The sequence below is a fragment of the Chryseobacterium sp. AC405b genome (assembly GCF_979258685.1).
Window position 1 is genome coordinate 1,960,832 of the sequence record NZ_OZ409877.1, and the last position, 57,671, is coordinate 2,018,502.

At 35.1% G+C, this 57,671-nt stretch carries 55 protein-coding genes (1 of these 55 cut by a window edge); 20 read left to right on the forward strand and 35 right to left on the reverse strand.

Annotation, left to right across the window (positions count from 1 at the left end; all coding sequences use genetic code 11):
- The first annotated feature begins 97 nt into the window (after window positions 1-97).
- On the forward strand, window positions 98-1,156 hold the full coding sequence (locus ACZZZA_RS09490; RefSeq protein ID WP_463431271.1) for a diphosphomevalonate decarboxylase: 1,059 nt from the start codon (window positions 98-100) through the stop codon (window positions 1,154-1,156).
- Window positions 1,157-1,302: 146 nt separating this feature from the next.
- On the opposite strand, the gene ACZZZA_RS09495 is transcribed toward ACZZZA_RS09490, so the two are convergent.
- Entirely contained in the window at window positions 1,303-2,424 is a 1,122-nt protein-coding gene (locus ACZZZA_RS09495; protein ID WP_463431273.1) for an endonuclease/exonuclease/phosphatase family protein, read from the reverse strand.
- 87 nt (window positions 2,425-2,511) lie between these two features.
- Here ACZZZA_RS09495 and ACZZZA_RS09500 point away from each other — a divergent pair, with 87 nt between their 5' ends.
- Window positions 2,512-2,949, forward strand: coding sequence for a nuclear transport factor 2 family protein (locus ACZZZA_RS09500; RefSeq protein ID WP_463431275.1), 438 nt, complete (start codon window positions 2,512-2,514; stop codon window positions 2,947-2,949).
- Window positions 2,950-2,957: 8 nt separating this feature from the next.
- A complete protein-coding gene (gene gloA2, locus ACZZZA_RS09505; protein WP_463431277.1) occupies window positions 2,958-3,335 on the forward strand; it encodes an SMU1112c/YaeR family gloxylase I-like metalloprotein in 378 nt (125 codons plus the stop codon).
- A gap of 40 nt (window positions 3,336-3,375) precedes the next feature.
- On the opposite strand, the gene ACZZZA_RS09510 is transcribed toward gloA2, so the two are convergent.
- Entirely contained in the window at window positions 3,376-3,756 is a 381-nt protein-coding gene (locus ACZZZA_RS09510) for a DUF1634 domain-containing protein (protein ID WP_463431279.1), read from the reverse strand.
- The gene (locus ACZZZA_RS09515) at window positions 3,753-4,583 is read right to left on the reverse strand and encodes a sulfite exporter TauE/SafE family protein (protein WP_463431281.1); all 831 of its coding nucleotides are present in this window, start codon (window positions 4,581-4,583) and stop codon (window positions 3,753-3,755) included. The genes ACZZZA_RS09510 and ACZZZA_RS09515 overlap by 4 nt, the downstream gene beginning before the upstream one ends.
- A gap of 88 nt (window positions 4,584-4,671) precedes the next feature.
- Between ACZZZA_RS09515 and ACZZZA_RS09520 the strand changes: the two genes are divergently transcribed.
- Together ACZZZA_RS09520 and ACZZZA_RS09525 are read left to right on the forward strand one after the other, a co-directional pair.
- Window positions 4,672-5,220: a DUF1543 domain-containing protein gene (locus ACZZZA_RS09520; RefSeq protein ID WP_463431283.1), complete on the forward strand. Its 549-nt coding sequence runs from the start codon at window positions 4,672-4,674 to the stop codon at window positions 5,218-5,220.
- Between the two features lie 17 nt (window positions 5,221-5,237).
- Complete coding sequence (locus ACZZZA_RS09525) at window positions 5,238-6,347, forward strand: 5-(carboxyamino)imidazole ribonucleotide synthase (RefSeq protein ID WP_463431285.1); 1,110 nt, start codon at window positions 5,238-5,240, stop codon at window positions 6,345-6,347.
- 72 nt (window positions 6,348-6,419) lie between these two features.
- Here ACZZZA_RS09525 and ACZZZA_RS09530 read toward each other — a convergent pair whose 3' ends face one another.
- The 4 genes from ACZZZA_RS09530 to ACZZZA_RS09545 all read right to left on the reverse strand — a co-directional run bounded on the left by ACZZZA_RS09530 (window position 6,420) and on the right by ACZZZA_RS09545 (window position 11,034).
- A complete protein-coding gene (locus ACZZZA_RS09530) occupies window positions 6,420-7,247 on the reverse strand; it encodes a hypothetical protein (RefSeq protein ID WP_463431287.1) in 828 nt (275 codons plus the stop codon).
- Between the two features lie 73 nt (window positions 7,248-7,320).
- Window positions 7,321-9,441 carry a cation:proton antiporter gene (locus ACZZZA_RS09535; RefSeq protein ID WP_463431289.1) on the reverse strand — a complete coding sequence of 707 codons (2,121 nt, stop codon included), beginning with the start codon at window positions 9,439-9,441 and terminating at the stop codon, window positions 7,321-7,323.
- A gap of 6 nt (window positions 9,442-9,447) precedes the next feature.
- Window positions 9,448-10,017, reverse strand: a complete 570-nt coding sequence (locus ACZZZA_RS09540) for a hypothetical protein (RefSeq protein ID WP_463431291.1) — start codon at window positions 10,015-10,017, stop codon at window positions 9,448-9,450.
- A 108-nt stretch (window positions 10,018-10,125) separates the two neighbouring features.
- Window positions 10,126-11,034: a DMT family transporter gene (locus tag ACZZZA_RS09545; protein WP_463431293.1), complete on the reverse strand. Its 909-nt coding sequence runs from the start codon at window positions 11,032-11,034 to the stop codon at window positions 10,126-10,128.
- 211 nt (window positions 11,035-11,245) lie between these two features.
- On the opposite strand from ACZZZA_RS09545, the gene purE reads away from it, so the two are divergent.
- Complete coding sequence (purE, locus tag ACZZZA_RS09550) at window positions 11,246-11,749, forward strand: 5-(carboxyamino)imidazole ribonucleotide mutase (RefSeq protein ID WP_463431295.1); 504 nt, start codon at window positions 11,246-11,248, stop codon at window positions 11,747-11,749.
- A 54-nt stretch (window positions 11,750-11,803) separates the two neighbouring features.
- On the opposite strand, the gene ACZZZA_RS09555 is transcribed toward purE, so the two are convergent.
- The 6 genes from ACZZZA_RS09555 to ACZZZA_RS09580 form a co-directional block, all read right to left on the reverse strand.
- Window positions 11,804-13,129: a BspA family leucine-rich repeat surface protein gene (locus ACZZZA_RS09555; RefSeq protein ID WP_463431297.1), complete on the reverse strand. Its 1,326-nt coding sequence runs from the start codon at window positions 13,127-13,129 to the stop codon at window positions 11,804-11,806.
- A gap of 36 nt (window positions 13,130-13,165) precedes the next feature.
- Window positions 13,166-14,902: a BspA family leucine-rich repeat surface protein gene (locus tag ACZZZA_RS09560; protein ID WP_463431299.1), complete on the reverse strand. Its 1,737-nt coding sequence runs from the start codon at window positions 14,900-14,902 to the stop codon at window positions 13,166-13,168.
- A 247-nt stretch (window positions 14,903-15,149) separates the two neighbouring features.
- A complete protein-coding gene (gene yiaA, locus ACZZZA_RS09565; RefSeq protein ID WP_463431301.1) occupies window positions 15,150-15,542 on the reverse strand; it encodes an inner membrane protein YiaA in 393 nt (130 codons plus the stop codon).
- 309 nt (window positions 15,543-15,851) lie between these two features.
- Window positions 15,852-17,168, reverse strand: coding sequence for an adenosylhomocysteinase (gene ahcY, locus ACZZZA_RS09570; protein ID WP_463431303.1), 1,317 nt, complete (start codon window positions 17,166-17,168; stop codon window positions 15,852-15,854).
- Between the two features lie 30 nt (window positions 17,169-17,198).
- Entirely contained in the window at window positions 17,199-17,462 is a 264-nt protein-coding gene (locus ACZZZA_RS09575) for a Txe/YoeB family addiction module toxin (RefSeq protein WP_463431305.1), read from the reverse strand.
- Window positions 17,453-17,677 carry a DUF2683 family protein gene (locus ACZZZA_RS09580; RefSeq protein WP_463431307.1) on the reverse strand — a complete coding sequence of 75 codons (225 nt, stop codon included), beginning with the start codon at window positions 17,675-17,677 and terminating at the stop codon, window positions 17,453-17,455. The genes ACZZZA_RS09575 and ACZZZA_RS09580 overlap by 10 nt, the downstream gene beginning before the upstream one ends.
- Before the next feature lie 48 nt (window positions 17,678-17,725).
- Here ACZZZA_RS09580 and ACZZZA_RS09585 point away from each other — a divergent pair, with 48 nt between their 5' ends.
- The gene (locus ACZZZA_RS09585; protein ID WP_463431309.1) at window positions 17,726-18,343 is read left to right on the forward strand and encodes a 4'-phosphopantetheinyl transferase family protein; all 618 of its coding nucleotides are present in this window, start codon (window positions 17,726-17,728) and stop codon (window positions 18,341-18,343) included.
- Here the strand turns inward: ACZZZA_RS09585 and ACZZZA_RS09590 are convergent.
- The 3 genes from ACZZZA_RS09590 to porU form a co-directional block, all read right to left on the reverse strand.
- Window positions 18,324-20,585, reverse strand: a complete 2,262-nt coding sequence (locus ACZZZA_RS09590) for an FUSC family protein (RefSeq protein ID WP_463431311.1) — start codon at window positions 20,583-20,585, stop codon at window positions 18,324-18,326. The two genes, ACZZZA_RS09585 and ACZZZA_RS09590, sit on opposite strands and share 20 nt — an antisense overlap.
- A 218-nt stretch (window positions 20,586-20,803) precedes the next feature.
- Window positions 20,804-21,967 (reverse strand): type IX secretion system outer membrane channel protein PorV, encoded by a 1,164-nt coding sequence (gene porV / locus ACZZZA_RS09595; RefSeq protein WP_463431313.1) that lies wholly within the window; start codon window positions 21,965-21,967, stop codon window positions 20,804-20,806.
- Window positions 21,968-22,023: 56 nt separating this feature from the next.
- On the reverse strand, window positions 22,024-25,908 hold the full coding sequence (porU, locus tag ACZZZA_RS09600; protein ID WP_463431315.1) for a type IX secretion system sortase PorU: 3,885 nt from the start codon (window positions 25,906-25,908) through the stop codon (window positions 22,024-22,026).
- Window positions 25,909-26,073: 165 nt separating this feature from the next.
- On the opposite strand from porU, the gene gldJ reads away from it, so the two are divergent.
- Both gldJ and ACZZZA_RS09610 read left to right on the forward strand, forming a co-directional pair.
- A complete protein-coding gene (gene gldJ / locus ACZZZA_RS09605) occupies window positions 26,074-27,675 on the forward strand; it encodes a gliding motility lipoprotein GldJ (protein ID WP_463431317.1) in 1,602 nt (533 codons plus the stop codon).
- A 140-nt stretch (window positions 27,676-27,815) separates the two neighbouring features.
- The gene (locus tag ACZZZA_RS09610; protein WP_463431319.1) at window positions 27,816-29,087 is read left to right on the forward strand and encodes a UDP-N-acetylmuramoyl-tripeptide--D-alanyl-D-alanine ligase; all 1,272 of its coding nucleotides are present in this window, start codon (window positions 27,816-27,818) and stop codon (window positions 29,085-29,087) included.
- Here ACZZZA_RS09610 and ACZZZA_RS09615 read toward each other — a convergent pair.
- Window positions 29,080-29,691, reverse strand: coding sequence for an NUDIX hydrolase (locus ACZZZA_RS09615; RefSeq protein WP_463431321.1), 612 nt, complete (start codon window positions 29,689-29,691; stop codon window positions 29,080-29,082). The genes ACZZZA_RS09610 and ACZZZA_RS09615 overlap by 8 nt on opposite strands.
- 30 nt (window positions 29,692-29,721) lie before the next feature.
- Between ACZZZA_RS09615 and ACZZZA_RS09620 the strand changes: the two genes are divergently transcribed.
- Window positions 29,722-30,111, forward strand: a complete 390-nt coding sequence (locus ACZZZA_RS09620; RefSeq protein ID WP_463431323.1) for an SRPBCC family protein — start codon at window positions 29,722-29,724, stop codon at window positions 30,109-30,111.
- A gap of 126 nt (window positions 30,112-30,237) precedes the next feature.
- Here ACZZZA_RS09620 and ACZZZA_RS09625 read toward each other — a convergent pair whose 3' ends face one another.
- The 3 genes from ACZZZA_RS09625 to ACZZZA_RS09635 are packed head-to-tail and all read right to left on the reverse strand — an operon-like array spanning window position 30,238 to window position 33,171.
- Window positions 30,238-31,284, reverse strand: a complete 1,047-nt coding sequence (locus tag ACZZZA_RS09625; RefSeq protein WP_463431325.1) for an anhydro-N-acetylmuramic acid kinase — start codon at window positions 31,282-31,284, stop codon at window positions 30,238-30,240.
- 11 nt (window positions 31,285-31,295) lie between these two features.
- Window positions 31,296-31,892 (reverse strand): LPS export ABC transporter periplasmic protein LptC, encoded by a 597-nt coding sequence (lptC, locus tag ACZZZA_RS09630; protein ID WP_463431327.1) that lies wholly within the window; start codon window positions 31,890-31,892, stop codon window positions 31,296-31,298.
- 1 nt (window position 31,893) lies between these two features.
- Window positions 31,894-33,171, reverse strand: coding sequence for a hypothetical protein (locus ACZZZA_RS09635; protein ID WP_463431329.1), 1,278 nt, complete (start codon window positions 33,169-33,171; stop codon window positions 31,894-31,896).
- A 196-nt stretch (window positions 33,172-33,367) separates the two neighbouring features.
- On the opposite strand from ACZZZA_RS09635, the gene ACZZZA_RS09640 reads away from it, so the two are divergent.
- The 6 genes from ACZZZA_RS09640 to ACZZZA_RS09665 all read left to right on the forward strand — a co-directional run bounded on the left by ACZZZA_RS09640 (window position 33,368) and on the right by ACZZZA_RS09665 (window position 40,275).
- The gene (locus ACZZZA_RS09640) at window positions 33,368-34,486 is read left to right on the forward strand and encodes a DNA polymerase III subunit (protein ID WP_463431331.1); all 1,119 of its coding nucleotides are present in this window, start codon (window positions 33,368-33,370) and stop codon (window positions 34,484-34,486) included.
- Window positions 34,487-34,650: 164 nt separating this feature from the next.
- Window positions 34,651-35,277: a TetR/AcrR family transcriptional regulator gene (locus ACZZZA_RS09645; RefSeq protein WP_463431333.1), complete on the forward strand. Its 627-nt coding sequence runs from the start codon at window positions 34,651-34,653 to the stop codon at window positions 35,275-35,277.
- Window positions 35,261-36,574, forward strand: a complete 1,314-nt coding sequence (locus ACZZZA_RS09650) for a TolC family protein (RefSeq protein ID WP_463431335.1) — start codon at window positions 35,261-35,263, stop codon at window positions 36,572-36,574. Before ACZZZA_RS09645 ends, ACZZZA_RS09650 begins: the two co-directional genes overlap by 17 nt.
- Window positions 36,575-36,593: 19 nt before the next feature.
- Entirely contained in the window at window positions 36,594-37,697 is a 1,104-nt protein-coding gene (locus ACZZZA_RS09655) for an HlyD family secretion protein (RefSeq protein WP_463431337.1), read from the forward strand.
- A 336-nt stretch (window positions 37,698-38,033) separates the two neighbouring features.
- Window positions 38,034-39,611: a DHA2 family efflux MFS transporter permease subunit gene (locus ACZZZA_RS09660; RefSeq protein WP_463431339.1), complete on the forward strand. Its 1,578-nt coding sequence runs from the start codon at window positions 38,034-38,036 to the stop codon at window positions 39,609-39,611.
- Window positions 39,612-39,723: 112 nt separating this feature from the next.
- Complete coding sequence (locus ACZZZA_RS09665) at window positions 39,724-40,275, forward strand: DNA-3-methyladenine glycosylase I (RefSeq protein WP_463431341.1); 552 nt, start codon at window positions 39,724-39,726, stop codon at window positions 40,273-40,275.
- Window positions 40,276-40,364: 89 nt separating this feature from the next.
- On the opposite strand, the gene ACZZZA_RS09670 is transcribed toward ACZZZA_RS09665, so the two are convergent.
- The 4 genes from ACZZZA_RS09670 to ACZZZA_RS09685 all read right to left on the reverse strand — a co-directional run bounded on the left by ACZZZA_RS09670 (window position 40,365) and on the right by ACZZZA_RS09685 (window position 43,650).
- Complete coding sequence (locus ACZZZA_RS09670; RefSeq protein WP_463431343.1) at window positions 40,365-40,733, reverse strand: glyoxalase; 369 nt, start codon at window positions 40,731-40,733, stop codon at window positions 40,365-40,367.
- A 203-nt stretch (window positions 40,734-40,936) separates the two neighbouring features.
- A complete protein-coding gene (locus tag ACZZZA_RS09675) occupies window positions 40,937-41,506 on the reverse strand; it encodes a DUF6705 family protein (RefSeq protein WP_463431345.1) in 570 nt (189 codons plus the stop codon).
- Window positions 41,506-42,069: a DUF6705 family protein gene (locus ACZZZA_RS09680; protein ID WP_463431347.1), complete on the reverse strand. Its 564-nt coding sequence runs from the start codon at window positions 42,067-42,069 to the stop codon at window positions 41,506-41,508. The genes ACZZZA_RS09675 and ACZZZA_RS09680 overlap by 1 nt, the downstream gene beginning before the upstream one ends.
- 24 nt (window positions 42,070-42,093) lie before the next feature.
- Complete coding sequence (locus ACZZZA_RS09685; RefSeq protein ID WP_463431349.1) at window positions 42,094-43,650, reverse strand: hypothetical protein; 1,557 nt, start codon at window positions 43,648-43,650, stop codon at window positions 42,094-42,096.
- Between the two features lie 171 nt (window positions 43,651-43,821).
- Between ACZZZA_RS09685 and ACZZZA_RS09690 the strand changes: the two genes are divergently transcribed.
- Window positions 43,822-44,193 (forward strand): helix-turn-helix domain-containing protein, encoded by a 372-nt coding sequence (locus ACZZZA_RS09690; protein ID WP_463431351.1) that lies wholly within the window; start codon window positions 43,822-43,824, stop codon window positions 44,191-44,193.
- A gap of 73 nt (window positions 44,194-44,266) precedes the next feature.
- On the opposite strand, the gene ACZZZA_RS09695 is transcribed toward ACZZZA_RS09690, so the two are convergent.
- The 3 genes from ACZZZA_RS09695 to ACZZZA_RS09705 all read right to left on the reverse strand — a co-directional run bounded on the left by ACZZZA_RS09695 (window position 44,267) and on the right by ACZZZA_RS09705 (window position 46,796).
- The gene (locus ACZZZA_RS09695) at window positions 44,267-44,428 is read right to left on the reverse strand and encodes a hypothetical protein (protein ID WP_463431353.1); all 162 of its coding nucleotides are present in this window, start codon (window positions 44,426-44,428) and stop codon (window positions 44,267-44,269) included.
- Between the two features lie 74 nt (window positions 44,429-44,502).
- Window positions 44,503-45,852, reverse strand: a complete 1,350-nt coding sequence (locus ACZZZA_RS09700; protein WP_463431355.1) for a patatin-like phospholipase family protein — start codon at window positions 45,850-45,852, stop codon at window positions 44,503-44,505.
- Between the two features lie 44 nt (window positions 45,853-45,896).
- A complete protein-coding gene (locus tag ACZZZA_RS09705) occupies window positions 45,897-46,796 on the reverse strand; it encodes a magnesium transporter CorA family protein (protein ID WP_463431357.1) in 900 nt (299 codons plus the stop codon).
- Between the two features lie 77 nt (window positions 46,797-46,873).
- Between ACZZZA_RS09705 and ACZZZA_RS09710 the strand changes: the two genes are divergently transcribed.
- Window positions 46,874-47,896, forward strand: coding sequence for a 3-oxoacyl-ACP synthase III family protein (locus tag ACZZZA_RS09710; RefSeq protein ID WP_463431359.1), 1,023 nt, complete (start codon window positions 46,874-46,876; stop codon window positions 47,894-47,896).
- Between the two features lie 91 nt (window positions 47,897-47,987).
- Here the strand turns inward: ACZZZA_RS09710 and ACZZZA_RS09715 are convergent, their stop codons facing one another.
- The 8 genes from ACZZZA_RS09715 to ACZZZA_RS09750 form a co-directional block, all read right to left on the reverse strand.
- On the reverse strand, window positions 47,988-49,361 hold the full coding sequence (locus ACZZZA_RS09715) for a T9SS type A sorting domain-containing protein (RefSeq protein ID WP_463431361.1): 1,374 nt from the start codon (window positions 49,359-49,361) through the stop codon (window positions 47,988-47,990).
- Window positions 49,362-49,718: 357 nt separating this feature from the next.
- The gene (locus ACZZZA_RS09720; RefSeq protein ID WP_463431362.1) at window positions 49,719-50,879 is read right to left on the reverse strand and encodes a thioredoxin family protein; all 1,161 of its coding nucleotides are present in this window, start codon (window positions 50,877-50,879) and stop codon (window positions 49,719-49,721) included.
- Between the two features lie 160 nt (window positions 50,880-51,039).
- Complete coding sequence (locus ACZZZA_RS09725) at window positions 51,040-51,306, reverse strand: hypothetical protein (protein ID WP_463431363.1); 267 nt, start codon at window positions 51,304-51,306, stop codon at window positions 51,040-51,042.
- 84 nt (window positions 51,307-51,390) lie between these two features.
- Window positions 51,391-51,594, reverse strand: coding sequence for a cytochrome C551 (locus ACZZZA_RS09730; RefSeq protein WP_463431364.1), 204 nt, complete (start codon window positions 51,592-51,594; stop codon window positions 51,391-51,393).
- Window positions 51,595-51,779: 185 nt separating this feature from the next.
- A complete protein-coding gene (gene pruA / locus ACZZZA_RS09735) occupies window positions 51,780-53,405 on the reverse strand; it encodes an L-glutamate gamma-semialdehyde dehydrogenase (protein ID WP_463431365.1) in 1,626 nt (541 codons plus the stop codon).
- A gap of 167 nt (window positions 53,406-53,572) precedes the next feature.
- Window positions 53,573-54,676, reverse strand: coding sequence for a DNA topoisomerase IB (locus ACZZZA_RS09740; protein WP_463431366.1), 1,104 nt, complete (start codon window positions 54,674-54,676; stop codon window positions 53,573-53,575).
- A 12-nt stretch (window positions 54,677-54,688) separates the two neighbouring features.
- Window positions 54,689-54,856 (reverse strand): phosphatidate cytidylyltransferase, encoded by a 168-nt coding sequence (locus ACZZZA_RS09745; protein ID WP_463431367.1) that lies wholly within the window; start codon window positions 54,854-54,856, stop codon window positions 54,689-54,691.
- Between the two features lie 27 nt (window positions 54,857-54,883).
- The gene (locus ACZZZA_RS09750) at window positions 54,884-55,321 is read right to left on the reverse strand and encodes a DUF6526 family protein (RefSeq protein WP_463431368.1); all 438 of its coding nucleotides are present in this window, start codon (window positions 55,319-55,321) and stop codon (window positions 54,884-54,886) included.
- 185 nt (window positions 55,322-55,506) lie between these two features.
- Here ACZZZA_RS09750 and ACZZZA_RS09755 point away from each other — a divergent pair, with 185 nt between their 5' ends.
- Entirely contained in the window at window positions 55,507-57,276 is a 1,770-nt protein-coding gene (locus tag ACZZZA_RS09755) for an aminopeptidase P family protein (RefSeq protein ID WP_463431369.1), read from the forward strand.
- A 98-nt stretch (window positions 57,277-57,374) separates the two neighbouring features.
- A protein-coding gene (mnmE, locus tag ACZZZA_RS09760; RefSeq protein ID WP_463431370.1) for a tRNA uridine-5-carboxymethylaminomethyl(34) synthesis GTPase MnmE crosses the window boundary here: on the forward strand, window positions 57,375-57,671 show its start. It continues 1,089 nt past the right edge of the window; only the first 297 of its 1,386 coding nucleotides appear in the window; it begins with the start codon at window positions 57,375-57,377; the stop codon falls past the right edge of the window.

Genomic DNA, 57,671 nt, shown 5'->3' on the forward strand with positions numbered 1-57,671 from the left:
TTTAACCAAAGATGATCAACTTAAAGTTTGTGATTTCATAGGAATCTCAACAGTGCTTTTGGGTTAGGATTAAGTTTAGTATTTTAAAAATTGAACTATGACAACACAGGATTTTTTAGGAAAACAAGAACATACGATTAATTCAAAAACAGTTTCAGAAAGCTGTCCGTCAAATATTGCCTTAATCAAATATTGGGGGAAATATGACAATCAGATTCCTGCAAATCCGAGTATCAGTTATACTTTAAATCATTGCAAAACCAATACAACCATTGAGTTCTTAGCAAATGAACCATTCTCCGTGCAGACTTTTCTATCAGGAAATGAAGAACTAAAATTTGCCGAGAAAATCGAGAAATATTTTAAAAATATTGAGCAGTATCTTCCCTGGATTTTAAAAGGAAAATACATCATTAATACTGAAAATACATTTCCCCACAGCTCAGGAATTGCGAGTTCAGCTTCAGGTTTCGGGGCGATTGCAAAATGTCTGATGAAATTAGACGAAAATTTTTCAGGAAAAAATTCTGAGGAAGAATCTCTTCAAAAAGCCTCTTTTTTAGCCAGATTAGGAAGTGGAAGTGCCTGTAGAAGTTTATACAACGGATTGGTGGTTTGGGGCGAATCTGATGAGGTTAAAGACAGCTCAGATCTATTTGCAGTACAATATCCAAACGCTGAAATTCATGACGTTTTCAAAGATTTTAATGATTGGGTTTTATTGATTCATGAAGGACAAAAAAGCGTATCATCTACAGTTGGGCACGGTTTGATGAATACCAATCCTTATGCGGAAAGAAGATTTCAGGAAGCAAGAGAAAATTTTGTTCCCATGAAAGAAATTCTGAAGAGTGGGGATTTGAAAAGTTTCATCAAATTAGTAGAACACGAAGCTCTTACACTTCACGCTATGATGATGATGAGTGACCCCGCATTTATCCTGATGCAAACAGGAACTCTGGAAGTGATTAATAAAATCTGGAATTTCAGAAAAGAAACAGAATTGCCGTTGTTTTTCACTTTAGATGCAGGAGCGAATGTTCATCTTTTATTTCCAAATGATGGTTCGGAAGAAAAAATAAAAACTTTTATTGAAGCCGAATTACTCCAGCACACTCAGAAGAATGGAGTGGTGAAGGATGTGATGAAATTCTAATATCGATATGAGCGGACTTTAGTCCGCCTTTTTTTAATGTTTTGAAAAATATTGCTTTAATCAAACGTATCAAACCACCCCGTCAAAAATTCTAATCGAATTTTCGCCACCCTCCAAAGAAGGGGAATTAAAAAAAGTAAAACAAATTAATCTTCAGTCACTACTGCATCTCGCTCTCCGTTTTCTTCTTTACCTTCTTTTATGATTTCTTCAGCTTCAGCAATTTCCTCAGAATCTGCCTGTTCTACGCGTTCTTCCTGATCATCATTGTGATGATCAATAAAAAATTCACAATAAACAGGAAGGTGATCTGAACCGAAATTTTCTAATGTTTTTAAATCTTTAATGAAGATATCTTCACTGTGAAACATCAGGTCAATCGGAAATCTTAATAGCCTTGATTTTGCATGAAAAGTCGATACAAAAGCATGCCCAACTCTTGGATCAATCAAATGGCTCGTTTTTCTGAATAAAATTGATGATTTAGACCATGCAACATTATTAAAATCTCCCACAACAATTACAGGTTTGATGAAATCTTTCACTCTTTTTGCAACGCTCAGCAAGTCACCGTCCCTTTCTTTTGACGTTTCTTCTTCAGTGGGACTTGGCGGCGGCGGATGCACTCCGAAAAAAACAAATTGATAGCCATCTTCGGTTTTTAAATGTGCCTCAATGCTCGGAATGTCATCGGCAACAAAATAGTGTGTTATCGAATCTTCAATTTTCAACTTAGAGTAAAAGTGCATTCCGTAAGTGTTTTCCAATGTCACTTTATGATGATACGGATACTCTGTTTCCAATACCTGCAATGCTTTTTCCCAATCGGCATTGCTTTCCATCGTTAGAAATACATCGGGTTGCTGTCTCTTGACCAGATCAATAAATTTTTGATAATCTTTATTGAACTGATATACATTTGCAGAAATAAAATGATGTTTTTTGGATGAGTTTTTTGTCTGGTGATGTTTTTTTACTTTGTAAAGGGGGGTATATCTGATCAGAGTAATTCCGTGATAGATAAACATGGCGAGTAAAAGCCCTTGAAGAAACCAGAAATATTCAGACTTTTCAACAAAAAATCCCAGAGCGAACGTAATTATAGTAAAATAAGTTATTTGAATCTTTCCAAAATCAGGAAAACGAAAAATCCAGTGTGAACTTGGAAATTTTGGAAGTATCGTTAAAACAAAAAGTAGACCTACTAAAACAAGGTACGTTTCCCACATATTTATAAAATCAATGTTTAAAAATAAGTTATTTTTCATTGATTTCAAATCTTTCGGGTTTTAAACTTTGTTAATAAATATAGTTTAATAATTATTCATTAATTTTAGTTTTTAAAACTGTAGATCATGAGTAAGCTTTTAGTGTTGACTGTATTTTTAACTTCATTTTCTTTTGCACAAAAAACCGATACCGATTTGGCAAAAGAGACGGTTGAGAAATTATTTTTGGGAATGAAAAATGCAGATTCTGCAGTCATAAAATCTGTGTTCACGGAAGATGCGATTTTACAAAGCATAAAAAAAGACGGAGCGGTAAAAACTGAAAATATAAAAGAATTTATTACATCCATTTCCAGGTTGTCAAAAAATGATGCAGATGAAAAGATTACTGTTAATGCCGTGCATATTGATGGTAATTTAGCAAGTATTTTTACACCGTATGAATTTTATTATAAAGGGAAGTTTTCTCACTGCGGAGCTAACAGTTTTCAACTGGTTAAACAAAATGGGGAATGGAAGATTCAATATTTAATTGACACAAGAAGAAATAACTGTAATAAATAATTTTTAAAATGAAAATTCACCATATTGCTATTATCTGTTCAGATTATACAATTTCAAAAAAGTTTTACACAGAGATTTTAGGTTTGAATATCATTCGTGAAGTATACAGAGAAGAAAGGCAGTCTTATAAACTAGATTTAGCCATTGGAGAAAATTATGTAATCGAATTATTTTCTTTCCCGAATCCTCCTGCAAGACCATCTATACCGGAATCCTGTGGTTTAAGACATTTGGCTTTCTCAGTAAAAAATGTGAATGACAAGCGTGAAGAATTAATTCAGAAAGGTTTAAACTGTGAAGAAATCCGTATTGATGAATTTACAGGAAAAGAATTTTTCTTTACTCAGGATCCAGATCAGTTGCCTTTAGAATTTTATGAAAATTAAATTTTAAAAAGTGTCTTTTTAGATCAATTTTCAATTATTATTAATGAGCATAGCCGGTAATGAAACTGATCACCATAATCACCAAAACAATCGATGAAATAATAACATACGTGTAATCTTTCTCTTTCAGATAACCGATTAAAGCAAAAATAATTCTCATCAGAGGAGTGAAAATAAGCATCAGAATTCCCAGTTGAATGATTGCCATTCCTTCACCTTTGCAAAGCGTATCCCAAAAATGGCTCCATACTTTTTCAGAAGAAGTTCCCATATCAAGATGTTTGTATTTAGGAATTTCAACTCCTTCAATGAACAGTTTTACAAAACCAATCAGCGATGTGATAACCGATAAGATAACGCCCAATCGAAGCAGGTTTCCAACAGAACGGTTAAGATCAATATCTGTAAAATTCTTTCTCATGAGAAATTATTTCTAATGCCGTTATACATCATATAAACCGAAAGAATCGTAATTACAATGGCGAAAAATGTCTTTAGTTTTTTTGTTTTTGAAACCATTAAAGTTTTTGATCCGATGAAACTTCCAACGACAACGCCTACCAAAACCGGAGCTACAATGACAGGAATAATTTCGCCTCTCTGGAAATAAATTAACGAACTCGCAACCGCAGTTACGCCAATCATAAAGTTGCTTGTTGTTGTAGAAACCTTGAAGGGGAGTCTCATCATATTATCCATTGCCAGAACTTTCAGCGCACCTGAACCGATTCCTAAAAGTCCGGACATTGCACCGGCAAACATCATCATAAAAAATCCGGGAACGGTATTTCTGGCGGCATACGTTTTCATAATACCTTTATCGGGGAATGTTCCGTAAAGTTTTAATTTTTCTTCTAAACTACCTTTAATTAACGGTTCCTGATGATCTGGTTTTCCTTTAAGATTTAAAATGACGGTCAGAAGAAGAATACTGGCGAAAATAATCCCAATGGTATTTGGATTCAGCATTCCGGAAACTAAAGCTCCGACAATCGCACCGGCTGTGGTAGCGATCTCCAAAAACATACCTATTCTCATATTGGTGAATCCTTCTTTTACAAAAGCAACTGCTGCACCCGATGAAGTTCCGATCACAGAAATAAGTGATGCACCAATCGCATAATGCATAGGAACTCCGAAACCAAGCGTCAATAAAGGGATAATGATAACTCCTCCTCCCAGACCTGTGAGTGATCCTAAAAGACCAGCAGAGATCGCACCGAGAAAGAGAATAATGATTTCTGACATGTCACAAATATAAAACTATTGCCGTTTTTAGCCAAACTTTAATGAAAGATTATTTTTTGCCGTATTTTTGCAAAAAATAAATATCATAATGAGATTATTTTACATAATTCTTGGGGCAACACCGAAAGGCAGAAACATAGAACAGCATGATGTTTTCTTCGGCATTGCTGACAAGCTTCATAATCTTGTTCCGGATATAAAAGATTTTTGGAAGGAAGCAGAAGGTAAAATACATTTAGATGCGTATCAGGAACTGAAATTCATCGATGGATACGAAGTGAAAATTGTTGAAAAAACAACATTGAAGCAGGAAAATCAATTGTTTTTTATCAATCTTGGGGGTTACAAAAGAGGCTTTTTTACAGAGTTTCACGAGCAACATCTGATGGTGGGAAGCTCCATGGGTGAAGTGGTGAAAAGAGTGAAAAAAACTGAATTCTACAGAACGATGGGCTTTAAAAACGCAGTAAGTCATATTGATGATAAACATGGAGTAGATATTGATGATATTTTTGCAGTCAATGATATTCTTCCGGAATATATGAGAGAAAAATATTCGATTATTCTGGAACAATCAGAAGAAGAAAACCAGGAAAATATTTCAGAAGTGGGATATTTTAAGATTGATAAAATTTAATAAAAACTTAAAGAAAAATGAAAATAGGAATTTTAGGCGGCGGACAGCTCGGGAGAATGTTGATTCAGGAAGCATTGAAATATGATGATGAATTTTATACTTTAGATCCGGCTTCAGATGCGCCTTGTCACAATATTTCATATTTTACGCAAGGAAATTTCAACGATTACGAGACTGTTTTAGATTTTGGTAAAGATAAAGATGTTGTTACGATAGAAATTGAGCACGTGAATGCCGATGCTTTGGCAGAACTGGAAAAGCAAGGCATAAAAGTGGTTCCGAATGCTGCGATTATTAAAACGATTCAGCAGAAAATTCTTCAGAAGCAATTTTATAAAGCTCATAATATTCCAAGTCCGGATTTTGAAATTATGGACGGAAGTTCAGATGAAATAAAAATCCAGTTTCCGTTTGTACAAAAACTAAATACCGGCGGTTATGATGGCAAAGGGGTGCAGATCATCCGTTCATCTGAAGATTTGAGAAATCTCTGGACTGAAGATTCTGTTTTAGAAAATCTGGTTGATATTGATAAAGAGCTTTCTGTGATTGTTGCGATCAACGAAAATGGCGAAACCAAAACTTTCCCGGTAACAGAAATGGTTGCTGACCCGAAATTAAATTTACTCGATTTCAATATTTGTCCGGTTTTTTTAAGTGAAGATATTGAAAATCAAATCGATTCGATTACAGAGAAATTTCTGAATGCGGTCAATTCTCCGGGATTGTTTGCGATTGAATTATTTTTAGACAAAGAAGGCAAAGTTTGGGTCAACGAAACGGCACCGAGACTTCACAATTCGGGACATCAAAGTCAGGAAGGAAATGCTAATTCGCAGTTCGAACAAATGTATCGTGTGGTGAAAAACTTACCTTTAGCCGATACCGATGCAATTATTTTTAGCGGAATGCTGAATTTAGTTGGAGCAGAAGGATTTTCAGGAAAAGTAATTTACGAAGGAATGGAAGAGGTTTTAAAGCTTCCTGAAACGTACATTCACCTTTACGGAAAAAGTGAAACTAAACCCGGTAGAAAAATGGGACACATTAATGTCTTGGCAGATTCCAGAGAAGAATTGATGGAAAAACTGGTGAAAGTGAAATCGATGGTGAGAGTGATTGCTTAGAAATAGTAAAGACTGCTGAAAAGCAGTCTTTTTTTATAATTTATTTTTCTAGTTCTTTATTAAATCCCATTTTTATGTATTCAATTTCTCTTTGATTAGGCTTCCTTTTTTTAGCTCACCCCAGATATTTATTGCATCTTCTGATGTATTTACACCCAATTCATAATTTTCCCGTCCCCATTTATATAATGCAATACCACTATTTGTACTGAAAACACCTGGCTTTATTTGTATTCCGTCCATTTCATGACCTTTTATTGAACTGAAAAAATCTAATTTTCCACCCTCTCTACTTTCTTCAATAATCAATTTTTTCAAAAGACCTTTATCAACTATTTTTAGTGTACTTGGATTTCCGGCATAAAGTTTTTTTTCGGTTATAAAGTTTTTAATAGTTGTTGCAATTTCGCCATTGCTTATTACCTTGAATTTTTTATTGTTGAAAAATAAAAAATTACCATCCAATTTTGCGTTTTTATCATAGTTCTCTTTAATGATTTCTTTTGCACGGTTTTCTGTAATATCACCTTTAAGATCGCAAGGAAATGTTTCACTTGATCCGGTTGAAGGATTTATTACAAAAAATACTTTTTCAGGTTTGTCAACAATCATAATCATATTGATCGGAGAATTATCTTTTATTACTAAAAAGAAATCTGAAGGAAGTTTTGTGGCAAAAGTTTCAATTTCATCTAAAGTTGCATTTTCATTGACAAATACTGAAGAGTTTTTATTGTTAATGTTGTTAGCTATCGTATAATAATTTGTATTTAACTGATAGTCTTTTGTTTTTTCTTCCGAAACTGTAATTGAATTAAAAACCGGATTTCCATTTTTATCAGTTTGACAAAATATATCAATTGAAAGTAGCAAGATTAAGATTGTTAATAGTTTATTCATTTTTTATTTGATTGATTACTGACCGCTAAAATCTGAATATTTATTTAAATTTTCAGCTTTTCATCAATAAATTTTATTTAAAAATCCTTTTAATCACATTTCCAATCTCCACAAAATCATCATGGTTTCCTACAGAACGCTTTTCAGTATGATCGTGTTTGTATTCTGAATAAGGAAAAATGAGAAGATAATTATTGTCATGAAGTCTGCTGTTTAAAAGTTCAGGAATCATTCGCATCCTCGGAATATAAGACTGCATTCCTCTTTTTGCCATAAAAATAATCAAACCTTCATCTTCTTTTATTTTTGCAGCAGTTTCTTCGGCATCTTTCCAAGTGCTCATGATGATAAACTCAGCTTCAATGTTGGCTTTTTTGATGATTTTCTGTAAAATGTTGACAATGTTTTCGGGAGCGTAAAAAATAATCGTGGCACCGGAATTTCTGGCTACGTTCCAGACTCTAACCAAAGCGTGAAAAAATCCGGCTTCCTTATGAGCATTTTCAGGAATCATTACAGCATATTTCTTAATCGTAGAAAGTGGCTGTGCAGCATGATAAACAAAAATATTCACATCATCATTCTGCAAATATCCGTTGTACAGATTATGTGCAAATGAGGCTGAAAAACCTTTCTGATCTTCCAAACCGATGATCAAATCTGTGATATTCTGTTCTTTAATAACGTTGTTGACTCCGTTGATAACATCGTTGTCGTATCTTTTGAGTGCCTGCAATTTTACATCTGCCGAAGCTGCAATATCAGTTGCCTGATGAAGGAGTTTTTCAGCATTTTTTACAGAGGATTCATTTTTGTCTTCATTAATAACATTTAACGCAAAAAAATCTTCAGTGTTGGAATGCGCTTTAATTAAAATTCCAAGATTGACCATTCGTTCAACTGTCTTTTCATAATTTAAAGCCAAAAGAATATTTTCTTCATCATGATTATTACCGGTTACGGTATCTTCATTTTCACGTGCAGCAATTTTCTGACCACTCGCCATGGAAATAAATGATGAAATCGTACATGAGATTAAAATCAGCAAAATACTTCCGTTCAGAACATGCTCGTTGAGTAATCTGATGGGTTCCCCGGTTTCGCTTTCAGAGATGATAATGTTGTAACCCACCATTACGGTTGCTAAAGTTGCTGCAGCTGATGCAGAACTTAATCCGAATACCAGAATACCTTCGTCTTTTGTAAAACGAAAGGTTTTTTGACTGATTATGGCAGAAATGTATTTACCGCCAATAGATGCTATAAGCATGATACCTGCAACTTTCAAGGTTTCGAAGCTGTTGAAAAAAACTTTAAAATCAATCAACATTCCTACGCTGATCAGGAAAAACGGGATGAAAATTGCGTTTCCAACAAATTCTACACGATTCATTAACGATGAGGTGTGAGGAATCAGTCTGTTTAAAGCTAAACCCGCAAAGAAAGCTCCGATAATGGCTTCTACACCTGCCAATTCAGCTAAAAGTGCTGCAAGATAAATCATTACCAGTACAAAAATATACTGCGAAATTTTATCATCTACTTTCTTGAAAAACCATCTTCCGATCAAAGGGAAAACCATCAGTACAATTAATCCGAAAATCAAAAATGAGCCGGTAAGTTTTAACCAAAATGCTGTACCAACATCGCCTTGTACCATACCTACAACTACTGCCAAAACCAATAGTGTAGCAACGTCAGTAATCATTGTTCCGCCAACGGTTATATTGACGGCGCGGTTTTTTGCAATTCCGAGTTTGCTGATAAGCGGGTAAGTGATGAGTGTCTGGGATGAAAATAAACTGGCAAAAAGTACAGATGTCATTACTGAAAAATCCAACAAATAGTAAGAGCCGATATATCCTAAAATAAAAGGAAAAATAAAAGCGTAACCTCCATATCCTAAGCTTTTCCACTTATTTTTTTTAAAATCTCCCATGTCAATTTCCAGACCTGCAAGAAACATGATATAGAGCAGTCCGGTTGTACCTGTAACCACAATGCTGCTGTCTCTTGCCAACACATTAAACCCGTTCGGACCTATAATAGCTCCTGCAATGATGAGCCCGAGAAGATGTGGAACTTTAATTTTGTTTAATAAAAGAGGTGCTGCAAGAATAATAATCAGAACCAACAAAAATTTCAGTACAGGATCTTCAAAGGGAAGAGTGAGGCTGTGAATGCTTAACATCATAAGTATTTATTTTGAAGGTCGTGTCAATTCTACAGAAAATTTGGCGGTACATTTGTTATCTACCGTGATGCTTCTGGTTCCTTTCATTATATTTGGTGAAATTTCGTTAAGGATAACGCTCATTTCTACATTTTTACTTGCTGTAGAATCAGTTTTATAATGCAGTCTTACTTCGTTATTTTCGTAAGAACCGGAATATAATCGTACCAGTTTATTGTTATTCACAATCTTAGCAACCATTTGAATAGAATCACTGTCAAATTCCCAGGTATCAATTCTTTGGTCGCCAATGACATAATCGTTGCAGGATGATTCTGTACAGATTACTTTACCCGTCCAATTGCCAAAAACTTCTGCAGGCCACTTTTTAATAATTTCAGTTGTATCTTTTTTATTGAAAATACTGTCTCTCATTTTGATAAGAGACTGGTATTCTGATTCTTTTGTGGCGAAGAGTTTTTCTTTTTCTAGTAGACTGTTTTCACGCTCGGTGAGTTCCTGATTTTTTTCTTTGTTGTTGCAGCTTTGAAAAATGATAAACAGGAGCAGGAGCAATAAGGAGTATTTTTTTGTCATAATGCACGAATTATGATAAAATATAGGCAAAAATTATGACAAAGTAAAATGGCTAAGACATTTTAAGAAGAAAATCTTAATGATTAAGAAGGGGTCTATCAGGTAAAATTACTTTTTAACTCTCTTTCTTTTAAAGAGTTCAGGATTGTAATTGATGATGAAAACGCCGAAAATAATTAAAATTGCTGCCATTATAAATTTAAATGAAATTTTCTCATCTAAAATCAGCCAGCTTAAGAAGATTGAAATAATGGTGTTGATGTACGCTAAAATAGAAACCTGCACAGGTGAAACCCTGGTTAAAGCATAATGAAAAGCAAAAAAAGCAGCTACAGAACCGAATACTGCCAAATATAGGGTTGCAGCAATACTTACTAAACTCCAGTTTTCAAAATTATAGTTTTCTGAGAAAAGAAATGCAAAACAAATTTGAACAATTCCGGCAAAAGCAAACTGGTAAAAGAGATTTAAAGTAATATTTTTACTCTGAAGGTTGAGTTTTTTAGTGAAAATTGTTCCTGAAGCCCACCCCAAAATTGCCAGAAAAAGATAGATGACTCCCATAAGATAATCAGGATTTCCCAAATCATTAAGACCATCCCAAAATATAAATAGGATACCGCTGAAACATAAGATAATTCCGATGAGTGCCCGAAAGCTAAACTTCTGTAAACCAATCGCTACACTTCCTAAAAATACTACGATGGGCGAACAGGCACTCATCAGTGAAGCCAAACTGCTTGTAACAGATTCTTCTGCAACCGTCGTCATCCCATTGGCGATGATCAGCATAAGTGTTGAAAATATCAGTTGATAGCCCAAATCTTTCCAGCCAATCCATTTGAGTTCATTTCTAAAAATGAGGATGATGAACATGATAATGGCTGCTAAAAGTTGACGGATTCCTGCCACAAACCAAGCCGGAATAGTTTCTACGGCTACACGAATTGATAAAAAAGTAGTTCCCCAGACAATAGCAACAGTAAGAATAGCGAAAGTAAGCTTGTAATTTTTCAAAGTAATAACTGAAATCGAGCTGCAAAGGTATTTATTTTAGACCGAAAAAAGGAGTCAATTTTGAAATAAGTCGATGAGCAATGGTCTGTAACTTTTATTTCAGCAATTGTGAAAATTCGAAATTGACAATTGACATACGAAGCAACATTACCTTTAACCATTCAGCTCTGTTAAAATTCTTATCTTTGAAAAATCTAATAAAATTGAAGATATGGTAGGAATTATCATGGGAAGTCAGAGCGACTTACCAATCATGGAACTGGCAGCAGATTTTTTAAAAAGCTTAGACATTCCTTACGAATTGACCGTGGTTTCTGCACACAGAACTCCGGAAAGAATGTTTGATTATGCCAAACATGCCAAAAAAAGAGGTTTGAAAGTTATTATTGCAGGAGCGGGCGGAGCAGCCCATCTTCCAGGAATGGTGGCAAGCTGTACAACTTTACCAGTAATCGGAGTTCCTATTTTATCGAGTAATTCTATTGACGGTTGGGATTCTGTTCTATCCATACTTCAAATGCCCGGTGGAATTCCTGTGGCAACTGTTGCATTAAACGGAGCTTTGAATGCCGGAATTTTAGCTGCGAAAATATTAGGAACCGGAGATGAAAATACAGCAGAAAAACTTCAGATTTATCAGGATACTTTGAAAGATAAAGTGCTGGGAACGGTAGATGATATCAAAGCGAAGCATCCTAATTTGTATGATTTGTAGTAATTCAGATTGAAGATAAAATAAATGCCTTGCGATTTTGCAAAGCATTTTTGTTTATTTTTTGATGAACTTAAAGTTTTCTGTACCCTTATTCGTGATGATCTGTAAAATATAATTTCCCTGCGCAAGGTTTTGTATATTGATATAATCTTTATTCAAGGTGTCTTTCATAACGATTCTGCCTGTTACATCAGTGATGATAAAGCTTTTAGTGTCCTTATTATTTTTTAAAAAGATGACATCATCTGCAGGATTTGGATAAATAATGAGCCCCGTTTTTTTCTCAGGCTCAGAAACTTGTAAGACTGAATTGCAGGATGCGTTGTGGTTGTCTCCTGATACCTGCCAATTTTTATTGTTTATTAGATTGTTTCGTGATGCTACCGCTGCGGGATGAGCGTAAAATAGAGGTGATGCAATTCCGAGATTGATACCGTTGGGAGTTTGAGGATTGTTATTCCAGCCAAACAAAGCGTTATCGTAGTTCTGACAGTTTAAGCCGGAAGAAATAAGCATATCGACTGCAGATTCTAGTGAGCTAAGATTCCATGATCCTATATTCTGATTAAAATTGGTCGTTACGGCAAACATCATATCCATATTCTCAACACCCGAAGTGTTCCATTTTTCTATATTTTGATTAAACGAAGTTGCACCGTGAAACATATGCTCCATCGTTGTAGCACTGGAGGTATCCCAGTCTCTCAAGGGCTGATTAAAGTCTCCTGCCATATCAAATACCGCATAAAAATCAGTCACGTTAGAAACATCCCAGTTTTCAATTGGAGCATTAAATAAATCAGCTGCGGAGAACATAGAGTTGATCGTTGTAAGATTTGAAGTGTTCCAATTATTAAAACTTGCATTTCCTACCAGTGAGGAGCATAGATAAAACATTTCTCTGGTGCTGGTAACCAAACTGAGATCCGGAGCATCCGTTGCAGTAATATCAAGATTGGTACAAAATACAAAAGCGTTATCAAAAGTCTGCCAATGTATATTTCCCCATTGTGATACATCGAGTAATTTTTCCCTGTCTGGTCCGAGATAAATCGGAGTTATTGTGTTGTCGAAGAATTTTACCTGATTAAAATTTCCATTTCCATCACTGATTTTTACCCTGTATGTAGCATTTGCAGCTGAAGGATTGAGTGGCGTTCCAAAATTAATGGTAAAATCTACGGTGGAGCTGATGTCGCTTATATTTCCATTATGTTGCGGATATCCTATTTCTTCCCAGGTCACACTAAAGTTGGTTCCTCTCCCTGGAAAATGGATCACCTGAGAGATGCCCGGTTTCCAGATGGTAATAAATTCATCCTGAGCTTTCGTTATTTGGAAAAATGCAGCAAATATAAATAGTATAATGATCTTTTTCATGTCAGGATTCTTTAAAAAGAAAATATAATTAAATGATTATTTTTTAATAAACTTAAAATTCTCAGCCTTGTCTTTCATTATAATTTTTAAAATATAACTACCGGGAACTAATTGCTGAACATTAATCATTTCTTGATCCAGTTTATTTTTACTGATGATTCTTCCGCTAAAATCTATAATCTGGTATTCTTTTGCTTCTTTCGGAAGATTTTTAACGTAAATAAAATCTGTTGCAGGATTTGGATAGATAGAAATTTCGTTTTTGATTGTGTTTTCTGAAGTAGAAAGTACAGATTGGCATTCTCCGTCATAGGTATCGCCCGTTATTGTCCAGCCTTTGGATGTTATTAAAAAATTTCTCGCAGTCACTGCTGCCGGATGAGAATATTTAAGAGGTGAGGCACTGGAAATGCTTATGTTTTGTGGAGTTAAAGGATTATTTGACCATCCTAAAAGTGTGCTGTCATAATTTTGACAATTGACTCCGGAATTTAGAAACAGATTACTGGCAGATGTAAGAGAAGAAAGATTCCAGCTATCTAGATTTTGATTAAAGTTTGTTGCTCCATTGAACATATTACTCATATTCATTACCTGGCCTGTATTCCAATTCTTGATAGATTGGTTAAATAACGTTGCGTTTTGAAACATACTGTTTAAGTGGGTAGCATTTCCGGTATTCCAATCCTTAATATCCTGATTAAAGGATATTGCATTCTGAAACATAGTGTTGAAATGGATAACATTTGCGGTATTCCAATCTTTAATATCTTGGTTAAACGCCGTTGCATTTTGAAACATTCCATTCATATAAATTCCGCTCGAAGTGTCCCAATTTCCTATAGGCTGGTTAAAGCTGGTTGCATTTAAGAAAGTTCTTTGAAAATCTGTGACATTTGCAGTATTCCAATTTCCTATAGGCTTATTAAATGAAATAGCCCCCGAAAACATTAGTTCGATCTCAATTGCACTAGACGTATCCCAATTTTCTAAAGGTTGGTTAAACGCGCTTGCACTTAAAAACATTGCATTAAAAGCTTGGACATTTCCAGTATCCCAATTATTAATATTTTGGTTAAATGATGTAGAGAGTGCAAATGTCAAGATCATTCTTGTCACATTAGAAGTATCCCAATTGCCAAGAGGCTGGTTGAATAACGGGGAGTTTGAAAATGCAGCCTGTAAGTCTGTGACGTTTGAGGTATCCCAATTGTTAAAACTGCTATTACCGACAAGAGAAGCACAAGAAAAAAATATGCTTTCGAAACTTGTAACATTGGTTAAATTGGGTATATCTGTTGCAGTCATATCCAAATTTGGGCAGGATGCGTAAGCAAAATCCATATTGGCCCAGATAATATTTCCCCAATTTTCAATTTTTAAGATTTTACTTGCATCTCCAAAAAAAATAGGAATGACAGGGTCATAATATTTCACTCGTTGAAAAGTACCATTTCCGTTGCTTACCTTAACCCGGTACGTCGCATTTGCAGCCACGGGATTTTGTGGAGTACCAAAATCAATTAGAAAATTCAGAGTAGAAGTGACATTTGATAAACTGCCATTATGAGAAGGATATCCTATTTCTTCCCAATAAACACTAAAATTATCACCTCTTCCCGGAAACCAAATCTGTGTAGAGGTAGAAGCAATTCCGCCTGCTATATTCTGTGTAGAAACATTGCCAGGTTTCCAAACCGTAATAAACTCATTCTGTGCTTTTATAATCTGGAAGAAAAGAATACAAATAGTAATCAGTAATAATTTTTTCATAGTAATGAAATTTGGTATGAGAAGATACAAATAAAATGATCGTTTATTTTTATCAATTTTTATTTCTTAAAATCGATATTTACAGATATCCTTAATAATAACAAATTATTTTTGTGTTTTTAATAATCTGTTAAACAGCAAATATAGTAAATTTTTAGACATGTCAATATTTTGTGAAATAGAGATTTAACAAACAAAAAAATACTCACCAATATTAGTGAGTATTGAACGATTTATTTTTTATGATTTAATCTTCCATCATATTATCACGGGTATTTTTCTGGACGGCAATTGCACCAAACAGAGCCAGCAAAAATGCAAAAGCATAAAAACCTTTCTCACTTGGAAGTATAGTGGCATTCCAAAGTCCGATGGTTAACAAAATGATGGATGATAGCGTTGCAAACCAACAAATACCATAATAAATATCGGTGACTTTGATGTTTTCCATTCTGTCTCGTACTGCTTTCTGTAAAGATACCACAGCAAATAATCCGTAAAGCAGAATGGTAAAATAATATCCTTTCTCGTTTAATTGCATTTCTGCTCTTACCAAACCTACGATGTAACCGATCATTCCTGCTCCTAAAGCAACCCATGATGCTGCTACAAACGCATTCGACACTCCTTGTTTTTTCATAATTATGTTTTTAATATGTATAATTGTTCAAATATATTATTTTTTAACCAAAACTTTTACCTGATCACGTTTTTTTGTTTCTGTCCTTTTAAAATTTGACGAAATTTCAATTAATGTGTTTCCTTATAGCCACGATAAAAGCGACATCCTTTTTTGCGGTTTCCGGAGCGAAGCGGAGGAAACCGTAAAAAAGATATAGCGGATAGCGTGATTAAGCTCCCGATAAAATAGATAATAAAAAAACGCTCCAGAAAAATTCTGAAGCGTTCTATTTTTGCTAATTGCTAATTGCTAATTGCTAATTGCTAATTAGTATCTGTAATATTCTGGCTTATAAGGTCCTTTCACATCTACACCGATATAATCAGCTTGTTCAGTGGTAAGGGTTTCAAGCTCTACGCTTAATTTTTTAAGGTGTAAAGCAGCTACTTTTTCATCTAAATGTTTTGGTAACATATACACTTCATTTCCGTAAGCTTCAGAGTTTGTCCAAAGTTCGATCTGAGCCAAAGTCTGGTTAGAGAAAGAGTTAGACATTACAAAACTTGGGTGACCTGTTGCACAACCAAGGTTTACCAATCTCCCTTCTGCAAGGATGATCACTTCTTTACCTTCTTCCAAAGTATAAATGTCAACCTGAGGTTTCACTTCAGATTTTGTGTGACCGTAGTTTTCGTTTAACCATGCCATATCGATTTCATTATCAAAGTGACCGATGTTACAAACGATTGCTTTATCCTTTAATTTTAAGAAATGTTCTTTTCTTACGATATTAAAGTTACCAGTGGTCGTAATTACGATATCTGCATTATCTACTACAGTATCTAATCTTTTTACTTCAAAACCGTCCATTGCAGCCTGTAAAGCACAGATAGGATCGATTTCAGTTACCGTAACGATAGAACCGGCTCCTCTGAAAGAAGCAGCAGTACCTTTACCAACGTCTCCGTAACCGCAAACTACCACTCTTTTACCAGCCAACATAATATCAGTTGCTCTTCTTACCGCATCTACTGCAGATTCTTTACATCCGTATTTGTTGTCAAACTTAGATTTAGTAACCGAATCATTTACATTGATTGCAGGCATCACCAAAGTTCCGTTTTTCATTCTTTCGTACAATCTGTGAACTCCAGTTGTAGTTTCTTCAGAAAGGCCTTTAATTCCTGCTGTAAATTCAGGATATTTATCAAAAACCATGTTTGTTAAATCTCCGCCATCATCCAAAATCATGTTCAATGGTTTTCTGTCTTCTCCAAAGAACAATGTTTGCTCAATACACCAGTCAAAAGATTCTTCATCAAGACCTTTCCAAGCATAAACCTGGATTCCTGCAGCAGCAATAGCAGCAGCAGCATGATCCTGCGTAGAGAAAATGTTACAAGAAGACCAGGTAACTTCAGCTCCAAGAGCTACTAAAGTTTCGATCAAAACGGCAGTTTGAATGGTCATGTGAAGACATCCTGCGATTCTTGCACCTTTCAAAGGTTGAGAAGGTCCGTATTCTTCACGGATAGACATCAAACCGGGCATTTCTGCCTCAGCAAGCGTAATTTCTTTTCTTCCCCATTCTGCCAGAGAAATATCCTTAACTTTATAAGGAACGTATTGTGTTGTGGTTTCCATTAATCTGAATTTATTTGTAATATTTTTAATTTAATAATGCCCTTTTAGAGAATGTACATAAATTATTTCCTTTTCATTGTCTACCTGATAAACAATTCTGTGTTCTCTATTTATTCTTCTTGACCAATATCCTGAAAGATTGTGTTTTAGTGCTTCAGGCTTACCAATTACTTCAAACGGTGTTTGGCAAATGTTTCTCAATAATTCTTTAATTTTATTTTGAATTTTCGTATTACCAGAATTTTTCCAATAAACTAAATCTTTTTCCGCAGAATCAACAAGAATTATTTCCATAGATTATCTAAATCCAGTTTTCTTGTTTTTCCGTTTTCAATATCTTCTTCTCCTTTTTTTATTTTCTCAACAAATGTTTGATTGTAAGAACTTTGTGATTCTGAAACAACATCTTTCTCACCACTTAAAAAAAAATTAATGTGCATTTTTTCGAAAAGATTCTTTAAGAAAGATTCCTCTTCCTTATCTTTTGGTATAATTGTTATCGCTTCCATTCGAAATATTTTTTGCAAATTTACAAACTAATCTTCTGCTGACCAAATATGCCTCTTTACCGCGATTTTTCTGACCACAATGCTACAATTCTTGTATGGAAGTACGACGAGGAGGAAGACAATCTGCCTATTGATGAGCTTTTGGAACCTGAAAATGCTGAAAAAGTAAAAGATTATCATCCGAAAAAGCTACTGGAAGTTTTGATGGTGCGCAAACTTTTGAAAAGTTTAAAACCAGATTCTAAAATTTTATACAAAGAAAGAGAACCTTTTCTTTCACCGAAAGATGCAGAAATATCAATTACGCATTCTTTTCCGTTTGCAGCGATTGCCATATCAAAAAATAAAATAGGAATTGATATTGAGAAATTCAATCCTAAAATTTTAAGGGTTATCGACAAATTTACCTACGAAAATGAAAGAGGATTTATTCCTTTTGACAATGAAGTGACTTTTTACACGATTATCTGGAGCGTGAAAGAAAGTATGTACAAAATTCACCATTCCAAACATTGGTCTCTGAAGAAACATTATGAGGTAAAACCATTTGAATTAAAGCATCTTTTCGATATCAGCTGCAGAGTGCATGATGAAAATATTTCAGATGAATTTAAAGCCAGAGTGAAATTCTTTGATGATTACTGCTTTACGATTGTGGAAGAGTAGTAGTTTCTGCTCTGTATGTTTCAATCACTTTTCTTTGTTCTTTAGCAACATCATAAATCAGTTCCAGAACATCGTGGATGTTTTTAAGCTCGGTTAAATGCGAAATTTTATTAGGATCTCTGCGATCGAATATTTCATTTTCCAGCAATTCAGATTTTCTTTGAATCAATAAATTTTCTATCGAAGAATCTTCAGGCTCTAAACGACTGTCCATTCTTAAAGTTTCGGGAATTTTTTGATCATTAAGCAATACAGAAACCTGATTCATTTCGGCTTCTATTTTTTTTGTCCAGCTTTCAGAATCTATTTCAGGATACGTTTTATTATTTTTTGAATATTGTGAAAGTGATGCGGTGTAAGCTGTAATCAGATGGGAAGTTGTTACAAACTGATGTACCACTTCCAGTTTTTTCTGCTGATTTTTTGGATCAGAAATCATTCTCTGAAAATTATCCGAAAGGTTGGCTAATGAAATGATGGCATTTTTTCGTTTTACTTTATAATCTTGTAGATCAAAATCTTCATTAAGAAATTTGGACATTACACTGTGAAAATACGTAAGATTAGATTCTGCAGATTTTTTCATTAAATCTAAATTTTGTGTATGTTCCCAAACCGGAAGCACCATATAAGAAACCAAAAATGCAATGATTCCTGCAATGACGGTATCTACAATTCTGTCTTTAAAAATAACGTTGATATTACCGGGATTTAGGAAATTAAAGCTCATAAAAATATACATCGTCATAAAAAGAACTGCCCAAAAATATCTGCCTTTCAGCAAACTGAAACATAAAATCATGCTGAGTAACAGAATTGAAAACAGTATTGCATTAATATGAACGTAGTATAGGATGGCATAAGCTATCACGGCTCCTACTACGGTTCCATAGAAACGAAGAAGATTCCTTTGTTTGGTAATGGAGTAGGCGGGTTTTAAAATGGCGACAATGGTAATTAAAATCCAGTAGGTATGACCAATGACCAGAAATGGGAGCTGGGAAACCAAATATCCTAAGAGCAAAGCCGTCGTAATCCTGATCGCATGACGGAAATGTGATGAGGTGAGCGATATATTGCTTTTTAAAACTTTAAAATTTATTTTCTCTTCATTAGGCAAAAACTTTTTTAAATCTAAACCTGTGGAAAGACTTTTTGCCAATTTTACATTTTGGGCAAAAACCTTATAAATATCGCTGATTTCTTTTGTGATTTCGTTGATGCGCATCATGATTTGTCTCAAAATCATAAAGTTTTCCAGCGTATCAGGATTCATCGCTTTATTTCTAAGTTCAAAATAATGAATGTTGAGATCTTGCGAACGAGCTTCGAGATTAAAAATAGGTTTTGCACGGGTACTGCTTTGCAAAGAAATTCCGATGTTGGAAATTTCTTCTGAAAGTATATTTAAATAATCATGAATCTGAACAAGAATTGTGGAATCTTCAAAACTCTGCTGCAATTTTTTATAATCACTTTCTGAGGTCATGAGTTTTTCGTGCAAATCCAGCGAATTTAAAAACATCAGCATCAGCAGTCTGCTTATTGTGGTGGATTCGTTGACGATTGTTCTTGTTTTGAAAACCGTTTCCCGGGTTTCTTCCTGCAAATTTTTGATCTCAATCTGTTTGGCGATGATTTGTGTGTTTAAACGGTCAAAATCAGGATTTTTCTGATAAAAATTAGCTTTAATCTTTAGGAATTCTGCCAGTTGCAAATAATTTTCACCAATCATCTGACTGGCGAGTTTATAAGGCTGAATGGTTGTTACGACTAAGAAAATTAATAAAAACCAAATACAGCCTGCGGTAAAAATAATCAGGCTTTTGAGAATGTTGACTCCCGTTAAATGTCCGTCAATAAAGATTGCTAATACAACTAATGCCAATGATCCGACGGCGGCAAGTCTTTGTCCGTACACGCCAATCAACGAAAAAAACATTCCGAAAGCGATAATTTCTAAGATAACCAATGGAATTATCCCTTTCACCAGACTTGCTATTGAAGCAACAATAACAAAACAGAAAATTGCAAACGTTAATGAATTTCTTCTTCTGATAAATGGTCCCGGCTGATCTGTTAGTGCTACAAAGCTGGTTCCCAAGGGAAAAAGGAAGTATTCTTTGAGCAAACCGAAATAGGAGAGAATCAGACACGGGATAACCGTTGCCAACGTAATTCTTATGGAAGAATATACATATTGGCTGGTAACGATTTTTTTTAGCTCCGAAGAATAATTCATTTTACAAAAATAAGAGTTAAAACTGAATTGTCGGTTTTACTTCGTAATTGAATTGTGAATTTTATTTAATAAATATCAAAGTTGGAAAAAAAGAGTAAATAATTTTAACTAATCTTTCATACATAACAAAAGCCCCATAAAATATGGGACTTTTATTGATAGCAAGTCATAATTTAAGTGAATTTAATTCGATTAATATTCACTATTGACTTTATATTTTAATAATCTACGTTAGAAGTTTCTTCACCAATGTTCCAGGTAAGACCGAAACGAAGAGTGTTATCCAAAGCAGTATTAATTTTAGACATATTGATAAGATAAGAAATATCCAATCCGAAAGAACGGTATTTTAAACCAATACCTGCAGTTGCAAATTGTCTTGCACCCTGTACTTCACTTTCGTGGAAGTAACCACCTCTTACTGCAAATGCATTGTCATAAGAATATTCTAAAGCACCACTGTACATTATCGATTCAGGATTTTTGAATGACTTTGAAATTCCTTCCATTACACCTACATTCGGAACTGCATAGATAGGCTGTCTTGTATTAGGGTCATTCCCTACAAATTCAGATCCCGGTACCAAAATTTTAGAACCTTCTACGCTCAGTCCGATTCTGTTTACATCATCCAGGTACATATCATAGCCAACCCCTAATCTAGCCATTGTAGGAAGATAAGATCTTGATTCTTCATTACCTGTATAGTCTAATTTTGGACCTAAGTTTGTAATTGCAAAACCTGCATTCAATTTTCCGTCATATCCTCCAAAGCTAGAGAATTTCGGAGATGTATAATATCCTGAAACGTCTACAGCAAAACTATTTGCCGGTTTAAGAGTAGTATCAGTGTTGAATCCTCCGGCCAAATCTGAACGAATAAACCTACCTGTAACTGCCATTGAATAAGAATCGGAAAGTTTAAGACCGTATGCTACGTCAATTGAGAATTCGTTTGGTTTTGAAGTACCCAAAGATGTTACGTCATTTCCTACCAAGGTAGTAAGATCAACTTCACCCATGTTAAAATAATAGATACTTGCAGAAATCGTAGATCTCTCTTCCTGACCTAAAAATTTATGGAAAGCTCCGTATAGTAAAAATACATCATTAGTAAGTTTTCCCATATATGGTGTGTAGTTAATACCCACAGAAGAACTTCTTCTGCTAAAAGGATATTTGGCTGCATTCCAAAATTGAGAGAAAGCATCCGGGGAAGTAACGACCCCCTGATCTCCCATACCTCCGGACTTTGCATCTGGTGCAATTCTCAAGAATGGAGCTCCGGTTAAAACAGGTCTTACCTGACTCAAATCTTGTGCATAGCCTAAAAACCCAGCACTCAAACCAATCCCCACAAGCAGTTTAGTAGTTAAATTCATATGTTGTCTTTTATATATTATCAGTTTTCTATTGATATTCTTAATTGTTTATTATTTTACTTCAAAAGTACCATTTTTTCTACAGCTGTAGCACTTCCTTTGCATTTTTCTTGATTTTGGCTTTTTGCAAATATCTTAAAAATATATGTACCTTTTGCTACTGTATCACCAAAATCGTCTTTTCCGTCCCATTCAATTGCCTGACGTGGCGTTCTAAAGCCCTGTAGGAAGGGTTCTGCAACAACTGGCTGACTTAAAGTTCTTACTAATTTTCCTGTAATCGTATAAATTTGAACGTTTACATCCAAAATATCATCACAATTATGCTCAAAATGAATGTACGTTTTGTTTGTAAAAGGGTTTGGCCAGTTCAGCGGGCGGTTGATCACTAAATGCTGATCTGTTTCATCCTTAACTTCAAAGTTTAACGTTTCAGTCGTCGAATTATTGTTTATGTCCCATACTTTAAATGTCAACTGATGTTGTCCTATTGCCAGGTTCCTGAAAGGATAGGTTACATTCCCTTTCTGATAGTCTGCCAAGCCGGGATTGAGACATCCATTTCCTTCACCCGAAGCATAGAAATCATTTAAAACGACGGTGTTAATAATTTGTCCGTCCAAATATACAGTAATATCGTGACCAATACCAGAACCGGTAGAATTTATTCCTGTATCATCAGTCACACACGCAAGAAGCATGGGGCTTTGATTGGTAATTCCGCCGTTTGCAAAATTCGTATTGTTCATGTAAAGTTTTACTTTTGGCGGCTCATTATCGTTGATTCCGTTAGGATTAAGATCACCAACCTGCACTGCCTGATTGTTAAATACATCAAAAGATTTGTTATCTGCGTACGCAAGCAACCTTCCTTCACCTACAGCGTAATTGATGTCTTTCGGTACATAAAATTCAACTGTAAAAACACCATTTACAGCGGTTCCGGATGCTTTTACAATGGCACTTCCTTCTTCGGTGTAGTTTAAAACCGGTGTTAAAGCTCCATTGTTATTTAAAGTTGATTTATTGAGTCTTTTATCAAAAATATTAATGACAACTCTTCCGTTAAAGGTTGTGTTTGTAGATCCATTAGAATTATTAATATGACCTGTTATTTTTACAAAATCTAATCCTCTGATAAGACCAGGAACAGGAGTTTCAATATTATCTATCACTAATAATCTCTGCGGTCTGCTCAGTTTCATTGCGGGATCACCAAGAAGATTTACTTTTAAATGATTCGGATCTGCACCACGGAGTTTTTTTGCATTTAAATGTGCATCACCTATTGATATAAAATTGTCATTTACTAATTTAAAGATATCTTTAGTGTAAAGATTGGTGAAATCTATCCCATATCCTACACCCACTGCACGGCTGGAAGTAATCATTGAAGACGGACCTCCTTGCTTCAGTTTCATTAATTGTTCACCAGCAGAAGCTGTTGCAGGTTCATCCCAAAGTGTAAATTCACAGGTTATCGTTGAGACAAATGGAAATCTACTGTATACATTAGAAAAATTATTGGCATTCTGAATCTCATCTAATGTAAAAACTCTTTCCTGTGCCCATCCGTTGATCCCACCATGACCGAAATAGAAAAGATATAAACTGTTACCTAAATCATTGAATATTGCCTGATTTACTTGTGGATATCTTCTTCCTCCTGCAGTACTCTGCGCCTGAAAAGCATCTAGATATAGCTTCCTTACATTGTATTCTTTAAGAATTGTGCTTGCCGGAATCTCAAATGTGCTTTCCAGTGTATTATTCATAATAGTATGGAAAGGGATTCCGCCATCATTATCATCATCTACCACAAAATCAAGTTTCATTCTCCATTCTCCAAAAGGAGTTGACTGACCAGACAGCGAATTGTAATAGGCTAACGTTTTATCCATCATATTGGCTGCCTCACTAGGATTTGCAGCAGGAATTCTGCCTACCGGAAGATCAGGAAGATTGTTTGAAATAAAAGAATTGGTTTGAGGTTTCGTCATTACAATATAATCGTCTGTCACAAAAGAACTGATAAAATCAGCAGACTCTTCACTTTCGTAGCTGGAAACGATATTTGAATTATTTGAAATTCTGTTTTTATAATCATAAGAAGCATCTCCTAAAATGAAAACATACTTTAAAGCTCCAGAGGGTGTGTTGAGTTTGGTGACAAAATCTCTGATAGCAGTAAGATCTCTGCTTCCGCTTCCAAATTCATTATATATTTTAGCAGGATCAACAATCTGAACGTTGTAATTATTTTTTGTCTGATGATAATTGGCCAGTCTTTGAGCCTGAGATGTCATTTCAGGAGTCGCAATTATCAGATAGTCCACATTTTGTAATGCAGAAAGATTTTGGTTATTTATTCTTTCTACATATAGTGGTGTAAAAGCTGCATCTGCGCGGAAAGCGACAAATTCATTGTTAAAATCAGGATTAGATGTTGTGTAAGCAAAATTAAAATTACCAGTTCCGGCAGCTTTATTTACTCTTCTGTTGGCATTTGTAATATCGGTAACATCCCAAACCTGTTCCATATTTGCTGCAGTAGTAATGCTGAAACCATAATTGGTGTTTGTGCCACTTTGAAGAGAAAAATCACGGAAATTCATTTGTGTTCCATTGAATTTTAAATCTTCTTTGTATTGAACTTCAACGTAGTCAAGATGAAAGGCACCATTAGGATTAATCGAAATATTCGGGTTGTATTTAATACTAATTTGATTACCACTTAAATTGCTGATTGTTCCGAAATATCTAAAAGGTCTGAAATCCAGATCCGAAGACGTAGAAATATCAACAAAGGGATTTTGATTATTGATATTGAATGCAATGCTGTTTCCTTGGGCTCTGTATCCTATAACCTGAGTTTTGTAACGTATAACATCAGAACCCTGAATAGGAGATTTTAAATTAAAAGTTACTGTTTTTTCTGTGGCAAAAGGCTGATCTTCAACCCAGATTCGTCCTACTTTCATCACATTTTTCTGATCCGTATTGATTACCTGATAATCATCATACCTTGTAATAAGCGGAGTAGTAGGCAAATTAAGGTCAATGTTTTGAACTCTTTTCCCTGCACCTTTGTCAAAATTGATGTAATAGTAAGAGAAATCTTCGTAAATGTTTTTTAAGTTATCGCTTTGGTCAAATCGTGTATCAGTTCTCTTAAATCCGTTTCCGTTAGAGGTATTGTACAAATTGTATCCATTGGGTCCCTGAGCATAAAACAAGGCGTAATCGGCATCATTCCAAACATTGTCATCTTCACCCACCACTTGAATGGAGTTTTCTTGGAGAGCACTGTATCTTACATCCTGATTATATTCTGGAAGCATGATCCCGCCATTTCCATAAATTCTGAAATTCTTCGGGTTTATGTTGGAAGGATTAATTCCGTTATCTCTTAGGAACTGTGCAGTAATTTTAAAAATTCCGGATTTGTCAACTTTTATTTTATAAAATGCTCCGGTCGCTAAAGGGTTTGCTGTAGTTCCTACTTTTTTTGCACTGAAATTAGCACGGAGATTAGCTGGCGATATTTCAAAGGAAGCCAGTCTCAAAATTCTGCCTTTTACATTCTTAAATAAAGCAACATTCACATTGGCAAATCTTTCACCTTCTGAATAGTAGTAAGTAATATCTGCAATATCATAACCGGGCAAAAGATTTTTATTGACATCGAACAGATCTTTATTTGAAATATTTTCCCATACAAGATTAGAAACTTTCAGTTCATTTTCGCCAATTTTTTGTCTGTTCAGGATAAATATATTATTTTGGCTGAAAGAAAAACCTTCATTTTTAAATTTTGGAAGAGTCTTCTTTACATCGCCGAAATCTTCGATTTTTGCTCCATCCCATTCGATTGAGATTTTTTGAGTCCAAGTCGTTGATATGAAAGCGAATATAAAGAATAGAGTCGTTTTTAGTCTCATGTTTGTTTTTGAAATTTCTAAATTACAAAATAAATGAAAATTTTAGAATTAAACAGTGATACAATAAAATTAATTTGTTAACGTTTTCAAAAAAAATCAAATCTTTACTTGATTTATTGAATAATTTATTTTTTCTTTGTACTTTGAATAATATTTATATCGACTATGAAAAAACTAAAGTTGTTTTCATTAATAGCATTAAGTTCTACACTTGCATTAACCAGCTGTGGAGGGTCCGGTACCAGCAAAGGAGGGGGTACTAAAAAATTTGTCAGCAAGACAGGTTGGAAACCAAACGAGAAACAAGGTTGGTTTTTTGCAGGAAAGCAACAAAAGCAGAAGGGATGGCCAGGTATGGTTTATGTAGAAGGTGGAACTTTTACCATGGGATTAGTGAAAGATGATGTAATGCATGATTGGAATAACTCGCCTCGCAGAATGCAGGTTAGCTCATTCTTTATCGGTGAAACAGAAATTACTAACTACGAATACCGTGAATACCTTACATGGTTGAAGTATGTTTTCCCACCTAGTGACCCTAGTTTCAAGGAAATCTATAATGGTGCGTTACCCGATACTTTATTATGGGATAACAAATTATCTAGAAATGATCTTAATGAAACTTATTTCAGAGATCAGAACTATGATTATTATCCGGTAGTAGGTGTTTCTTGGACACAGGCAAACAGATACTGCGAATGGTTGACAGACAGAGCAAATGAAAAGGCTTTGATGCAGGCAGGTATTATTGCAAAAGATTTGTATATCAATGAATCTAATAACCAAGGTGGAACAGCATTCAATATGGATAAATTCAAATCGAATGATCCTGAAATGCAAGGTTACATCAATGAGCAAAGAATGGCACAGAAATCTGGTATGAAAACGACCAACCAAAGATTGCTTGCTGCTAACAGATCTCCTAGTTCAGCAATGGTTACGAAATTCAGACTTCCTACAGAAGTAGAATGGGAATATGCTGCTCTTGGAATGGAAAAAAACAGAGAATACAACAGCTATACAGAGAAGAAACCTCAAATCGATATGCTTAGAGGTACTAAGGGTAAAGACAGAGGGATGATCTTGGCTAACTTCAAACAAGGTAGAGGTGATTATTCAGGTTTGCCAGGTTGGAAAAACGATGGGGCTGCACAAACTTCAGATGTTAGACAGTTTCCTTCAAATGATATCGGTGTATATGGTATGTTCGGAAACGTTTCTGAGTGGACTGCAGATGTTTACAGACCTATCATTGATGAAGACGCAAGCGACTTTAATTATTACAGAGGAAATATGCCTCAAGCTATCGTAAGAAACGGAGACGGTTCTTATAAAATGGTAGACGAGGGTACTATAAAATACGATACTTTAGCTGACGGAAGATTGGTTTACAAAAACCTTCCTGGTCAGTTTGAAAGAGAAACTATTGCCGATTACAGAAACTATAGAGATGGCGACAGAATGTCTTCATTAGATTATAGAAATGCAAGCGACTCTTCTGCTTCTTACAATATGTACAACGCTCCTACAACAAGATTTGTAGTTGACGGTAATGGTAAGGTTATTATGCAGAAAGATACAAGAGACAGAACATCTGCTATCACCAATGACATCAGAGTTGTGAAAGGTGGTTCTTGGCAAGATTCAGCGTATTGGCTAGATCCGGGACAAAGAAGATACAAAACTGAGAATTCTGGTTACGGTTGGATCGGTTTCCGTGTAGCACAAGATGCTAGAGTAAACGATAAAGCTAGAACAAGAAGATAATATTTCAAAATACTTACAAAAAACCTCTCGAATTTTCGGGAGGTTTTTTTATTTTTGAAGTGTGAAATTGCCGTAGTTAAGAACGAAAGAAAAGATATAAGTTTAGGTTATTTTACAAAAAATTATTAGAAATTATCTACATGAATATAGAACAGTTTTATCCATTATTTTTAAATGCAGAAAAAATAACAATTGACAGCAGAAAGATCAATACAAATGATATTTTCTTTGCTTTTTCAGGAGATAATTTCAATGCTGCAACTTTAGCAGAAAAGGCAATTAAAGACGGCGCTTCGGCAGTGATTGTTGAAGATCAAAATTTTGAAAATGCAGAAGAGAATATATTTTATGTACCATCCACTTTAAAGTTTCTTCAGGATCTGGCTGTTCATCATAGAAACCAATTGCAGATTCCGATCATCGGGCTTACGGGAAGCAATGGCAAAACAACAACAAAAGAATTGATTCATGCAGTGCTTTCCCAAAAATATAATGTTCAGTATACTCATGGGAATTTAAATAATCACATCGGTGTTCCACTTACTATTTTATCGATAAAGCCAGAACATGAGATGGCGGTTATAGAGATGGGAGCCAATCATCAGAAAGAAATTGAACTTCTGTGTACTTTATCAAAACCTAATTTCGGATACATTACCAATTTCGGAAAAGCTCATTTAGAAGGTTTCGGAGGCTTTGAAGGAGTTATAAAAGGTAAATCTGAATTGTATGATTACCTTAAAAATAGCCAGCAAACTATTTTAGTCAACAAAAATGATCAGATTCAGGTAGAGAAAACTATTGATTATCTTTCAAAAATAACTTTCGGAAAACGAAATTCAGATTATTTTTTCGAAATCTTTTCTGATGATCACTTTGTAGGATTAGATTATCAGGATACAAAAGCCTTATCACAGCTTACGGGAGATTATAATTTCACCAATCTCTGTGCAGCAGCAAGTTTCGGACTTCATTTCGGAGTTTCAATTGATCAAATAAAAGAAGCAATTCAGAATTATGTACCTACAAATATGCGTTCTCAAATCGTTAAAAAAGAGAATAAAACTTTTGTTTTAGATACCTACAATGCCAATCCGAGCTCGATGATGGCTTCTTTACAAAACTTTATCAATTTTGAAGGAACTAAAACGATCATTATTGGCGATATGCTCGAATTGGGTGAAGAAAGTACACTGGAACATATAAACATTCTGAAAACTGCCCACGATTTAGGGTTTAACGAAATTATCACTGTTGGGAAACATTTTAAAGCAATCAATGATTCTTCAAAATCGTTCGAAAATACTTCAGATTTAATTAAATACCTTGATTTAAACAAAATTCAGTCAGAGAATGTTTTATTGAAGGCGTCGCGAGGAATTTCTTTAGAAAAAGCAATTGATTTTATTTAACTTTAGTCTCCCAAAATTCTTTAATAATCAACTGGATATTTTTAAAAGTACTTGCAAAAACTTCACTTTCAATCTGTGATGTGTTTTTCCATGCAACTTCTGTAATCCCTTCCTCAAGCTGTGGTTTTGAAGTGTCTTCACCCTCAAAATTCATTTCAAACCAATGGGTGTATTTTAAAACTCTGTCACCGTTTCTTTCAACATAGATATGGTAGGTGGTATTAATAAAATTTAAAAGCTCCACATTTTGTAAATTGGTTTCTTCTTCAATTTCCCGCACTGCAGATTCTTCACGGGATTCTCCTTTTTCCATTTTACCTTTTGGCAGATCCCATTTTCCCAGTCTTTTAATGAAAAGAATATCGCCATTGGATCTGTTGACAATACCTCCTGCAGCCTCAATGATTCTGAAAAGCTTTTTAAATTCTTCCCAGATTTCCTCAATCTGTTCTCCGTATACATTCAGTTCTTTTACAGATGTATTTTGCAGGAGATCGAGCGCAATTTCTAAAGTTGTGAAACTGTCATATTTCAGAGCTTTTTCTAAGTCTTCAGACTGTTTAGACAGTAATAATTTTTTTTCGTTCACAAAAACTTTATACATTTGTAAGAATTTAAATACAAAAATAAAGAAATGAATTTAGAAGGACGAAAAATTATTGTCAATAAATCATCTAAAGAGTTATCTGAGTTGCTAAAAACACCGGAAAATTACAAAGATTTTATGCCAGACGGTCTTCAGAAGTTTGAAAGCAGAGAAGATGGGTTCAAATTCGGACTTCAGGGGATGCCCGAGATTGCTTTAAAAATAGACGAAGTAACCGAAGAAAAAGCAGTTTTAAAATCTGCAAGTTCTAGTTTAGACTTTACTCTTCTGGCAACGTTGAAACCTCTTAATGAAAATCAGACAGAAGTACAGATGCTTTTTGAAGGTAAGTTTAATCCTTTCATCAAAATGATGGTAGAGAAACCACTTCAGAATTTCATTAATACTTTGACGGATAAGATTGAAGCGTATAAATAAGGTTAAAACCTTCAGAAATGAAGGTTTTTTCAATTTTAAACGATGTTATTATTCTGGAGAAAATCTATATATTTTTATTGTGTTGAAATTCCTGCGGAATGACAAACATAATGTGATATAATATTTTTATGCAATAATACCCGAACTGTGGTCTTTTGTGCTACCAGTGGCTGAAGAAAGAACATTGATCTCACCATTCATTCTCAAAACTCCCATCAAAGCAAAGATTAAAGCTTCTTTAAAATTGATCATTTCTTTTTCAGGAATAATGATTACTGACTTTGTTTTTTCTTTAATTTTTTCAATTAAATACGAATTGAAAGTTCCACCACCGGTAAAGAGAACTTTTTTTAGTTGATATTGATTGAAAACCTTTGAGATTTGTTCTGCACAATGTTCTGTAAAAGTCGCTAATATATCTTTTGGATCTGCGTCTGTGAACAAAGGAAATATATTTTCATAACACCATTCAATTCCCAATGATTTCGGATGAGATTGATGATAAAACTCCAAAGAATTTAGCTTGCTGAGTAACTCAGAATGAATTTTCCCCTGTTTGGCTAAATCTCCGTTTCTATCAAAATTCTGATTGAAGTTTTGGGCTAATTTATTTAAAACAATATTCACCGGAGCGATATCAAAAGCGATTCTTTTTCCGTTATGCTTTAATGAAATATTAGAAAATCCTCCAAGGTTCAGACACGCATTGTATTCTGAAAACAGAAGTTCATCACCAATCGGAACCAGGGGAGCCCCATTTCCTCCCATCAAGACATCTTGTGAACGAAAATCGTAAACGACAGGTAACCCGGTTTCTATTTTAATGGCTCGTCCGTCACCAATCTGTAAAGTGAATTTTTTTTGAGGCTGATGAAAAACGGTGTGGCCATGCGATGCGATGATATCGATGTTTTTCAGATTATACTTTTGAATAAAATCTTTAACTGCGATTCCTAAATAAAATCCGTACTCAGAATGAAGTTCGAGAAGTTTTTCTGCTGATAAATGCAGGGAATTTCTAAGTCGGGTTTCCCATATTTCAGAATAGGGTAGAGTTTCAGCCTTTAAAATTTGAAATTTCCAGACCGAGTTTTGTTTTTCAAACTTTGCCAGACAGATATCCAAACCGTCTAAGCTTGTTCCCGACATCAAACCAATCGCTTGAAAAACCATGATTTTATAATTTATTTTTTAGATTCGGCAATTTTACTCTTGCTGATATCAAGATCACCGGAATTGTTGTAGAAAGTATATTCTGAGAAGTCATCTTTTGCGGTCATTCCGTTGGCTCCAACGAGTACAGAACCGTCTGCGGTTGTCGTATAAACGGTATCTTTAGTATAAATTCTATTTCTCTTTTTGTCCCAAAAAACACTTTGTGTAGCAAATCTTTGTCCGTCACTTGTAAGAATCTTCACATTGCCTCTTGCCTCATAAAACTGCTTGTACTCATATATTTTGGCATATTTAGCAGTAATATTGCCGGGTTTTTTAGGATTTTTTTTGTCGAAAAACTCTATCTTCATTCCCCTTCTTGCAATCGTGTAAGGGCTGTCTATCAATTGATATTGTTCAATGATAGGAGCGGTAGCTTTCAAAGTAATGAATCCTGAGTCTCGCTGAATTATTTTAGCATTATTAATGATCTGTGAAGGAAAATTTTTACTTTGACTTCCATTTTGTTTCGTAAGATCTTCTTCACAGGAAGTAAGCATAAAAAATATAGCACAACTAAAAAGGTATGCTATATTTTTATATGATATGTTAAAGATCAATTTCATTTTAGTTGTAAAGAGATTTTCTAAACCATTTATCAGCAAAATTGAATCCTACTCTTAAATTAACAAAATTCTGATTGATAAGATTGTCTTTCAGTGTTCCTCTTTTCCCAAGTTCTACACCAATTTCAAGACCACTCATTCTTGTGATGCTGCTGGTTTTGAATGGCAACATAACTCCTGCAGAAACACCGAATTTATTGATGTTGTTTCCTGCAATCTCAAGATTTCCTTTTTCGTAGAACGCACCGTAACGGTATACTATTCTCGAAAAATAACTTCTGAAGTTGTTGTAATTCGGAAGATACCAACCTCCGGCAGAAACTCTGTAAGAATCATTAAAATCATAAGTATTCCCGAAGTAACTGATGGTTTCTCCTTTTTTATAGTCTACCTGAGCAGATAAGAACCATTGGTTTTCACTACCATAACCCACCCCTAAAGAAGCCTGTAATGGCAATAAGTTTTTAGAGTTTGTACTTTTAGCATCAATGGTCGTTTGTCCCGCCTTCACTTCGCCGTCTGTATAATAATAGGTGCTGTTCAGATATTCTGTAGTCATATTACTGGTGTTACCAAAGGTTGCCGTTGCACCTACCGTAAACTTACGGTCTGTACTCGTGTTTAGCTTTTGGTAGCTTGTTCCCAGCGTGAAATTTAAATTTCTGATGCTGTTTTTGGTTTCGTAGCCGTTGATAAGTTCAGCTGTAGATGTTGTGAATTCGTTGGTGTCATACAAGTTTCCAAAGTACAAATTGGCACGAACACCCACTGCAAGTTCTGAGTTTATTTTATAAGATAACGCTGCCTGAGCAGTGTTCAAAGTTCCGCTACCTCTGAAACGGTTTCCGTAAATGGTACCGTCTGCCATTGTTTCGGTATTAACGATATCATAGCTCTTTGAGCTGTAAGGTTGATACAAAAGTCCCATTTTAATCTTCGAAGAAATAGGAAATGCCAAAGAAATATTAGATAAATACGTAGAATGTTTTGTAGACTTTGTATTATTATAATCAGTTTTAAAGTAATTATTTTCGTTGGTAGCTTCAAGTTTGATACTTGTTAAATCGAAATTGCTGTTATTCGCAGGGTTTCCGAAGTTGAAGTTACTGCTGAAATCACTTATGTAAGCAGTAGAAATACCTCCCATAGAGACATTTTCAATAGTATTATCATATTTTACATCACCAATTCCATAAGTCGCATAAGGTGAGTTACTCAAATTCTGCGCATTAAGGAAGTACCCAACTGAAATGAATGATAGTACAAAAATTTTTTTCATTCTATATTTTTAAAATAATGCGCAAATATCTTAAATATTAATGAATTGTAAAAATTTACTGAGGTTAAAGTTTGTTAAGGGCTTTTTATAGAGAATTGTCAATCGTGAATTAGCTTTGTTGTGAATTTTTAAACTGCTCAACAAAATTGACAATTCACCGATTCCCTTTTCCGTAAATTTCTTTTATCTTTGAAACATGAATTGGGAAAACATCGCCGGACAGGAAAATCTTAAAAAACTTCTTCAGGACAGCATCACCGAAAACAGAGTGAGCCACGCCCAGCTTTTCATCGGAAAAGAAGGCTATGGTACAATGCCGTTGGTTCTTGCGTATGCAAAAGAAATTCTAAATCGTGAAAACGAACACGCAGCTTCTAAGGTAGAGCATCTCAATCACCTGGATCTACACTTTTGTTTTCCGGTGTTTACCGACAATAAAAATTCATTAAGTAAAAATAAATTTGAGCAGTTCAGAGAGATGATGTTGGATTCTCCGTATGCAAGCTATGATGACTGGACCGCTTTTTTAGATTCAGAAAATAAGCAGTTATTTATTTCAGCAGACGAAATTGACGATCAAAATCAGAAATTTGCTCTAAAAAGTTTTGAAGGCGGAACAAAAATCCTCATTGTCTGGCGTGCTGATAAAATGAATATCGCAGCATCCAACAAATTCCTTAAATTTTTGGAAGAGCCACCTGCAAAAACAATTATTCTTTTAACAGCAGAAAGTGCTGACGATATTTTACCAACCATACTTTCCAGAACACAAATCATAGAAGTTCCAAGGATTGCAGATGAAGATTTAAGCAGTTATCTTAAAAATCAATTGGCAGCTTCAGAAGAGCAGGCAAAAGTAGTAACTCACGAGGCACAGGGTAATTTGAATGAGGCCATAAAGCTTTTGAACTCGGAAATAAAAAATCCTGAGTTTGAAAAACTGTTTGTACAGTGGGTTCGTGATGCTTTTATGGTGAAAAAGAAACCGGAATTTCTGAAAAATATTATTCTTTGGGCAAGAGAAATCGCAGGTTGGAACAGAGAAAAGCAAAAAAACTTTCTTAATTATGCTTCGGAAATTTTCAGGCTGGCTTTATTACAAAACTACCAGTCTGAAGAATTGGTTTATAAAAAAATTGATGCCAACGGATTCAACTGGTCTGGTTTCTCAAAATTTATCAGCGGAGCCAATATCATCAGTATTTTAGATGAAATCAACACAGCAGATTTACATTTAACCCGGAACGGAAATCCTAAAATTGTATGGACAGATTTAGGAATCAAACTTTCAAGATACATTCATAAAACACAATAGAAATTCAGACTTGAGTCTGAATTTTTCTTTATTATATAATTCAATTTTATAACTTTTACAATCAACATCTATATTCTCTATTTCTAAAATTTAAAACAAAAATCAATCAATCGTTTGATTTTGTTAAAATTCGAAGTATATTTGCAGTCGAAAAATAGTAGTATATGATTTCAAAAGAAGAAAATTTATTGTTCGCAGCCGAAAAGCTCTTTGCTGAAAAGGGTTTTACAGGAACTTCCACCAGAGAAATTTCTAAAGCAGCCAACGTTAATATTTCAATGATTTCTTATTATTTCGGCTCAAAAGAAAAACTGTATGAAAGATTGGTAGAGTATAGAATGAGCGAAGGTCAGTATTTTTCTAATGAGATTGTCGAACGCACAGATATCAATGAATGGGAAAAGCTGGAGAGAATAATTGATCAGTTTTCAGAAAGAGTAAGGAAGCACAAAATGTTCTTTAGAATTATGCAGAGAGAGCAGCTTTACAGCGATAATCCTCATATTGTGGAATTTATAAGGCAAACCAAAATAAGTTTCATTACCATGTATTCAAAGATTCTGGAAAGTGGCTTACAAAAAGGAACTTTTACTAAAAATCCTCCGATATATTTACTGCATTCTACGGTAAGCGGAACGCTGTTTTATGCATCCAATGCCAAGCAGATGTACAAAGATTTTTTAAAAAACAATGACGACGAAGACGTTTTTGAGGAAACTTATTTCCGTGAACTTACCCAATATATAAAACATATTTTAAAAGACCTTTTAGGTTATGAAGAGAATAAATAACTCCGTTATTGTACTGTCACTTTTAGCAGGAATGATGTACACCCATGCTCAGGAAAAAAAACAACTCAGCCTCGATGAAGCCGTACAGTTGGGAATCCAGAATAGTAAAAGTTTAAAAATAGATGCTGCCAATATAGAAGAAGCAACCGCTAATCTTTTGGAAGCTAAAAATAAGCAGCTGCCGGAACTTACCGTCTCTGCGAGTTATCTGTATCTTCCTTTAAAACCAAATATTGATCTGAAGATTCCCGGTGTTTCTTCGGCAGGCGGTCCTGAAGTTCACCAGGTGGCTTATGGTTCAGCAAATGTAAGTGTTCCTATTTACAGTGGCGGAAGAATAAAATATGGCATACAATCAGCAAAATATCTGGTAGAAGCATCAAAACTAAGTACTGAAAATGATAAAGTTGCCATTGCTTATAACGTGGCTCAGGCTTATAATAATTTGTTTAAAGCCAACCAGTCTATTAAAGTTTTAGAAGAAAATCTTTCAGCCTCTCAAAAAAGAGACGACACTTTTCTTAAGCTTGAAAATAATGGTGTAATTGCAAGAAACGACCGCTTAAAGGCAAACCTGCAGACTTCTAATATCGAATTGCAATTATTGGAAGCAAAAAACAATTACAACATTGCCAATATCAATATGGATTTATTGCTTGGTCTTCCTGAAAATACTGAAATAGAAGTCGATCAAAATTATATTGATGAATCTGATGATGTAAAACCAGTTGATTTTTATTTAAATGAAGCCAGAGAAAACCGTAAAGATCTCCAGGCTTTAGACCAACAGAGAAAAGCAGCAGCTTTGGGAACCAGATCTGCAAAAGCAGAAAATCTTCCCTCCATCGCATTTACCGGAGGATATGTAGCGGCTGATATTCCAAAATTTTTAACGATTTATAATGCAGTGAATGTTGGAGTAGGGGTTTCCTATAATCTGTCAAATCTTTGGAAAGAAAATTCAGCATTGAAGCAATCTAAAGCGAGAGAAATGCAATTATCTGCCACAAACGAATTGCTGAATGACAATATTAAATTAGAAGTAAACAGAGAATATCAAAATTCAGATTATTCTAAAAAAAGAATTGCTGTTTTCGAAAAAGCGGCAGTTCAGGCAAATGAAAATTACAGAATCACCAAAAATAAATACGACAACGGTTTGGCAACCATGACCGAACTTTTAGATGCGGATGCAGCACAAATCTCAGCCAATGTCGGAGTGATCAATGCAAAAGCAGATGCAGCACTGGCGTACAGAAAACTATTACAGACTACAGGAACTTTAACAATCAAATAAAAACAGAACGATATCCAAAATGGAAAATAACAATATTCAAGCAGCTGAACCTAAAAAGAAAAAGAGTTTAGTTTTTCCGATCATTTTAGCAGTAATCATCGTTGTAGGCGGAATCTACGGATACAGAACCTATTCTTACGGACAGATTCACGAAGAAACGGATGATGCACAAATTGCATCCAACATGAATCCGGTCATTTCTAAAATCTCAGGGTATGTTGCGGAAATAAAAGTGAAAGACAATCAGTTTGTAAAAAAAGGAGACACTTTGGTTATTTTAGATAGCAAAGATCAAAGAATTGCTTTGGAGCAGGCTTTAGCAGCTTTATCAACAGCAAAAAGCAATATTTCTTCTGCTCAGTCTTCAACCAATGCAACTTCAAAAAATATCAGCAGTTCTCAGGCTGCCGTAGCAACAGCGAATGCTCAGATTGAAGCAGCAAAAGTGAACGTCTGGAAAACTTCTCAGGATCTTAAAAGATATTCAGTTTTGGTAAAAGATCACTCGATTACAGAACAGCAATACGAGCAGGCTTTGGCAGCGAAACAATCTGCAGATAAGCAGTTGCAGGTTTTAGTAGATACAAGAAATCAGATTGCGCAGCAAACAGGTATTGCATCTTCACAAACCGAAGCAAGTTCTCAGCAAATTTCAGTTGCCGGTTCGGTAGCAAAACAAAGAGAAGTAGATGTGGAAAGTGCAAGATTAAATCTTTCTTACACCGTAATCACTGCTCCGGAAGACGGTTTTGTGGGTAAAATTCCTATTCAGGCAGGTCAATATTTACAGGCAGGTTCTCAGTTATTCAGTTTGGTAAAAAATGATCAGAAATGGGTGATTGCCAATTTTAAAGAAACTCAGGTATCAAAAATGGTGGAAGGACAGAAAGTTCATATCGAAATTGATGCTTTTCCGGATACCGATTTTGAAGGTGTGGTTAGCTCGTTTTCTCCGGCAACAGGTTCTACCTTTTCAATTTTGCCTCCGGATAACGCAAGTGGGAACTTCGTAAAGGTAGTTCAGAGACTTCCTGTTAAAATCGATTTTGTAAAATTGGATCCAAATATTGCCAAAAGACTGAGAACAGGAATGAATGTAAAAGCAGAAGTTTCTTTGAAATAATACTAAGATAAGTGAATTGTCAATTTTGCTGAAGAGAGTCAATTTTGAATTGAAGATGCAGGAGTATAATTGATGTTAATTGGATATGAAGTAGTAAAATTGACGACGATGTTGATTGATTATTGACAATTCATTTTTATAAAAAATTCTTTAAAGATTAATAGATCAGATAGTTTTGAGGAATCATTTTTATCTAATTCAATTTTAAATAGCAGTCAAATGTTTTATCAATAGGAATGGGCTTTAGCCCATTTTTAAAAGACCAAAAACCATTGGCTTTAGCCAAAATCTAAACTCAATCTTTTTCTCTTAATCTTTGAAATACACTAAAAAAGAATGCAAGATTCATTAGTAGAATACGGAGCCCGAAGAGTGATCATCACGATCACAGCGATTCTTTGTGCTTTGCTTGAAATTGTGGATTCCACGATCGTGAACGTTGCCCTCAACGAGATGAAGGGTAATTTGGGAGCCACACTTTCTGAAGTAGGTTGGGTAATTACGGCGTATGCCATCGGTAACGTCATCATTGTACCCATGACGAGCTGGCTTTCTCAGCAGTTTGGAAGACGAAATTATTTCGCAGCTTCCATTATCATATTTACCGTTTTCTCATTCTTATGTGGAAATGCGGATAATATTTGGGAACTGGTTTTTTTCAGACTTTGTCAGGGAATCGGAGGTGGAGCATTACTCGTAACCTCACAAACGATTATCACCGAATCTTACCCGGTGGAAAAACGCAGTATGGCGCAGGCAATTTACGGTTTGGGAGTTATTATTGGCCCGACTTTAGGTCCGCCATTGGGAGGTTATATTGTAGATAATTTCAGCTGGCCGTATATTTTTTACATCAATATTCCACTTGGGATTGCGGCAACTTTGATGACATTACAGTTTGTAAGAAGTCCGAAATTTTCTGAAAAACGTAAAGCTTCAGATGTCGACTGGTTAGGAATCATGTTATTGGCATTAACGGTTGGTTCACTTCAGTTTATTTTAGAAAGAGGTCACGAAGAAGACTGGTTTGAAAGCGGAATGATCGTTACTTTTACCACAACTGCAGTGTTAGGATTTATCTTGTTCCTGTGGCGGGAGTTAACCTGTAAATATCCGATTGTAGAATTGCGGGTTTTGAAAAATGGTAACCTTCGGATAGGAACCGTGATGTCCTTCGTGTTAGGATTCGGGTTGTACGGGTCAACATTTATTGTTCCTTTATATACGCAGAGTGTTTTGGGATGGACGGCGCTTCAATCCGGTGCATTAATGATTCCTGCAGCATTAACGACAGCGTTTATGATGCCGATCATCGGTAAATTATTAACCAAAGGTGTCAAACAGCAGATTTTGGTTTCATTAGGATTGTTGATCTTCTTTATCTACAGTTTCTGGGGTTATAAAATCTTGACTCCTGATACAAGTAAAGAGGCGTTCTTCTGGATGCTGATTGTCCGCGGAATGGGATTAGGATTGTTATTTATCCCAATTACCTCATTATCTTTAAGTACATTAAAAGGTCAGGAAATCGGTCAGGGAGCGGCTTTTACCGGGATGATGAGACAACTCGGCGGTTCGTTCGGAATTGCAGCGATTACTACATTTATTGCGAATGCGGGACAGAAATACAGGATGAACTTAATTTCCCATCTCGACAGTGACAGCCTGGATGTTCAGCAAAGACTGGCGGGTTTAAAAGCCAGCTTTATCGCCAAAGGAATGACGCCTGACAATGCAATGAATGCTGCCTATAAAGTGATGGATATGACTGTCACCAAACAGGCAACCGTTTTATCTTATATGGATGTTTTCCTTTATCTGGGAGTTGTTTTCTTAGTCTGTATACCGTTTATCTTATTTATTAAAGAACGGAAAAGCAAAGAAAAAATAGATCTGAGTGAAGCGATGCACTAAAAAATATAAACCTCTGAAAATTTTTGGAGGTTTTTTTATTGAAAAAATTCTACTGACAAACATTTGTCACCAACTCATCTTATCTTTGTTAAAATTTAAATAAATTATTCTCATGAGTTATTGTTCCGCCATCGAAACCATGCAGCCTGAAAGCCGAAAAGAACTGCACAAAAAGTACCACGATAATCATTACGGTTTTCCGATTCACGATGATAACGAATTGTTCGGAAGACTCATCATGGAAATCAATCAGGCAGGTTTGAGCTGGGAAACAATTTTAAAAAAAGAAGACGGTTTCAGAAAAGCGTATGACAATTTTAATATTGAAAAAATTGCCGCTTACACCGACGAAGATCGTGAAAGATTATTGGCTGATCCCGGAATTATCAGAAATAAACTGAAGGTAAACGCTGCCATAGAAAATGCCAAAACCATCATCGAACTTCAAAAAGAATTCGGCTCGTTTGAAAAATGGCTGGAACACCATCATCCCAAAACTTTACCTGAATGGATGAAAATTTTCAAAAAAACATTCAAATTCACCGGCGGAGAAATTGTGAATGAATTTCTGATGAGCATTGGTTTTCTGAAAGGTGCTCATGCAGAAGGTTGTGTGGTGAATGAGGAGATTTTGAAATTTAATCCGATGTGGAAGAAAGGGTAGGTCGTCATAATGAGTCATTCTGACAAAAAAGAAAGAATCTCTAAATTTATCTTCAACTTTCGTTATTTAAACAGAAATCAACTTTTAGACTATTTCATCTGGCTTTTTAATCTTTCAATCAACATCGTGATGATTCTTTTATTAAAAACTTTACTGTCTGATTGATACACTTCCAATTCCTCCAAAGTAAACATTCCCATGGTCATTCCGATGAAAGTATTTTTTAAAACATTATCCTTTTGTAGGCTTTGCTCGATCATCACTGCTTTTTTCCCGGAAGACAGAGCATTAAAATCTGAATTCTGACGGATGGCATAATTGGTAAACAGTGAAGTGTACAAATCATTCTGCAATTTTAAAATGGGACGCAGGGTTTGGTTTTGAAAAATTTCTGTGGGAGTTGTTGTTTCTGAATTGGACAGGTTGAGAGATTCTCTGAGATCTGTTTTTGTTGGCATTTTTTTGTTTACTAGCATGAATTTAAATCTCTTTTACTCGAAAATTAGCTTTATACATACCACTAAAAAGATTGAAATTGTTATTTAAATCTTTAAGTAAGAATTCTAAGAAAGATAGTCAAAATCTGTATTTAATGGATAAGTTTGTTGTGCTTTGCTTGAAAACACAACAAACGCTTCAAAAAGTATTATTAAAACTCTCACTATTGTTTTGTAAAAATTAAATCTTTCGTCACAGGAAGATATACCGTTTTATCTGCATTCGCAGGACAATCATCTCCTAAAACAGTACTATTTGGACTATATTCCCATGATATTTGCGTTGGACTAATTTTCTTTAAGATTATTCTTCCCCAACCAATCCCACAATTTGTTCCACCGTAATATAATTCCAATTTACTACCATTATCATCAGGCCAAAGGCTGTAAATAGTGTGGATAATTTGGTTTTGTTGTGTGACTGTACTTTGTGTATCTTGTAGAATTATACCAGAAGAGTTTTTTACAATATATTTGATTGTAATTACATCTTTGTAATATTTAGACATTCCTCTTTCAAAAAATTTATGGTCTTCTTTTGTTGCGTACAACTCTATTATATTTCCATTATATGATGATTTCCAAATACCTACAAAAGGTAATAATTCGTTGTTTAAATCTTTTAAATAAGAATTTATAGGAATTTCTGTATAATCAGTTTTTAAAGGAAAATTTTGTTGTGTTCTACATGAAAATACAATAAGCGCTCCAAAAAATATTATTACAATTTTCATTATTGTTTTGTGAAAATTAAATCTTTTGTAACAGGAAGATATACCGTTTTATCTGCATTAGCAGGACAATCATCTCCTAAAACAGTACTATTTGGACTATATTCCCAAGAAATTTGTGTGGCATTTAAATATTTTAGTTCAATTGCACCCCAACCTATGCGACAATTGGTTCCACCGTAGTTAAACCAAACAATATTTTGACTAGGATATGTTCCTTGACTGAAAATGGTAAATTTATATTGATTTGCTTGAAAAGTCATATTTTGTGTATCTTGAAGAATAGTTCCTGAAGAATTTTTTACTACATATCTTATAGATAAAGCATCTTTATAAACATTTAGTGCGTTAAAATATTTCATTGTTTCTTTTGTAATAAATAAAATAATCTCTTTATTTTGAAAATTTGATTTATAGATACCAACATATATATTCAACTCATTATTTAAATCTTTCAGATAAGAACCCTGTGGAACATCATCAAAATCAGTATTTAATGGAAACGTTTGTTGTGCTTTGCATGAAACTGAAGCAGTCAGTATCAAAAAAAATATTATGTTTTTCATAATTTTGTTATTTTAAATTTCTTATTATGGACAAGGGACAGCAGTAGTCGTACCATCATTGTTTTTAATTATTGTATTTACGATTCCATCATCTATTCTTTGTAAGACAACTTTCCCTTCTAATCCCATTTCTGTAAGTGTTTTAAAAAAGAATTTTTCTATTTGTTCATAACTCATATGATTATTCTGTGGCTTATACATACCATATCTAGTTTGATATCTAATATTAAAATTATCTAGATCTTCTTGTGAGAAATTTGTCACAGCATCATCATAATTACCATTAAATCTTATCACATAATGATATATTTTAAAACCTCCGGTACATGTGGAACACGCTTTTTTAACAATCATACCAAAATAAGCATTATTGTGTTCTCCTACGGGTTGTGTAGGTTGCGACCTTGCTAATTTTAAAAGACCATTATCAATATCAGGCGGTGAATGCATAGGTATTCCTGTAACAGTATGATTATGATAACCACCTTGCCATCCTGTCATACTTCCCAAATTCACTTCATGTTCTCCACCGTCTATGATATCAGAAGTTGTACCATCTTTTTTTATTTTAAAACCAATCTCACCTTTTTCTGTAGATTTCTTTTTTAGACTGTCTAATTTAGTCTGTACTGCAGGGTTTTCAAGCATTGATTTTGTTTTATTACAAGGGGTGTTTCTTACAGGCACAATTACTTGCGTCGGCACACCGCTCTCACATTCCATATTGGTGCTTGAGGTAGGATCTATCGGAGCAATAAGAATTCTGTTGTCAGGACAAGAGCCTGAGATGGGAGCTCCGCCTCCCGGAGTCCCCGGAGTTTGACCTACAGTAGTTCCCGGACCTGTAGAGCTGAAAGGATCTGTTCCATAGATCCATTCGCATTTGTAAACTGCCACGGTATAGAATTGAGACGTGATTGTCGCTTGGCAACTGCCTCCCATCTCTGTAGGTAGCTCTCCATGAGAATGCACGTTATCACTACAGGTTGTGAACTGCACTTCTTCTGTCCATCCACAGGTAACGCCCGTAATTGTTTTACCCTGGAGACTGCCGTTGCTATTATAAGTTCCTTTTGCCAACTCAGTGATCTGTACTTTTCCATGGGTATTGATCGCTACTCCGTTTTCTGCCTGCAGCTTTTCGGAAGGAGTCAGGTTGTAGGTGAACAAAAGTTCTTTATATGTACCATCGGGAAGTGGTGTCAGCACAAGATTTTCTACCGGTGCATCTGCAGATGCATTGGCTTTTGTAATATGAAAGGTGTAAGTATGGTAATTCGGTCCGTTTTCTATGTAGATCACGCTTTCTGTGTCTATAGAAACTCCATTTCCATAATTGACAATCTTCCCCTGCGCATTAGTACTGGAAAATGTCTTCAGCTTATCCTCCGCATGTTTAATCTCAGAAATAAGTTTTCCTTTGTGTTTTGATTCATTCAAAGAAATCCTTTTGGAAGTGAGCTGAAATGCACTTGTATTGTGGTAAGTTTCCTTATCTGGAAGCAAATCCTGTCGACAGGAATAAGTCGACAGCAGCGCTGTCATCATCAGGAAAAGCCTGAGAAATAAATTTCTTTTCATAACATTTGATGTTTTAAGTTGTTAAATATATACAATTTTTATGAATCACAATAGAGTGATGATCATTTTTCAAATTTAAAATTAGTTTTATTGCAAACCAACAACCTATAGTTATCATATTATAACCTCTAGTTATCAATATAAATTATTTTATATTTGTAAAAAATATCCATGAGTTTAGGAACAAAATTGAAACAGCTACGACAAAATAGAAACTGGTCTCAGGCTGATGTTGCTTATAAATTAGATGTTTCTCAACCTGCATATAACAAATGGGAAACAGATCAAACAAAACCTAGTCTAGACAAATTAGGAAAAATTGCTGAGGCTTTTGAAATAGAGATACAAGATCTATTTCAAAATGAAGGAAATGTAATTATTTCAAATAATACTTTCGAAAACTCAAATATTGTTTACCCTAAAGATTCAACAGTAAATATTCAGTCACCAGAATTGTTACAGAGTATTTTGAAAAATCAGGAACAGATTTCAAAGCTTATGGAAAATCAAAGTAAACTAATAGAAAGCCTACTGAAAAAATAGGAAATTATTCTTAATTTGATTATTACTTGAGTTACGTGAAAGTAACAATAAAACTTAAACCTTTCAACCCAACTCACCCCACCGTTTTCGTGTCCTCTTCCTTTAAAATCTTTTTCTCCTTCATGGCAACCATCATTCTTTCGCATTTGTATTGTGCCCAGTCAAATTGGTTGAGGAAATCGAGGGCTGCGAGAAATCCGGCGTTGAAGAGCTGTTCTTTTTCTTCTCTTTTCATAAAGAAATTGAGCCAGCTGCTCGTTCCGCAGTTCACGGTTTTGATGCTGAAATGATTGTAAAAAGAGTTTTTCGTCAGGAAATTTTGTCGTTAAAACCTTTTAAAGTTCCGATGATATTTCCAGCGAAGGAAAGGGGAGTTTTAAGGATTTGTTCGCTTGTTTTTCCTTTCTCGCCCAAAATTTCCGAATCGCTGGTGAGCTGTACGCCAAACAAAGGAAGTCTCGGATAAAAAACTTCATTCATGTGAAAAAGATCAATCGGGAAATTGGAAAGCGTGCCGCCATCAATAAAAATTCCGACAGGATAAATGTCTTCTTTTGGTGTATTCATCCAGAATTTCCAGGCGTATTGTACAGAATCATCTTCTTTGTTGATGAGTTTCTGCATCGGTTCAAAAAAGAAAGGTACAGACATCGATGCCCGTACAAATTCTGCCGGACTGATGTGTTTCAGTTCTTCTTCAGACCAGTACAGATTCGCCATTGTCGGAAGTTCAACTTTTATTTTTGCATTGATGTCGGTTGTGATCACAATATATTCCGACTGTAATCCGTAGAAAGGACTGTCTCTGTAATAGTCGTTGTTTACAGCACTTTCATAGAATATTTTGTAGCGGGTTTTGTCGATGTGTTCAAGGTTGTTGTTTTTAATTTCCTCGATCCCTTTCAGCGCATTGCTGTAAAATTCTGATCCATTTCCGTAGCGGTAATTAAGGTTAAGTTGGTCTTCTTTTTGAATGAATTTTTCGTTGAGTTCGGCAACGGTTTTAATACCGAATCCGTTCATTACATCAGTCATTTGTTTGAGGAAAACAGTTCCGGGGTTGAGTCCGCTATTGCTTTTTCTGAAATCACTGCAGAATTTCTTTACCATAAAAAATATAATCACCAAAGGAACAATAGGAACGAGAAACCAAAGTTTTGCCTGCCAGGATCTTTCCGTTTCGATCATAAAAGGAATGGCGATAAGAATAATCAAGGTAATCCCAAAAAGAATGCTGTTGATTTTAATGAAATTTTTATTGTTGAGCATTGCATGAATGGTTGTTCTCACATACGCTTTCCCATCCATAAAATCTGAAAAATCCCAATTGAATAAAATATCTTTGATAACGTCAGCTTTTGCTTCCTCTTTGGTTTTACAGGCAGCGATGAGCATCGTATTGATAGCTCCTGCACTTGTTCCCGCAACTTTCAGAAACCGGATTCCGAATATTTCCAGTGCATACAGGTAGCCCACCAAAGCACTTCCCCAGACTCCGCCGCCTTCCTGTACAAATTCGATGTACTGATTGCCTTCAGCATCGAGAATATCAGAGAATTCTCTGGTAGAAATGTTCTCATGCAAAGCGGTAAGCTTTTCTTTAGATTCCTGAGAAAGTACGTCGTCCTCAAGGATTTTTTGAAGGATTTCGGTTTTCATGATTTTGGTTTGGTGTTTTTGGGTAAGTTTAAAGATTTAAAAAATTACCATTGCTTTCTTCTCGCATAAATAAAGGTACAGATTACAATCACCGCCATTAAACCCAGCGTATAAAAATAACCGTTCTGTGTTCTCAATTCCGGCATATTGTCGAAGTTCATTCCGTATAATCCTGCGATAAAAGTGATCGGTAAAAAGTATACAGAATAAATCGCCAGAACTTTCATGACCTGATTGGCTTTCTGGTCAGATAATGCAAGAAACATTGAAATTAAGTTGGTAAGCTGTATATTCAAATGATCAAAATCTGCAACTACATCTTTCTGTTTGTCTTTTAAATCGACCACTTCAGAATCCTGTAGATCCAGTAATTTAAACTTATCAATCGCATCATTGGAAATGGTTAAAACCCGGGAATTTAATCCGGATTTCCTTTTTAATTTATACAATCTCCGGATTTGATTGGTGTGGTTGGTGTTTTTCAGGAAAATTTCATTTTCAATATTGTCCATTGTTTCAAAAAGACTGATGGCTTCATCATCAAAAGTTTTCATAATGACCAGAGAAATCATCAGTGCGATTTTCTGAGGCGATGCTTCATCTGAACTTTCGGTAAGATCTTTTTTGGTTTCAGTAATACTTTTCGCCTTCATTCGGTGAATCGTAATGATGGTTTTTTCTAAAAGGAAAATTCCGATTTTGGTACTGATATCACTGATGGTATTGAGGTTTTTACGTTCCAGTTCGGTGCTTTCTCGTAAAAGAAAGAATTTTATATTTCCGTCTTCTTCATATTTTGGGAGATGATTGGGATCTAAGGTGTCTTCCAGAAGGAGATTGTTGATCTCATATCTTTCATGAAGATATTTCATATCTTCGGCGGTAGGTGCTTCTACGTCTATCCATTCGCATCCCGGATCTCTGTAAATTGTGTTAATAGGCATGAAGTAAAAATACTATTTATTTTAAAAAAGTGATGTGCAGAATAAAGTTTTATCTTTACCAAAATTAAACAAACTATATGATTAAAAGTACAATAAAAGGGATCGGGTTTCACGTTCCGGATCATGTTGTGACCAATGATGATTTAGCCAAATTAATGACCACCAATGACGAATGGATTACGGAACGTACAGGTATCAAAGAGCGAAGACACAGAATCAACAGGAATGATACTCAAGAAACGACAGCGTTTTTAGGTTTTAAAGCTTCAGAAAAGGCACTTCAGCAAGCTGGTTTAACGGCAAAAGATATTGATTACATTATTTTTGCAACGCTTTCACCGGATTATTATTTTCCAGGTTGCGGCGTCTTGCTTCAGGATTTACTGGGTTGTGATACGATCGGTGCACTGGATGTAAGAAATCAGTGTTCAGGATTTGTTTATGCGATGAGTGTTGCCAATGCTTTTATAAAATCGGGAACCTATAAAAATATTCTGGTTGTAGGAGCTGAAGTTCATTCTTTCGGATTAGATTTTTCAGATGAAGGAAGAGGAGTTTCTGTGATTTTTGGTGATGGGGCAGGAGCGATACTGCTTTCTGCAACCGAAGATGAAAATGCAGGAGATATTTTAGCCATGAATATGCATTCCGAAGGGAAATATGCAGATGAATTGTGTACGCAGTTTCCTGGTTCTAAATATGGATGGAGTGACAGAATGAGAAAAGAGCCGGAAAATGTAACGGATAAAGAAGTGTACCCGATCATGAATGGAAATTTTGTTTTCAAACATGCCGTGACAAGATTTCCCGAAACGATGCAGGAAGCCTTGGATAAAGCCGGAAAAACAATTGAAGATTTGGATATGTTTATTCCGCATCAGGCAAATTTGAGGATTGCACAGTTCGTTCAGCAGAAATTCGGTTTGCCGGATGAAAAAATTCATAATAACATCCAGAAATACGGAAATACTACTGCTGCTTCTATTCCGATTGCTTTGCACGAAGCGATTGAACTAGGGAAAGTGAAAAGAGGAGATTTGGTGCTTCTTTCAGCTTTTGGAAGTGGTTTTACCTGGGGAAGTATTTTGTTTGAATATTAAACTTAATAAAACTTTTTTTACCCCGTTTTAATAAAAAAAAATAAAAGGACTTTAGTACAACTAAAGTCCTTTTAAAATAACCAATTCAATGTTATTTCACAATAACTTTTTGAACAGTTTTAGATGAATTACTCTTAATAGTGAATAAATAAGTTCCGGCCTCTAAATCTCGGATATCTATTTTATTATTATTATTATTATTATTATTTACTTCAATTGATTTTATAAACTGTCCTGTTACAGCTGTGATATCTACAGTTTTTATTTTCTGATCAGATTTAATAAAGATAAAATCTTTAGCAGGATTAGGATATAGAATTGATGTCTTTTCAGTATTGCTAACATCATTTACAGCCAAAACATTATCTGTACATGTCACCTGTGTAGGAGTGTCTACTGATGTAAGAGTTCCGTCTGCATTACCTAATTGGTAGGTTCCGTCATTTCCCCAAGCCCATAATGTACCATCTGATTTAATTCCTCCAGAATGGTTGGCTCCAAATCGAACCGGAATTGTTGTCCAAGTGCTGCCAATAACAAGAGAAGGAGTAGCAGAAGTTGCAACTGGAGCGCCGTTTCCTAATTTTCCCGAACTGTCATTTCCAAAAGCCCATAGAGAAGAATCAGTTTTTAAAGCAAAAGAAGTGTTGTCTCCTGCTCCTGCACTCACCCAATTGGTATCTGTTCCTACCTGCGTTGGAACACTTACGTTGGGTGTAGTTGTTCCATTTCCTAATGCTCCATCTGCACTGCTTCCCCATGACCACAGTGTACCATCAGTCTTAACAGCTAGTGAATGAGATAGTCCTGCTGCAGATTGCTTCCAGTTTGTTGCAGTTCCTACTTGTGTAAAAACGTTAGTTGATGTACCTAATCCTGTTTGTCCGGAGGTATTTGTACCTGTAGCCCAAAGCGTTCCGTTATTTTTAATTGCTAATGAATGTTGAGGTCCTGTACTGATGGAAGCCCAGTCGGTATCAGTTCCTATCTGCACAAAACCAAGGGCAGAAGTGTAGTTACCATTACCAAACCCTCCAAAATTATTGATGCCTGTAGCCCAGAGTGTACCATCAGTTTTTATGGCTAACAGAACATTGTCTCCAGCAGAAATAGCTTTGTACGTACTTGTTCCTGTTTGAGTAGGAACTAAAAAGTTTCCCAGATAGCTACTTCCGAAAGACCATATTGTACCATCATTTTTTAAGGCAGCAATGTAAGAAGTAGCTGCAGAAACCTGATTCCAATCTGTACCAGTACCAACCTGGGAAGGATGTGCATAGTTTCCTGTGCCACTTCCGTTTCCGCCGTAGGAATTTCCCCAGATCCAAAAGGTTCCGTCATTTTTAATAGCTCCGGAGTAGTTGGAAGCTTGTGCAACTTTAGTATAGCCAGTAAGACTACATTGTGAGTAAACGCTTGTAAATTGAGAAGCGAATAAGACAATAAATAATTTTGAAAATTTCATCTTGTGTTAAAAAAATGTGTTAATAATGCACAAAAATAGTATTTTTTTATTTTAAATAAATTTTTAATTTTTAAATTTAGTTTATTTCTTATCGATTTGATGATAATTATTTAATTCATATGGAAAAGAATATTAGAATAATTTCCTGTGCGAAGCAATTAGGCATTGTTTTATGTTTTTTTTATTCTTTTTTGTTGGAATAATAATTTATTATGCAAAACATATAGATTTTGTTTTAGTAATAAATTATAGGTTGATTCGGTTAAAGTCTAATATTCAGAATGATCATAGATATAGAAAACGAAAGATGAGCCATGTGAGACTCATCTTTGGTTTATAATAGGTAAAAAAATTCGTTTAAAGACTGTTCAGTAACTTCTCGGTGTCAGAAGAATCTTGGCCTGTACTCTTTGCTAAATTAATTGACTTTTCTGCCCAAATTTTAGCGTTTTTCTTGTCGCCGATTTTATTATAAAGATTGGCTAAAGTATCTGTATTGGCGTAGCTTTCTTGCTTCTTTACAGATTCCTGAGCCCATTTTACGGCAGTTTCCAGAGACGATTTTGTGTTGACGTTCTCAAAGAAATTCCATGCGATTGAATTGAGTTCATCTGAACCTGCAGCAGAATAATCCTTATACACTTCTAAGGTCATTTTCTCATACGCTGCAAAATCTTTGTCTTTTAAAGCTCTGCTTGATTTTGCTCTTTTCAAAAGTTTTTCAGATTCTTCTTTAGTCAAAAACTTCTGGGTTTCAGTGTAGAAATACGCATCATTCCATTTTTTTGTATCAGCACTGTACGTTTTTTTCATGATGGTATTCAGCTTCACATTTTTGTCAAACATTTCATAACGGTCAGCCGGAAAAACTTTGATGATCTCCTCTTTCTTGTTCTGAAAAATCTTATATAAAGGGCTTTCTGTAGTTTGCGTTCCTGTCAGGATCATCTGTACATCTTCCTGATCTAAAGTGTTTTTTGCACTAAAATAACGATCCAAAACTCTTCCTGCGAAGTCTGCGTCATTGTAAATGGTAAGACCGGCAAGGTTTTTCAGGAATTCAGGATCTTTTTCTCCTTTTTCGAATTTTTGTTTTAATGCCGTCAGTCTTTTGTTGGGATCTCCCGCATCCATCGCAAACTGAATGAAGTCTTTTTCTTCTACATATCCAATAGTTCTGTGTACTTCCTCACCGTCACCGTTGATGAAAAGATAAGTAGGAAACACTTTCACATTGTATTTTTTTGCCAAGTCAATGCCTTCTCCTTTTTCCATATCAATTTTTGCATTTACGAAATGGTCGTTGTAATAATCACCTACAGGCTTTAGAGGAAAAATATTTTTCACCATCAGTTTACATGGTCCGCACCAGACTGCATAAGCATCAACGAAAACCAGTTTGTTTTCTTTTTTTGCTTTAGCTAAAAGACTTTTGAAATTTCCTTCTTCGAATTTAATCCCCTGTCCGAATGTAATTGCGACAAAGAATAGGAATGATAATATTGCTGTTTTTTTCATGAAATATTTTATTGAATACAAATGTAATAATTATGTACACACAAGACTTTATAATTATTAATAATTGAATTCATAAATTTTGTTAAAATATTTATAAATAATCAATATTAAATAGGTTAAAAAAAGACAAAAAATCCACAGAAACTCTGTGGATTTTACCTTATCTTGATCCTCCTACCTGTGTATTCGGACGCGATTCCTTGCTTTTGTAATCGGTTGGCTTTGTGATAGTATCGTTTGCGAGATTTGTAGTATCATTTCCTGTTGTAGCGTTTCGTTCTGAATTTGCTACCGCCGAATCTCCCATATCATTTCGCATTGCATCTTTATTATGATCCTCTTTAAACTCTTCTCTGTTTTCTTTTTTTTGAGCACAGCTTCCTAAAAATAATGATCCTAAAACTGCTCCAATCCATAACTTTTTCATAGTATACATATTTAAATTTTGATTTTCAAATATAAAAAATCCGCAGAACTTGAATCTGCGGACTTTCATTTTTACATTAGATTTTTATCGGGTTGCAGGAGTCGACATAGAATCTACTTTCATAGAATCCGTAGGCACTGTCATCATCGTATCTGCTACAGGCGGTGCAGCTTGCGTTGCGTCTACCGCTGTAGAATCTGTGTTACTGGATGATAATTGTTTCTCTTTAGTGCCGCAACTTACTGCGAAAAATCCAATTCCTAGGGTTAATAACATTAACTTTTTCATATTATAATTTTTAAATGGTGTAGTAGTGAGTATTCAATAACTATTCCGAAAATTTGTATAATATGAACATTTAAAAGTAAATATATTAAATTTATGTTAAATATTTAGTAAAAATAAAGCCCCGAAAAATTTCGAGGCTGTATTGTAGTTTAAAAAAGAAATTATTGGTAATAATGATCTAATTTTTACCCTAAATATGGATATTTATAATCTTTAGGAGATACAAAAGTTTCTTTGATGCTTCTCACAGAAGTCCATCTTAATAAGTTCATTTTAGACCCTGCTTTATCATTGGTTCCTGAAGCTCTGCCACCACCGAAAGGTTGCTGTCCTACAACGGCACCTGTTGGTTTGTCATTGATATAGAAGTTTCCAGATGCGTTTTCCAGTGCTTTGAAAGCCTCGTCAGTTGCATATCTGTCTTGCGAAAATACAGAACCGGTTAATGAATAAGGAGAAGATGAATCTACGATTTTAAGGGTCTCTTTCCAATCCTGATCTTCGTAAACAAATACGGATAAGATAGGTCCGAAGATTTCTTCAACCATACTTTCGTATTGAGGATCAGTTGTTTCAATAACAGTTGGGCTAACAAACCAACCTTTAGAATCATCACATTTACCACCGATAATTACTTCTGCATTGCTGGATGCTTCAGCTCTTTCGATATACCCTTTGCATTTCTCGAATGAGTTTTTATCGATTACAGCATTCACGAAATTAGAAGGATCTTCCGGCGAACCGATTTTGATTGAAGCGATCTGGGTTTCCATTACTTTTTTCACGTCTGCCCAAAGTGATCTTGGAATGTAAGCTCTTGAAGCAGCAGAACATTTTTGTCCTTGATATTCAAAAGAACCTCTAACCAAACCTGTTGCTACAGCTTCTACATTAGCAGAAGGATGAGCGATTACGAAATCTTTACCACCTGTTTCTCCAACGATTCTTGGATATGTTCTGTAATTGTGAATATTATCTCCAATCATTTTCCACATTCCCTGGAAAACTTTAGTAGATCCTGTAAAGTGAAGTCCTGCAAAATCTCTGTGAGCTAAAACTTTTTCAGCAGTTTCTTTACCATCTGTAAATACCATGTTAATGACTCCGGCAGGAAGCCCAGCCTCGATCAATACATCCATAATTACTTTTGCAGAATAAATTTGCTTGTCAGAAGGTTTCCAAACAACTACGTTTCCAAGCATTGCCATACATGCAGGTAAGTTTCCTGAAATTGCTGTAAAATTGAATGGTGTCACCGCAAAAACAAATCCTTCTAAAGGTCTGTATTCTACACGATTCCAGATTCCTGCATCAGAAACAGGCTGTTCAGAATACATTTCTGTCATGAATTCTACATTGAATCTTAAGAAATCAATGAATTCACAAGCAGCATCAATCTCTGCCTGATGAACATTTTTAGACTGTCCGATCATTGTTGCTGCATTAATTACATCTCTGTAAGGTCCTGCCAGAAGATCAGCAGCTTTTAAGAAAATAGCAGCTCTGTGTTCCCATCCTAGATCATTCCATTTTTTTTTAGCAGCTAAAGCAGCGTTGATGGCATCGTCTACATGCTGCATCGTCCCTCTGTGATAAAAACCGAAATCGTGAGCGTGATCCTGAGGAGACTGAAGCTGAACTTTATCGTCAGTTTTTACTTCTTTACCATTGATAACCATTGGAATCTCTATTTTCTGTGCCCACATTTTTTTGTACTGGGCGATCAGAGATTTTACTTCCGGAGAACCAGGTTCATAAGAATTTACCGGCTCGTTTACTGCAAATGGTACTTGCGAAATTGCTTTTGACATATTACGTTGTATTATTTTATAGTTTTGCTAATGTCACAAATTTACAACTTTTATTTGATGTCGATTATGATCTCAATAGTGAATTTTGTTCCGCAAGTGAATGCTGAATTTTATATACAGTAACTATTTAACAGGCACAGCAAATTGACCATTCACATTCACTCTCATCACAATTTCTCGTTTTCCAGAATTTTTAATACCAGTTTTTCTTCGTGTGTCAGACCTGCTTTGCCGTCGTTTTCTTCTATTTCTTCCAATTCGTCCAGATATTTTTTAATAGAGTTATTCTCGTATAAATTAATGACCAAAGGATGAACATAATATTTTCTACAGACTGTACTCGTATTTCCTAAATGTTCAGCAACAATATCCAGGGCTGCTTTAACTTTCTTTTTGTACTCCGTATTGTTTTCGGTATAACCGATTTCTTTAAATGCGATTAGTGCGTTTACAGTTCCTGACCAGGTTCTGAAGTCTTTTGCCGTGAAATCTTCACCACTCAGTTCTTTAATATAATCATTCACCATACCGGAATCTACATGATGTCTGTTTCCTTCGCTGTCATAATATTGGAACAACTCTTTCCCTGGAATTTCTTTACATTTTGTAATTAATTTTGCAAGTCTTTTGCTTTTCAGATTGACATCATGCATCACTCCTTTTTTTCCTTTGAAAGCGAAGTTGATTTTCTGCCCTTCTACTTTTACATGTTTTCCCTTTAAAGTCGTAAGACCAAAAGAACCGTAAAGCTTTTCATAAATACTGTTACCGATTCTGATATTGGTGCGTTGCATCAGGCTGACTATTAATGCAAGTATTTTTCTTTTTTCGAAATTTCTTAGTGCTAAATCTTTTTCCAGTTGAAGACGGATTTCCGGTAGCGCATATCCGAACTGAAGCATTCTGTAAAATTTGGTATGGTTCCGTAAAGCACTCCACAATGGGTGATATCTATATTGCTTTCTTTTTCTGGCATCAAGACCGGTTGCCTGCAAATGACCATTATCTAAAGTACAGATCCAGACATTTTCCCATGCCGGAGGAATTACCAGTGAGTTGATCCGTCTGATTTCTTCTTTATCTTTTATTTTTTCGCCATCTTTGAAGTAAAGATATTTTTTACCCCTTTTTCTGCGGATAATACCGGATGCTTCTGCATCAGAAGTGTATATAAGATTCACTGCCTTTGCAGAAGCTACCGGATCTTTCATGATTTTGACAATCTTCGCAGGCTTCAGATGAGAAATAATATCTAAATCGGTCTGTTCCATAAATAATTTTGGTTAAGAGTTTTTACCCCTGGAGAATAGCCATAAAAGCAAGGCTATGATTCCGACTACTACAATAATTCCCCACCACATACCTGCTTTGAAGATCGTTTCAACTGCTTCGCAGCTCGTCAATAATAAAATACTGAAAAGACTTAGGCTGTATAAAGTTAACTTTCTCATAATAATTTATATTTAGTGATTGTATAATTAAATTCTCTCGTTATCAGGACGCCAATTTTTGATTGACTTTTTAATTTCGTCCCCTGAAATGTTTTCTTTTAATGCTTTCTCTAGCAGTTCTTTAAACTCATCATTATAAGCAAATCTGAGTGCTGCAATCTGTCCAAAACTGAGTTTTTCGCAAACCTCATCAGATCTTTTATTGAAAATTTCAAAATATCGCTGTCTGAACTCCAACTTTACGATTCTGTTTTGCAGTCCGAGAGCGTAGTGCTGCCGAGTCATTATTGCGAGAAACAAAATTAGAAATATGACGATTGAAAAAAGGATCCATGACAGTTCATTTTGTTCCTCTTTAATGATTTTATAAATTCCGTAACCTTGTAAAATCAGGAGTAGCGGAAGATAAATGAAGTGGTGTGGAGGATAAAACTTCCTGTGATTTTGATAATTCTGCGTTTTCATTTTTAAAATATAGCAAGAACCTTTCCAAAATATTATGAAATTAATAATGATAATAACTTTGTGGTATCTCAAAACAAATATTTAATCTAACCAATGATTGTATAATGTCTCATCAATGAAAAACCTGGAAAATCGAATAGGTGAACTTGATTTTTTGTAACTTTCGGTTTTAAAATTTTAAAATAATGACTTCAAAGGAAAAAGTAGCTGCACTTCGAGAGGAGATGCATAAAAATAATGTTGATGCCTTTATCGTATATTCTGCTGACCCGCACATGAGTGAATATTTGCCTAAAGAATGGCAGGAAAGATCATGGTTATCGGGTTTTTTAGGATCTGCAGGTTTTGTGGTTGTTACGAAGGACAAAGCCGGACTTTGGACTGACGGAAGGTATTTTACACAAGCTCCCATTGAATTAGAAGGTTCAGGAATTGACCTTTTTAAAGACGGAATGGAAGGAACTCCAAATTATATTGACTGGATCATCTCAGAAATCCCGGCTAATGGGAAAGTAGCAGTCAATGCTTTGGCGACTTCTCATGCAAACTGGGAAATGCTTTTTGAAAAATTACACGCAAAAAACATAACTTTAGTTGACCTTCCTTTACTGAAATATGTATGGAAAGAAAGAGGTGAATCTTCAAAAAATCCGATTTATACGCATCCTGTAGAAAGAGCAGGGAAATCTGTAATGGATAAAATTGCTGCCATCCGCCAGAAAATGGAAGCTCAGGAAGTGACAGTTCATATCATTTCAAGTCTTGATGATGTTGCCTGGACGCTGAACTTGAGAGGAAGTGACGTAGAAAGCAATCCTGTATTTTTAGGATACATTATCATTACGAAAAATGAAGTAATGCTGTTTACAGATCTTGATAAATTGGATGTTGATGCAAGAAAACAGATGGACGAAGCATGGGTGAAGATGATGCCTTACGAAGAATTTTATAATCATCTGAAAACCATCAGAAATGAAAAAGTTTTGATTTCGCCCAACAGCAATCAGTCAATTTTTGAAGCTTTGAAAATTGGCAACCAGTTTGTAAAAGCTGCTGTTCCGGGAAATCTGATGAAAGCCCAAAAAAATGAAACTGAACTGGAAGGTTTCAGAAAAGTAATGGTAAGAGACGGCGTTGCAATGGTGAAATTCCTACACTGGCTGACTCACAATGCCGGAAAACAGACAATGAATGAATTTTCTATTGGACAAAAACTAAAGGGTTTCCGTGCAGAAGGCGAAAATTTTGTTGGGGAAAGCTTCGGAAGTATTGTAGGATATAAAGATAATGGTGCGATCATGCATTATTCGGCTAAAGAAGACGGGAGTAAGGAAGTAACCAATGAATCAACGATTTTGGTTGATTCTGGAGGGCAGTATCTTGAAGGAACGACCGATATTACAAGAACTTTTGCTTTGGGAACTCCATCGGAAGAATTTAAGGTAAACTCAACTTTGGTTTTGCAGGGATTAATCCGTCTGTCGATGGCGAAATTTCCGAAAGGGACGAGAGGCGTACAGCTGGATGCAATTGCAAGACTTCCGTTGTGGATGAATGGTAAAGATTTCAATCACGGTACGGGTCATGGTGTAGGAAGTTTTATGAATGTACATGAAGGTCCGCAAAATATCAGAAAAGATTTGAATCCACAGGAATTGCTTCCGGGAATGGTTTGTTCAAATGAACCCGGATATTATGTAGAAGGAGAATACGGAATTCGTCATGAGAATTTAATCGCTGTGAAAGAGTCTGTAGCTACAGATTCAGGAACTTTTTATGAGTTTGAAACATTGACGTTCTGTCCGTTCTTTACAGACACCGTCGTAAAAGAAATTTTATCAATAGAAGAAATTCAATGGTTGAATGACTATCATAGAAAATGTGAAGAAAAAATCGCTCCCTATCTGGAAGGTGAAGTGAAAGAATGGTTTTTGCAATTAGTAAAACCTTTGTAGTAAATATTTTTACATAACGTAAAAGAAGCCTTGTGTTAATTTCGCAAGGCTTTTTTAGTGTCAATATTTTAAATCTACAAAACCGTTATCTTTGCAACATGAATCATGACACTATCTGCGCACTTGCAACAGCCAACGGAATCGGAGCTATCGGAATTATCAGAATTTCGGGAGACGATGCTATTTCAGTTTCTGCAAAAATTTTTGAAGGGAAAAACCTTGAATATGCTCAATCACATACTGTACATTACGGATTTATCAAAGATAATGAAGAGATGATTGATGAAGTAATGGTTTCGGTTTTCAAAGCTCCAAAGACTTTTACCGCTGAAGATTCTGTTGAAATTTCTTTTCATGGCTCACCGCACATTGCTAAGAAAATCTTGGAAGTTTTA

Excerpts from the sequence above, each read along its gene's own strand:
- ACZZZA_RS09615 (WP_463431321.1), bottom strand. The coding sequence starts at position 29,691 with ATGTATAAAGTTTTTGTGAACGAAAAAAAATTATTACTGTCTAAACAG.
- ACZZZA_RS09710 (WP_463431359.1), top strand. The coding sequence starts at position 46,874 with ATGATTAAAAGTACAATAAAAGGGATCGGGTTTCACGTTCCGGATCAT.
- ACZZZA_RS09670 (WP_463431343.1), bottom strand. The coding sequence starts at position 40,733 with ATGCCAACAAAAACAGATCTCAGAGAATCTCTCAACCTGTCCAATTCA.
- ACZZZA_RS09680 (WP_463431347.1), bottom strand. The coding sequence starts at position 42,069 with ATGAAAAACATAATATTTTTTTTGATACTGACTGCTTCAGTTTCATGC.
- ACZZZA_RS09585 (WP_463431309.1), top strand. The coding sequence starts at position 17,726 with ATGCCTCTTTACCGCGATTTTTCTGACCACAATGCTACAATTCTTGTA.
- ACZZZA_RS09635 (WP_463431329.1), bottom strand. The coding sequence starts at position 33,171 with ATGAAAAAAATTTTTGTACTATCATTCATTTCAGTTGGGTACTTCCTT.
- ACZZZA_RS09745 (WP_463431367.1), bottom strand. The coding sequence starts at position 54,856 with ATGAGAAAGTTAACTTTATACAGCCTAAGTCTTTTCAGTATTTTATTA.
- ACZZZA_RS09515 (WP_463431281.1), bottom strand. The coding sequence starts at position 4,583 with ATGTCAGAAATCATTATTCTCTTTCTCGGTGCGATCTCTGCTGGTCTT.
- porV (WP_463431313.1), bottom strand. The coding sequence starts at position 21,967 with ATGAATTTAACTACTAAACTGCTTGTGGGGATTGGTTTGAGTGCTGGG.
- ACZZZA_RS09530 (WP_463431287.1), bottom strand. The coding sequence starts at position 7,247 with ATGAATAAACTATTAACAATCTTAATCTTGCTACTTTCAATTGATATA.
- ACZZZA_RS09625 (WP_463431325.1), bottom strand. The coding sequence starts at position 31,284 with ATGGTTTTTCAAGCGATTGGTTTGATGTCGGGAACAAGCTTAGACGGT.
- ACZZZA_RS09620 (WP_463431323.1), top strand. The coding sequence starts at position 29,722 with ATGAATTTAGAAGGACGAAAAATTATTGTCAATAAATCATCTAAAGAG.
- ACZZZA_RS09555 (WP_463431297.1), bottom strand. The coding sequence starts at position 13,129 with ATGAAAAAGATCATTATACTATTTATATTTGCTGCATTTTTCCAAATA.
- ACZZZA_RS09695 (WP_463431353.1), bottom strand. The coding sequence starts at position 44,428 with ATGAAAAGAGAAGAAAAAGAACAGCTCTTCAACGCCGGATTTCTCGCA.
- ACZZZA_RS09575 (WP_463431305.1), bottom strand. The coding sequence starts at position 17,462 with ATGGAAATAATTCTTGTTGATTCTGCGGAAAAAGATTTAGTTTATTGG.
- gldJ (WP_463431317.1), top strand. The coding sequence starts at position 26,074 with ATGAAAAAACTAAAGTTGTTTTCATTAATAGCATTAAGTTCTACACTT.
- ahcY (WP_463431303.1), bottom strand. The coding sequence starts at position 17,168 with ATGGAAACCACAACACAATACGTTCCTTATAAAGTTAAGGATATTTCT.
- ACZZZA_RS09730 (WP_463431364.1), bottom strand. The coding sequence starts at position 51,594 with ATGAAAAAGTTAATGTTATTAACCCTAGGAATTGGATTTTTCGCAGTA.
- ACZZZA_RS09755 (WP_463431369.1), top strand. The coding sequence starts at position 55,507 with ATGACTTCAAAGGAAAAAGTAGCTGCACTTCGAGAGGAGATGCATAAA.
- purE (WP_463431295.1), top strand. The coding sequence starts at position 11,246 with ATGGTAGGAATTATCATGGGAAGTCAGAGCGACTTACCAATCATGGAA.
- ACZZZA_RS09640 (WP_463431331.1), top strand. The coding sequence starts at position 33,368 with ATGAATTGGGAAAACATCGCCGGACAGGAAAATCTTAAAAAACTTCTT.
- pruA (WP_463431365.1), bottom strand. The coding sequence starts at position 53,405 with ATGTCAAAAGCAATTTCGCAAGTACCATTTGCAGTAAACGAGCCGGTA.
- ACZZZA_RS09610 (WP_463431319.1), top strand. The coding sequence starts at position 27,816 with ATGAATATAGAACAGTTTTATCCATTATTTTTAAATGCAGAAAAAATA.
- ACZZZA_RS09495 (WP_463431273.1), bottom strand. The coding sequence starts at position 2,424 with ATGAAAAATAACTTATTTTTAAACATTGATTTTATAAATATGTGGGAA.
- ACZZZA_RS09665 (WP_463431341.1), top strand. The coding sequence starts at position 39,724 with ATGAGTTATTGTTCCGCCATCGAAACCATGCAGCCTGAAAGCCGAAAA.
- ACZZZA_RS09645 (WP_463431333.1), top strand. The coding sequence starts at position 34,651 with ATGATTTCAAAAGAAGAAAATTTATTGTTCGCAGCCGAAAAGCTCTTT.
- ACZZZA_RS09540 (WP_463431291.1), bottom strand. The coding sequence starts at position 10,017 with ATGACAAAAAAATACTCCTTATTGCTCCTGCTCCTGTTTATCATTTTT.
- ACZZZA_RS09520 (WP_463431283.1), top strand. The coding sequence starts at position 4,672 with ATGAGATTATTTTACATAATTCTTGGGGCAACACCGAAAGGCAGAAAC.
- yiaA (WP_463431301.1), bottom strand. The coding sequence starts at position 15,542 with ATGAAAAAACAAGGAGTGTCGAATGCGTTTGTAGCAGCATCATGGGTT.
- ACZZZA_RS09500 (WP_463431275.1), top strand. The coding sequence starts at position 2,512 with ATGAGTAAGCTTTTAGTGTTGACTGTATTTTTAACTTCATTTTCTTTT.
- ACZZZA_RS09660 (WP_463431339.1), top strand. The coding sequence starts at position 38,034 with ATGCAAGATTCATTAGTAGAATACGGAGCCCGAAGAGTGATCATCACG.
- ACZZZA_RS09650 (WP_463431335.1), top strand. The coding sequence starts at position 35,261 with ATGAAGAGAATAAATAACTCCGTTATTGTACTGTCACTTTTAGCAGGA.
- porU (WP_463431315.1), bottom strand. The coding sequence starts at position 25,908 with ATGAGACTAAAAACGACTCTATTCTTTATATTCGCTTTCATATCAACG.
- ACZZZA_RS09690 (WP_463431351.1), top strand. The coding sequence starts at position 43,822 with ATGAGTTTAGGAACAAAATTGAAACAGCTACGACAAAATAGAAACTGG.
- ACZZZA_RS09510 (WP_463431279.1), bottom strand. The coding sequence starts at position 3,756 with ATGAGAAAGAATTTTACAGATATTGATCTTAACCGTTCTGTTGGAAAC.
- ACZZZA_RS09685 (WP_463431349.1), bottom strand. The coding sequence starts at position 43,650 with ATGAAAAGAAATTTATTTCTCAGGCTTTTCCTGATGATGACAGCGCTG.
- ACZZZA_RS09725 (WP_463431363.1), bottom strand. The coding sequence starts at position 51,306 with ATGAAAAAGTTATGGATTGGAGCAGTTTTAGGATCATTATTTTTAGGA.
- lptC (WP_463431327.1), bottom strand. The coding sequence starts at position 31,892 with ATGAAATTGATCTTTAACATATCATATAAAAATATAGCATACCTTTTT.
- ACZZZA_RS09580 (WP_463431307.1), bottom strand. The coding sequence starts at position 17,677 with ATGGAAGCGATAACAATTATACCAAAAGATAAGGAAGAGGAATCTTTC.
- ACZZZA_RS09715 (WP_463431361.1), bottom strand. The coding sequence starts at position 49,361 with ATGAAATTTTCAAAATTATTTATTGTCTTATTCGCTTCTCAATTTACA.
- ACZZZA_RS09490 (WP_463431271.1), top strand. The coding sequence starts at position 98 with ATGACAACACAGGATTTTTTAGGAAAACAAGAACATACGATTAATTCA.
- ACZZZA_RS09590 (WP_463431311.1), bottom strand. The coding sequence starts at position 20,585 with ATGAATTATTCTTCGGAGCTAAAAAAAATCGTTACCAGCCAATATGTA.
- ACZZZA_RS09560 (WP_463431299.1), bottom strand. The coding sequence starts at position 14,902 with ATGAAAAAATTATTACTGATTACTATTTGTATTCTTTTCTTCCAGATT.
- ACZZZA_RS09740 (WP_463431366.1), bottom strand. The coding sequence starts at position 54,676 with ATGGAACAGACCGATTTAGATATTATTTCTCATCTGAAGCCTGCGAAG.
- ACZZZA_RS09720 (WP_463431362.1), bottom strand. The coding sequence starts at position 50,879 with ATGAAAAAAACAGCAATATTATCATTCCTATTCTTTGTCGCAATTACA.
- ACZZZA_RS09675 (WP_463431345.1), bottom strand. The coding sequence starts at position 41,506 with ATGAAAATTGTAATAATATTTTTTGGAGCGCTTATTGTATTTTCATGT.
- ACZZZA_RS09655 (WP_463431337.1), top strand. The coding sequence starts at position 36,594 with ATGGAAAATAACAATATTCAAGCAGCTGAACCTAAAAAGAAAAAGAGT.
- gloA2 (WP_463431277.1), top strand. The coding sequence starts at position 2,958 with ATGAAAATTCACCATATTGCTATTATCTGTTCAGATTATACAATTTCA.
- ACZZZA_RS09535 (WP_463431289.1), bottom strand. The coding sequence starts at position 9,441 with ATGATGTTAAGCATTCACAGCCTCACTCTTCCCTTTGAAGATCCTGTA.
- ACZZZA_RS09705 (WP_463431357.1), bottom strand. The coding sequence starts at position 46,796 with ATGCCTATTAACACAATTTACAGAGATCCGGGATGCGAATGGATAGAC.
- ACZZZA_RS09525 (WP_463431285.1), top strand. The coding sequence starts at position 5,238 with ATGAAAATAGGAATTTTAGGCGGCGGACAGCTCGGGAGAATGTTGATT.
- ACZZZA_RS09700 (WP_463431355.1), bottom strand. The coding sequence starts at position 45,852 with ATGAAAACCGAAATCCTTCAAAAAATCCTTGAGGACGACGTACTTTCT.
- ACZZZA_RS09750 (WP_463431368.1), bottom strand. The coding sequence starts at position 55,321 with ATGAAAACGCAGAATTATCAAAATCACAGGAAGTTTTATCCTCCACAC.